43 protein-coding genes and 1 pseudogene (2 of these 44 cut by a window edge) are annotated in these 57,671 nt (G+C 73.4%); 23 read left to right on the forward strand and 21 right to left on the reverse strand.

Features of this window, described 5'->3' with window-relative positions:
- From EAO76_RS10940 to EAO76_RS10965, 6 genes are all read right to left on the reverse strand, one after another.
- Nucleotides 1-5,599: the 5' portion of a type I polyketide synthase gene (locus EAO76_RS10940; RefSeq protein ID WP_148835731.1), read on the reverse strand. The gene continues 2,747 nt to the left of window position 1, outside the view; 5,599 of the gene's 8,346 nt are visible here — the first part of the coding sequence; the start codon lies at nucleotides 5,597-5,599; its stop codon lies beyond the left edge, outside the window.
- A gap of 147 nt (nucleotides 5,600-5,746) precedes the next feature.
- Complete coding sequence (locus tag EAO76_RS10945; protein ID WP_148835732.1) at nucleotides 5,747-7,900, reverse strand: serine/threonine-protein kinase; 2,154 nt, start codon at nucleotides 7,898-7,900, stop codon at nucleotides 5,747-5,749.
- Nucleotides 7,901-8,106: 206 nt separating this feature from the next.
- A complete protein-coding gene (locus tag EAO76_RS10950; RefSeq protein WP_148835733.1) occupies nucleotides 8,107-8,298 on the reverse strand; it encodes a hypothetical protein in 192 nt (63 codons plus the stop codon).
- A gap of 370 nt (nucleotides 8,299-8,668) precedes the next feature.
- Complete coding sequence (locus tag EAO76_RS10955) at nucleotides 8,669-9,436, reverse strand: DUF402 domain-containing protein (protein ID WP_316248328.1); 768 nt, start codon at nucleotides 9,434-9,436, stop codon at nucleotides 8,669-8,671.
- A gap of 78 nt (nucleotides 9,437-9,514) precedes the next feature.
- Complete coding sequence (gene gap / locus EAO76_RS10960) at nucleotides 9,515-10,513, reverse strand: type I glyceraldehyde-3-phosphate dehydrogenase (RefSeq protein WP_148835734.1); 999 nt, start codon at nucleotides 10,511-10,513, stop codon at nucleotides 9,515-9,517.
- Between the two features lie 106 nt (nucleotides 10,514-10,619).
- Nucleotides 10,620-11,576, reverse strand: a complete 957-nt coding sequence (locus EAO76_RS10965) for a GlxA family transcriptional regulator (RefSeq protein WP_148835735.1) — start codon at nucleotides 11,574-11,576, stop codon at nucleotides 10,620-10,622.
- Nucleotides 11,577-12,238: 662 nt separating this feature from the next.
- Between EAO76_RS10965 and EAO76_RS10970 the strand changes: the two genes are divergently transcribed.
- Together EAO76_RS10970 and EAO76_RS10975 are read left to right on the forward strand one after the other, a co-directional pair.
- Nucleotides 12,239-13,033 (forward strand): GH25 family lysozyme, encoded by a 795-nt coding sequence (locus tag EAO76_RS10970; RefSeq protein WP_187438560.1) that lies wholly within the window; start codon nucleotides 12,239-12,241, stop codon nucleotides 13,031-13,033.
- Nucleotides 13,034-13,255: 222 nt separating this feature from the next.
- Nucleotides 13,256-14,398 (forward strand): glycoside hydrolase family 3 N-terminal domain-containing protein, encoded by a 1,143-nt coding sequence (locus tag EAO76_RS10975; RefSeq protein WP_148835736.1) that lies wholly within the window; start codon nucleotides 13,256-13,258, stop codon nucleotides 14,396-14,398.
- A gap of 71 nt (nucleotides 14,399-14,469) precedes the next feature.
- On the opposite strand, the gene EAO76_RS10980 is transcribed toward EAO76_RS10975, so the two are convergent.
- Nucleotides 14,470-15,030, reverse strand: a complete 561-nt coding sequence (locus EAO76_RS10980; protein WP_148835737.1) for a cysteine hydrolase family protein — start codon at nucleotides 15,028-15,030, stop codon at nucleotides 14,470-14,472.
- Nucleotides 15,031-15,180: 150 nt separating this feature from the next.
- The gene (locus tag EAO76_RS10985; protein WP_148835738.1) at nucleotides 15,181-15,801 is read right to left on the reverse strand and encodes a TetR/AcrR family transcriptional regulator; all 621 of its coding nucleotides are present in this window, start codon (nucleotides 15,799-15,801) and stop codon (nucleotides 15,181-15,183) included.
- A 97-nt stretch (nucleotides 15,802-15,898) separates the two neighbouring features.
- On the opposite strand from EAO76_RS10985, the gene EAO76_RS10990 reads away from it, so the two are divergent.
- Nucleotides 15,899-17,161, forward strand: coding sequence for an NADH:flavin oxidoreductase/NADH oxidase family protein (locus tag EAO76_RS10990; RefSeq protein ID WP_148835739.1), 1,263 nt, complete (start codon nucleotides 15,899-15,901; stop codon nucleotides 17,159-17,161).
- A gap of 280 nt (nucleotides 17,162-17,441) precedes the next feature.
- Here EAO76_RS10990 and EAO76_RS10995 read toward each other — a convergent pair whose 3' ends face one another.
- From EAO76_RS10995 to EAO76_RS11005, 3 genes are all read right to left on the reverse strand, one after another.
- The gene (locus EAO76_RS10995; RefSeq protein ID WP_148835806.1) at nucleotides 17,442-18,311 is read right to left on the reverse strand and encodes an endonuclease/exonuclease/phosphatase family protein; all 870 of its coding nucleotides are present in this window, start codon (nucleotides 18,309-18,311) and stop codon (nucleotides 17,442-17,444) included.
- 268 nt (nucleotides 18,312-18,579) lie between these two features.
- Nucleotides 18,580-19,956, reverse strand: coding sequence for a deoxyribodipyrimidine photo-lyase (locus tag EAO76_RS11000; protein ID WP_148835740.1), 1,377 nt, complete (start codon nucleotides 19,954-19,956; stop codon nucleotides 18,580-18,582).
- Between the two features lie 193 nt (nucleotides 19,957-20,149).
- Nucleotides 20,150-21,271: a PP2C family protein-serine/threonine phosphatase gene (locus EAO76_RS11005; RefSeq protein WP_262375380.1), complete on the reverse strand. Its 1,122-nt coding sequence runs from the start codon at nucleotides 21,269-21,271 to the stop codon at nucleotides 20,150-20,152.
- Nucleotides 21,272-21,444: 173 nt separating this feature from the next.
- Here EAO76_RS11005 and EAO76_RS11010 point away from each other — a divergent pair, with 173 nt between their 5' ends.
- Both EAO76_RS11010 and EAO76_RS11015 read left to right on the forward strand, forming a co-directional pair.
- Nucleotides 21,445-22,479, forward strand: coding sequence for a helix-turn-helix domain-containing protein (locus EAO76_RS11010; protein WP_148835742.1), 1,035 nt, complete (start codon nucleotides 21,445-21,447; stop codon nucleotides 22,477-22,479).
- Nucleotides 22,480-22,611: 132 nt separating this feature from the next.
- Entirely contained in the window at nucleotides 22,612-26,004 is a 3,393-nt protein-coding gene (locus EAO76_RS11015) for a S8 family peptidase (RefSeq protein WP_148835743.1), read from the forward strand.
- Nucleotides 26,005-26,075: 71 nt separating this feature from the next.
- On the opposite strand, the gene EAO76_RS11020 is transcribed toward EAO76_RS11015, so the two are convergent.
- Both EAO76_RS11020 and EAO76_RS11025 read right to left on the reverse strand, forming a co-directional pair.
- Complete coding sequence (locus EAO76_RS11020; protein WP_148835744.1) at nucleotides 26,076-27,608, reverse strand: hypothetical protein; 1,533 nt, start codon at nucleotides 27,606-27,608, stop codon at nucleotides 26,076-26,078.
- Nucleotides 27,609-27,740: 132 nt separating this feature from the next.
- On the reverse strand, nucleotides 27,741-28,505 hold the full coding sequence (locus EAO76_RS11025; RefSeq protein ID WP_187438553.1) for an aminoglycoside adenylyltransferase family protein: 765 nt from the start codon (nucleotides 28,503-28,505) through the stop codon (nucleotides 27,741-27,743).
- A gap of 330 nt (nucleotides 28,506-28,835) precedes the next feature.
- Here EAO76_RS11025 and EAO76_RS46025 point away from each other — a divergent pair, with 330 nt between their 5' ends.
- From EAO76_RS46025 to EAO76_RS11050, 5 genes are all read left to right on the forward strand, one after another.
- On the forward strand, nucleotides 28,836-29,603 hold the full coding sequence (locus EAO76_RS46025; RefSeq protein ID WP_316248329.1) for a restriction endonuclease: 768 nt from the start codon (nucleotides 28,836-28,838) through the stop codon (nucleotides 29,601-29,603).
- A 188-nt stretch (nucleotides 29,604-29,791) separates the two neighbouring features.
- On the forward strand, nucleotides 29,792-30,631 hold the full coding sequence (locus tag EAO76_RS11035) for a CPBP family intramembrane glutamic endopeptidase (RefSeq protein ID WP_187438554.1): 840 nt from the start codon (nucleotides 29,792-29,794) through the stop codon (nucleotides 30,629-30,631).
- Nucleotides 30,628-31,785: a sensor histidine kinase gene (locus tag EAO76_RS11040; protein WP_148835746.1), complete on the forward strand. Its 1,158-nt coding sequence runs from the start codon at nucleotides 30,628-30,630 to the stop codon at nucleotides 31,783-31,785. The genes EAO76_RS11035 and EAO76_RS11040 overlap by 4 nt, the downstream gene beginning before the upstream one ends.
- Nucleotides 31,782-32,441 (forward strand): response regulator transcription factor, encoded by a 660-nt coding sequence (locus EAO76_RS11045; RefSeq protein WP_148835747.1) that lies wholly within the window; start codon nucleotides 31,782-31,784, stop codon nucleotides 32,439-32,441. The genes EAO76_RS11040 and EAO76_RS11045 overlap by 4 nt, the downstream gene beginning before the upstream one ends.
- Nucleotides 32,442-32,556: 115 nt before the next feature.
- Nucleotides 32,557-33,426, forward strand: coding sequence for a hypothetical protein (locus EAO76_RS11050; RefSeq protein WP_262375381.1), 870 nt, complete (start codon nucleotides 32,557-32,559; stop codon nucleotides 33,424-33,426).
- 97 nt (nucleotides 33,427-33,523) lie between these two features.
- Here EAO76_RS11050 and EAO76_RS11055 read toward each other — a convergent pair whose 3' ends face one another.
- On the reverse strand, nucleotides 33,524-33,961 hold the full coding sequence (locus EAO76_RS11055) for a hypothetical protein (protein ID WP_148835748.1): 438 nt from the start codon (nucleotides 33,959-33,961) through the stop codon (nucleotides 33,524-33,526).
- 614 nt (nucleotides 33,962-34,575) lie between these two features.
- Here EAO76_RS11055 and EAO76_RS11060 point away from each other — a divergent pair.
- Nucleotides 34,576-34,878 carry a hypothetical protein gene (locus EAO76_RS11060; RefSeq protein ID WP_148835749.1) on the forward strand — a complete coding sequence of 101 codons (303 nt, stop codon included), beginning with the start codon at nucleotides 34,576-34,578 and terminating at the stop codon, nucleotides 34,876-34,878.
- Nucleotides 34,879-34,976: 98 nt separating this feature from the next.
- Here the strand turns inward: EAO76_RS11060 and EAO76_RS11065 are convergent.
- Nucleotides 34,977-36,043: pseudogene (locus EAO76_RS11065) on the reverse strand (alkene reductase).
- Nucleotides 36,044-36,244: 201 nt separating this feature from the next.
- Nucleotides 36,245-36,454 carry a hypothetical protein gene (locus EAO76_RS11070; RefSeq protein ID WP_187438555.1) on the reverse strand — a complete coding sequence of 70 codons (210 nt, stop codon included), beginning with the start codon at nucleotides 36,452-36,454 and terminating at the stop codon, nucleotides 36,245-36,247.
- A gap of 1,069 nt (nucleotides 36,455-37,523) precedes the next feature.
- Between EAO76_RS11070 and EAO76_RS11075 the strand changes: the two genes are divergently transcribed.
- On the forward strand, nucleotides 37,524-38,072 hold the full coding sequence (locus EAO76_RS11075; RefSeq protein ID WP_148835810.1) for a GNAT family N-acetyltransferase: 549 nt from the start codon (nucleotides 37,524-37,526) through the stop codon (nucleotides 38,070-38,072).
- 138 nt (nucleotides 38,073-38,210) lie between these two features.
- A complete protein-coding gene (locus EAO76_RS11080) occupies nucleotides 38,211-38,894 on the forward strand; it encodes a maleylpyruvate isomerase N-terminal domain-containing protein (protein WP_262375382.1) in 684 nt (227 codons plus the stop codon).
- A 158-nt stretch (nucleotides 38,895-39,052) separates the two neighbouring features.
- Here EAO76_RS11080 and EAO76_RS11085 read toward each other — a convergent pair whose 3' ends face one another.
- Nucleotides 39,053-40,738 (reverse strand): PHP domain-containing protein, encoded by a 1,686-nt coding sequence (locus EAO76_RS11085; RefSeq protein ID WP_148835750.1) that lies wholly within the window; start codon nucleotides 40,736-40,738, stop codon nucleotides 39,053-39,055.
- 274 nt (nucleotides 40,739-41,012) lie between these two features.
- Between EAO76_RS11085 and EAO76_RS11090 the strand changes: the two genes are divergently transcribed.
- Together EAO76_RS11090 and EAO76_RS11095 are read left to right on the forward strand one after the other, a co-directional pair.
- Nucleotides 41,013-41,624 (forward strand): TetR/AcrR family transcriptional regulator, encoded by a 612-nt coding sequence (locus tag EAO76_RS11090; RefSeq protein ID WP_148835751.1) that lies wholly within the window; start codon nucleotides 41,013-41,015, stop codon nucleotides 41,622-41,624.
- A gap of 90 nt (nucleotides 41,625-41,714) precedes the next feature.
- Nucleotides 41,715-43,418 carry an acyl-CoA dehydrogenase family protein gene (locus EAO76_RS11095; protein WP_148835752.1) on the forward strand — a complete coding sequence of 568 codons (1,704 nt, stop codon included), beginning with the start codon at nucleotides 41,715-41,717 and terminating at the stop codon, nucleotides 43,416-43,418.
- An 87-nt stretch (nucleotides 43,419-43,505) separates the two neighbouring features.
- Here the strand turns inward: EAO76_RS11095 and EAO76_RS11100 are convergent, their stop codons facing one another.
- Together EAO76_RS11100 and EAO76_RS11105 are read right to left on the reverse strand one after the other, a co-directional pair.
- Entirely contained in the window at nucleotides 43,506-44,618 is a 1,113-nt protein-coding gene (locus EAO76_RS11100; protein WP_148835753.1) for an XdhC/CoxI family protein, read from the reverse strand.
- Nucleotides 44,619-44,753: 135 nt separating this feature from the next.
- Nucleotides 44,754-45,053: a DUF1876 domain-containing protein gene (locus EAO76_RS11105; protein ID WP_148835754.1), complete on the reverse strand. Its 300-nt coding sequence runs from the start codon at nucleotides 45,051-45,053 to the stop codon at nucleotides 44,754-44,756.
- A gap of 260 nt (nucleotides 45,054-45,313) precedes the next feature.
- On the opposite strand from EAO76_RS11105, the gene EAO76_RS11110 reads away from it, so the two are divergent.
- The 3 genes from EAO76_RS11110 to EAO76_RS11120 all read left to right on the forward strand — a co-directional run bounded on the left by EAO76_RS11110 (nucleotide 45,314) and on the right by EAO76_RS11120 (nucleotide 49,419).
- Nucleotides 45,314-46,144, forward strand: coding sequence for a PP2C family protein-serine/threonine phosphatase (locus EAO76_RS11110; protein WP_148835755.1), 831 nt, complete (start codon nucleotides 45,314-45,316; stop codon nucleotides 46,142-46,144).
- Nucleotides 46,145-46,212: 68 nt separating this feature from the next.
- Nucleotides 46,213-47,208, forward strand: a complete 996-nt coding sequence (locus EAO76_RS11115; RefSeq protein ID WP_148835756.1) for an MASE1 domain-containing protein — start codon at nucleotides 46,213-46,215, stop codon at nucleotides 47,206-47,208.
- 717 nt (nucleotides 47,209-47,925) lie between these two features.
- A complete protein-coding gene (locus tag EAO76_RS11120) occupies nucleotides 47,926-49,419 on the forward strand; it encodes an exopolysaccharide biosynthesis polyprenyl glycosylphosphotransferase (RefSeq protein ID WP_262375383.1) in 1,494 nt (497 codons plus the stop codon).
- A 57-nt stretch (nucleotides 49,420-49,476) separates the two neighbouring features.
- Here EAO76_RS11120 and EAO76_RS11125 read toward each other — a convergent pair whose 3' ends face one another.
- Nucleotides 49,477-50,463: a GDP-L-fucose synthase gene (locus EAO76_RS11125; protein ID WP_148835758.1), complete on the reverse strand. Its 987-nt coding sequence runs from the start codon at nucleotides 50,461-50,463 to the stop codon at nucleotides 49,477-49,479.
- Nucleotides 50,464-50,592: 129 nt separating this feature from the next.
- Here EAO76_RS11125 and gmd point away from each other — a divergent pair, with 129 nt between their 5' ends.
- From gmd to EAO76_RS11145, 4 genes are all read left to right on the forward strand, one after another.
- A complete protein-coding gene (gene gmd, locus EAO76_RS11130) occupies nucleotides 50,593-51,606 on the forward strand; it encodes a GDP-mannose 4,6-dehydratase (protein ID WP_148835759.1) in 1,014 nt (337 codons plus the stop codon).
- A gap of 250 nt (nucleotides 51,607-51,856) precedes the next feature.
- The gene (locus tag EAO76_RS11135) at nucleotides 51,857-54,118 is read left to right on the forward strand and encodes a LamG-like jellyroll fold domain-containing protein (RefSeq protein WP_399461883.1); all 2,262 of its coding nucleotides are present in this window, start codon (nucleotides 51,857-51,859) and stop codon (nucleotides 54,116-54,118) included.
- On the forward strand, nucleotides 54,115-54,807 hold the full coding sequence (locus EAO76_RS11140; RefSeq protein ID WP_148835761.1) for a hypothetical protein: 693 nt from the start codon (nucleotides 54,115-54,117) through the stop codon (nucleotides 54,805-54,807). Before EAO76_RS11135 ends, EAO76_RS11140 begins: the two co-directional genes overlap by 4 nt.
- Complete coding sequence (locus EAO76_RS11145) at nucleotides 54,804-55,631, forward strand: glycosyltransferase family 2 protein (protein WP_148835762.1); 828 nt, start codon at nucleotides 54,804-54,806, stop codon at nucleotides 55,629-55,631. Before EAO76_RS11140 ends, EAO76_RS11145 begins: the two co-directional genes overlap by 4 nt.
- Before the next feature lie 4 nt (nucleotides 55,632-55,635).
- Here the strand turns inward: EAO76_RS11145 and EAO76_RS11150 are convergent, their stop codons facing one another.
- Nucleotides 55,636-56,793 carry a glycosyltransferase gene (locus EAO76_RS11150; RefSeq protein WP_148835763.1) on the reverse strand — a complete coding sequence of 386 codons (1,158 nt, stop codon included), beginning with the start codon at nucleotides 56,791-56,793 and terminating at the stop codon, nucleotides 55,636-55,638.
- 105 nt (nucleotides 56,794-56,898) lie between these two features.
- Here EAO76_RS11150 and EAO76_RS11155 point away from each other — a divergent pair, with 105 nt between their 5' ends.
- A protein-coding gene (locus EAO76_RS11155) for a hypothetical protein (RefSeq protein ID WP_187438556.1) crosses the window boundary here: on the forward strand, nucleotides 56,899-57,671 show its 5' portion. It continues 742 nt past the right edge of the window; 773 of the gene's 1,515 nt are visible here — the first part of the coding sequence; the start codon lies at nucleotides 56,899-56,901; its stop codon lies off the right edge, out of view.

The following is a 57,671-nucleotide window of genomic DNA, read 5'->3' on the forward strand; positions in this document are numbered from 1 at the left end:
GGGGCCGCAGTGCCAGCGAACGGACCGTCGCCACCGGCGTGCCCGTCCCGTCGGCCAGCTCCACCCCGACCCGCCCGTCGGGCCCGGGAGCCACCCGTACCCGCAAGCGCCGCACACCGGCGGCCCGCACCCGCACCCCGCTGAAGGAGAACGGCAGGGACACCCCGCCGGCCGCCGGACCGGCCGCCCCGGAACCGTCCGCGACGAGACCGTCCAGGGCCAGGGCGTGCAGCGCCGCGTCGAGCAGCGCGGGATGCAGGACGAACCCCGCACCGCCCGCCCCCGGACGCGGCGTCCGGACCGCTTCGGGCAGCACGACGTCCGCGTACAGCTCCTCCCCGTGCCGCCAGGCGGCGCGCATGCCCCGGAAGGCGGGGCCGTAACGCAGCCCGCAGGCGGCCAGCCGCTCGTACGGTCCGGCACCCGGATCGTCGAGGTGCAGGGGCCGGGCGCCCTTCGGCGGCCAGGGCGCGTCCGGCGCCGCCGCACCGTCGCTCCCGTCCGTGGGCGGGAACGACGGGGAAAGGGTGCCGACGGCGTTGCGGAGCCAGGGCCCGTCACCCGCCGGGGTGTGCGGCCGGGAATGGAACAGCACCGCCCGCCGCCCGGCGTCGTCCGCTCCCGCCACCCTCACCTGCAGGGCGACGGCACCGTCCGGGGGCAGCACCAGCGGCGCGGTCAGAACGAGTTCGTCCAGGACGGACGCGCCCACCGCCCCGCCCGCGTGGAGGGCCATGTCGACGAAGGCGGTCGCCGGCAGCAGGATTTGCCCGGCCACCACGTGGTCGGCGAGCCATGGCTGGTCGCGCGCCGACAGCACCCCGTCCAGCAGCACCCCGTCGTCGTCCGCGGTGCGGGTGCCCGACCGCAGGAACGGATGGGCGGGCCCGACGACCGGGGACACGGGCGGATGCTCCGGGACGGCCTCCAGCCAGTACCGGCGGCGCTGGAAGGCGTACGTGGGCAGCGCGACGCGCCGCCCACCGCGCCCGGCGAAGACGGCCGGCCAGTCGACGGGCACACCGCGGGAGTGCAGCGCGGCCAGCGTGTCGAGCAGGGCGTCCGCCTCCGGTCGCTTCCCGCGCAGCGTCGGCAGGACCAGCGGCGCCGGGCCCCGCCCGCCGCTCGCAGTCCCCGCGCCCGTGCCCGTGCCCGTGTCCGGACCGGACGGGGCGAGGCAGTCCCGTACCAGACCGGTGAGCACCCCGTCCGGCCCCAGCTCGACGTAGTGCGCCGCGCCCCGCTCACCCAGGTGCGCCACCGAATCGGCGAAGCGGACCGGACGGCGGACGTGGTCCACCCAGAACTCCGGCGCGCACACCTCATCGGCGGTGGCCGCCCGGCCCGCCACGGCGGTGACCAGGGGCAGCCGCGGCGCGGCGAAGGACAACTGCCTTACCACGTCGGCGAATTCGGCCAGCACGGGCTCCATCCGGGCGGAATGGAAGGCGTGACCGACCCGCAGCGGTGTCACCGAACGGCCCCGCGCCCGGAAGTGCGCGGCCACCTCCCGCACCGCCGGCCCGTCGCCCGAGACGACCACCGACGCGGGCCCGTTGACCGCGGCGATCTCCACCGCGCCCCCCGTCCCGGCGAGATGGGCGGCCACCTCCTCCGCACCGGCGGCCACCGCCGCCATCGCGCCGCCCGGCGGCAGCGCGTCCATCAGCCGGCCCCGGGCCGCCACCAACGCGCACGCGTCCGCGAGGGACAGCACTCCGGCCGCATGTGCCGCCGTCACCTCGCCCACCGAGTGCCCGGCCACCTGGCCGGGACGCACCCCCCACGCCTCGAACTGCCGGAACAGCGCCGTCCCCAGGGCGAAGAGCGCCGGTTGCGCGAACCGGGTCGTGTCCAGCAACGCACCCGTCCCCGTCCCCGTATCGGTATCCGGCCCGGCGAACATGACGTCCAGCAGCGGCACCGGCAGCAGCGGGTCGAACAGGGCGCAGCATTCGTCCAACGCGTCGGCGAAGACCGGATGCAGATCCCGCGACTCGTACAACTCACGTCCCATGCCGAGACGTTGACTGCCCTGACCGGTGAACAGAAAGGCCGGTGAGGCGTGCCGGCGGGACACCCCCGTGTGCACCCCGGCCCGGTCGTCGCCCTCCGCCACGGCCCGCAGGGAGTCGAGCAGCCCGGCACGGTCCCGGGCCACCACCACGGCCCGGTGCTCCAGGGCCGCACGTGTGGTGGCGAGCGAGTGCCCGAGGTCCACCGGGGACACGTCGTCGGCGGCGGCCACGTGGTCGTGCAGCCGCCGCGCCTGGGCCCGCAGCCCCGCCGCACTCCTCGCCGACACCGGAAGGGCGACCGCGGCCCGCCCGGGAGACGCCGAACGCCCCGGCACCGCCCCGCGCGTGGCGTCGGGTGCCGAGTCCGCCCCGTTTTCCGGGGCCTCTTCAAGGATCACGTGGGCGTTGGTGCCGCTGATCCCGAACGACGACACCCCCGCCCGGCGCGGACGGTCCGTCGCGGGCCACTCCGACGCCCGGGTCAGCAGCGCGATCCGCCCCGACGACCAGTCGACCCGGGGCGTCGGCTCGTCGGCGTGCAGCGTGCGCGGCAGCACACCGTGCCGCATCGCCTGCACCATCTTGATCACACCGGCCACTCCGGCGGCGGCCTGGGCATGGCCGATGTTCGACTTCACCGAGCCCAACCGGAGGGGACGCTGCCGCGCGTGGCGCCCGTACGTCGCGAAGAACGCCTCCGCCTCGATGACGTCGCCCAGCCGGGTGCCGGTGCCGTGGGCCTCCACCGCGTCGATGTCCCCGGTCCCCAGCCCCGCGTCCGCGAGCGCCTGCCGGATCACCCGCTGCTGCGCCGGACCGTGCGGTGCGGTCAGCCCGTTGCTCGCCCCGTCCTGGTTCACCGCCGAGCCGCGCACCACGGCCAGTACCGGAAGTCCGGCGCGGCGCGCCTCGGACAACCGGCTCAACAGCAGCATCCCGGCGCCCTCGGCCCACCCCGTGCCGTCGGCGGACGCGCCGAACGCCTTGCAGCGGCCGTCCGGGGACAGCGCCCGCTGACGGCTGAACTCCACGAACGACGAGGGCCCCGACATCACCGTGGCGCCGCCGGCCAGCGCGAAGGCGCACTCGCCCCGGCGCAGTGCCCGGGCCGCCAGGTGCAGGGCCACCAGGGACGAGGAACACGCCGTGTCCACGGTGAGGGCCGGACCTTCGAGACCGAAGGCGTACGCGATGCGGCCCGAGGCGACGCTTCCCGCGTTGCCGAGACCGAGGTACCCCTCGACCTGTTCGGGCGTCCTGGTCAGGCCGCGCGCGTAGTCGCTGTACATCAGCCCGACGTACACCCCGGTCGCCGAGCCGCGCAGGGTGTCGGGGACGAGACCGGCGTGCTCGAAGGACTCCCACGCCACTTCGAGCAGCAGCCGGTGCTGCGGGTCCATGGCCAGTGCCTCGCGGGGCGAGATGCCGAAGAAGCCGGGGTCGAAGCGGTCCGCACCGGAGAGGAAACCGCCCTGGCGCACATACGTCCGCCCGGGCCGTCCGGGGTCCGGGTCGTACAGCGCGTCGACGTCCCAGCCCCGGTCGGCGGGGAAGGGGCCGATGGCGTCCCGCCCGTCGGCCACCAGCCGCCACAGCTCCTCGGGAGAGGTCACGTCACCGGGGTAGCGGCACGCCATGCCCACGATCACCACGGGGTCGTCGTCCGGCCGTGCCGTGCCCCGGTCCGCGGGCCCGGCCCCGGACGGCCCGGCGGCGTCCCGTTCCCCGAGGTGGGCGGCGAGCGCGGCGGCCGTCGGGAAGTCGAAGGCGACGGCCTCGGAGAGCGGCAGACCGGTCGCCGCCGACAGCCGCTCCCGCAGCACCGTCGCCGTCAGGGAGTCCATGCCCAGGTCCCGCAGCGCCGTGTTCGGCTCCACCGCCTCGACCGTACAGCCGAGCACGGCCGCCGCCTCGCCCCGCACCAGGGCCAGCAGGTCCTGCGACGGTCCCCCGGCGCCCTCCGCGCCCAACGCCCGCGCCGGCAGGCCGGCCAGGTCCCGCCGCAGGATCTTCCCGGAGACGGTCCGGGGAATGCCCGCCACTTCGAACAGCTCGACGGGCACCTTGGAACCGGACAGCTCCGCACGGCAGGCGGCGAGGACACGCCCCCTGTCCGGCACGTCGCCACCGGGCCCGGCGACCAGGTAGCCGACCGGCACCTCGCCGAAGACGGGGTGCGGGCGTCCGGCCACGGCCGCGTCCGCCACCCCCGGCAGCCGCCGCAGCACCGCCTCCACCTCCGTGGGATGCACGTTCACCCCGCCCCGGACGATCAGGTCGCTCGCCCGGCCGGTGATCGTCAGCCCGCCGGAGGCATCGACCCGGGCCAGGTCGCCGGTGCGGAACCAGCCGTCGCGCAGCACCTCCGCGGTGGCCCCCGGCCCGCCGTGGTAACCGGCCATCACACCGGGCCCGCTGACCCACAACTCGCCCTCGCCCGTCTCCCGGCCGTCGGGGCCCCCGCCGACCCGGACCCGGGTACCGGGCAGCACCCGGCCGCACGCACCGGACCCCGCCGTCCCGCCCGGTGCCGACATGGTGACCGGGCCCGCCTCCGTGCTGCCGTAGTGCTCCAGATAGGGCACCCCGCAGACCGCCTCGAAGGATTCGTGGAACCCGGGGCCCGCCGCGGCGCCGCCGCTGACGCAGCCCCGCAGCGCGGGGGCGCCGAGACCGCCGCCGTCCGCGCCGCCCCTCTCGCGTTCCTCGCCCCGGACCGCGTCGAGCAGCGCCGAGTACGTGGTCGGAACCCCGCCGAGCAGGGTGAACGAGGCGTCTTCGCGCCGCAGTTCGCCGAGCACCCCCGCCACCGAGAACCGGGGCAGCAGCACCGCGCCCGCCCCCACCGCGACCACCCCGAGGAAACCCACGATCTGGCTCATCGCGTGATGGAGCGGCAACGGCCACAGCACACGGTCGCGTTCGGACAGGCCCAGCACCCCGACCAGGCCCGCCGCGACCGGCGAGAGCCGGTTGCGCTGGGTGGACAGGACTCCCTTGGGCACACCGGAGGAGCCCGAGGTGTAGAGCAGCCAGGCCACTTCGTCCAGTGCGAGATCGTCCCGGGCCGGTGTCCCCGGCTCCGTACCCGCCAACTCCTCGAACCGCAGGACGCTGTTCGCGCCCCCGCCCGTGACGCCGTCCGCGAACCCGGCGGGCCGGTCCCCGGCGCCGCCCTCGGCCACCACCACGGTCAGTCCGGGGCGCGACACCAGCGTGCGCCGCCGCACCGGGCAGGCGGCATCGGTGATGAGCACCCGCGCGCCGCTGTCGTCCAGCAGACGGGTCAACTCCTCCTCCGGGCTGCCCGGATCCAGGGGCACGCCCACGCCGCTCGCCCGGGTGACGGCGAGCAGGCTCTCGACCGCCTCGACGCGGTTGCCGAGCAGCACGGCCACCCGGTCACCGCGCGCCAGACCGAGCCCGACCAGATGCCCGGCCAGCCACGCGGTCCTCCGTTCCAGCTCCCGGTAGGACACACGGCGGAGCCGGTCCTCGAAACAGACCTTGTCCCCGAGCCGCCGGGCGTGCCGCCCGAGCAGTTCCGGAAGCGGCTTGACGACGTCGGCGTGCCTGACCACCGAATGACCTCCTTGGGACGACCCGCCGTTGAGGACGGTGATGCGGTGGACCGGGTTGCCTCCCGGGGCCGGGACACCACCAACGGGGTACCACGCGCGCCGGCCGTCCACGGGAGGCCCGGCCCCGCCGGGCGCGGACGACCGGGCCTACGCCCGGGCAGCGGCCTCGACGACGGAGCCGTTCAAGGCGTAGACGCTCTTGTCGTCGCTGCCCACGTACACGAGCCGGCCGACCACGGCGGGGGACGAGGTGACCACACCACCGGTGGCGTAGGACCACTTCTTCTTCCCGGTGGCCGCGTCCAGGGCGTAGACGCTCCTGTCGCCGCTCCCCACGTACACGATCCCGTCGGCCACCGTCGGCGCCGAGTCGACCGGCGCGCCGACACCGAACTCCCACTTCTTCCCGCCGGTGGCCGAGTCCAGGGCCAGTACCCTGCCTTCCCAGTCGTCGCCCATGCCCTCGTAGCTTCCGACGTACACGACCCCGTCCACGACCGTCGGCGTCGAGCAACCGCCGTAGAGGTTGGATTCGATGGCGTGGGCCCACTTCTCCTTCCCGGTCGTGGTGTCCAGGGCGTGCACGGTGTGGACGCTGCTGATGTACACGACCCCGCCGACCACCGTCGGCGAGGAGAAGGCTCCCGCGGTCCCGGTGCCGGAGATCCATTTCCGTTCCCCGGTCGTGGTGTCCAGGGCGTACACGGCATGGATGCTTCCGGTGTACACGACTTTGCCGACCACCGCGGGCGACGAGAAGGCGCCGCCGCCGATGGTGTCGAAGTCCCATTTCCGTTCCCCGGTGGCCGAGTTCAGGGCGTACACACCGTTGTCGCCACCGACGTACACGACCCCGCGGGCCACTGCGGGTGCCGAGCGGACCGGGTGCCCGGTGTCATGGACCCACTTCTTCCTGCCCGTGGCCGCGTCCAGGGCGTACACCTTGTTGTCGAGGCTGCCCGCGTACACGACCCCGCCGGCCACCGTCGGTGCCGCCTCGACCCTGCGGCCGGTGGCACAGGCCCATTTCCTCTTCCCGGTGGCCGCGTCCAGGGCGTACACGTTCTTGTCGTCGCTGCCCACGTACACGGTCCCGTCGACCACCGCCGGGGACGACGCGACCGCGCCGCCGGTGCGGTGGCGCCACCGGAGCGCGGAGGTGCCCACGGGCGTGTCGTCGGGCGTGTCGTCCGGGGGCTCGCCGTCGAACAGCGCGATGGCGGTGATCCCGGCGGCGGTGCCGACGGCGGCCCCGACCCCGAGTCGCAGTGCCGTACGACGGCTGATCGCCCCCGTCGTCCTCGTCGGCCGCGGGGACTTCGGCGGGTCCGCGGCCGGTTCCACCACGGACGCCCGCGACGGGCCGGTGTCCGTGACCGGGGCCGTGGCGGTGGGTTTCGAGCCCGTGCCGGGGAGATCGGGCGCGGTCACGCCCTGCGGGACCGGATCAGGATCCGGAGCCGGGTCCGGAACTGGGGCGGGGACAGGATCCGGGGCGAGGCATTCGGCGAGGCGTCGTCGGACCTCGACCGCTGTCGCGGGACGGTCGTCGGGGTCCTTGGCCAGCAGGGCCGTGACGAGATCGTCCAGAGCGGCGGGGATGCCGGCCCGGGTCCGGCCCGGTGGCTCCGGGACGGTGTTCAGGTGCGCGGCCATCAGCGAGACCGGGTCGGTGGCGTTGAAGGGGGAGCTGCCGGTGAGGAGTTCGTGGAACAGGCAGCCCAGGGAGTACAGGTCCGAGCGGGTGTCCGCGGGGCGCTCGGCGAAACGCTCGGGAGGCATGTAGGCGAGCGTGCCGATGACCTTGCTCGACTTGTGGGTGGAGGCGATGTACCGGGCGATGCCGAAGTCGAGGACCTTGATCTGCCCGGTCGGGGTGAGCATGAGGTTCGCCGGTTTCAGGTCCCGGTGCACCACGCCGGCGGCATGGGCCGCCTGAAGCGCCGAGGCGGTCTGCGCCACCCAGCCCACCGCGGTGGGCACGTCCGGTACGCCGTCCTCGCGCAGCACGGTGTCCAGGTCCCGCCCGGTGAGGAACTCCATCACCAGATAGAGGGTGCCGTCGTCGTCCTGCCCCAGGTCGAAGACCGTCACCACACCCGGATGGCTCAGACCGCCGGCCGTCCGGGCCTCGCGGAAGAACAGCTCCGCGCCGAAGGTGTCCCGTCGGTTGTGCGGCAGCAGCTTGACCGCGACGCGCCGCTCGATCACCCGGTCGTGGCCCTCCCAGACCTCTCCCATGCCGCCCCGGCCGACGAATGCGACCAGCTCGTAGCGGCCACCCAGGACCCTCAACGTCACCCGACCCCCGTCCGTACGACCGCCACGCCGTACACGTCACGTCGGTCCCACCCGCGCGGGACCGCTCCGAAGATCCCATGTCCGTCACCGGCGCACCGGCGGCAGGCCGGAATCGACTCGAACCCGAGACGTTCGCCGCCCTCGCCGGACACGACGGGAACCCCGGCCGCGCCGGGCGACCGGGGTTCTCGTCCACGGGACGGCCCTCAGGCGCCGATTCGGACAGCCCGGCGGATCCTGACGCACCTGAGCAGCGGAACGGCGGCCAGGCCGATGAGCTCGGGCGGGGCCTGCGGGAGCAGGAGGAGCACGGCGCCGGCGATGGCCGTGTTGAAGGCGTCCTGCCATTCGGGGCGCCGGTACTGGAGGCCGATGGTCTTCCACTTCTGTGGTTGCATGGATTCGTCCCTTGCTCGCGGTTCGTCTCGGGCACGCGGACACCGCAGGGACCGCCCCGGCCAGGGGGCGGTCCCTGTCTGCGTTGCCGATGACGGTATGCGGCGGGCGCGAGCCTTGACGTGACCATGGGCAGGCGTCGGCCAAGACGATATTCCTCCGCTGATCCGCGAACGGTCCACGCAGATCACTCGAAGAAGAAGCCGCAGGTCGGGGCGGTCCACCGGTTCCCGAGGGCCGATGGCGGGAACCAAGTCTCCAGTAAACGGGGGAGAGTTCAATTTTGGCCGGTTCTCGCCGACGCGCGGTGGCGATCCCCGGCCTCGGGCCGTGCCTCCGGCCCCTGGTGGGCGCAGTTGTCGGGTGGGCGGTTCAGCCGCTCGCGGGCCCGGCCCCCTCCGTGGTCGGAGCGGGCCGCGGCAGGCGCGGCGTGGACCAGGTCGGCTCCCACCTCCAGGCCGCCCACTGCCGCGCGTGCGCGAAGAAGCCGGTGCGCTCGGTGAGCATCGCGAGGACCTGGGCACGGGCGTCGTCGACGGCCCGGTGCTCGATGTCGGAGACGATGCCGAGCCGCCGCAGGTGCGCGTACTCGTCCTCGTCCTTCCACTTCCAGTGGACGAGGTCGGGGTCGACGAGCAGGTCCACCGCGAGGTCGAAGGTGTCGAACCCGTCCTCGGTGCGGCGGAGGGGGTGCTCGAAGTTGACGTACCAGTTCCGCAACCGGCGTCCGTCGCCGTCGGGGACGAAGAAGGCGTTGACGCTGAACCAGGCCGCCGGGGGCTTCCACAACAGCAGGTCGGTCTCCTGCCACGTCGCGGCCCCCAGCTCCCACCGGCCGGCCGCCATCGCGTCGAACGCCTCCGTGCGCAGCGAACGGTCCGCATCCGCGCGGGCCTTCGCGTACAGGACGGGCCACCGGGCCTCCGCCCCGGGCGCGCAGGCGGTCACCAACGCCTCGTCGGTGTCGTCGACGACCCACATCGCCTGCTCGCTCCACACCCGGCCGGAGCGGTGCACATCGCGCCGTACGACCGTCCGGCCCGTCCCGAAACCGCGCACCGTTTCCTCCTCCGCACCGGCCACGGCCGGGACGTCCGGCGGGGCGGCACCATCCCAGCGCGCCCCGGCCGGGGTGGGCAAGCCGCCGTCCGGGGGCGGCCCGCGCACGGCCCGACCGGCCGGAGCGTTCGGACGCGGCCGTCGGAGGAGGGCGTCGCCTCAGTGGCCGGCGAGGAGACCGAGCGTGTCGATCACGCGGTTCGAGAAACCCCACTCGTTGTCGTACCAGGCGACCACCTTGATGTGGCGTCCGTCGACGCGGGTGAGGGCCGAGTCGAAGATCGACGACGCCGGGTTGCCGGTGATGTCGGACGACACGAGCGGGTCCTCCGAGTACTCGAGCACACCGGCGAGCGGACCCTCGGCGGCGGCGCGGTACGCGGCCAGCACCTCGTCGCGCGTCACGTCGCGGGCGACGGTCGTGTTGAGTTCGACGATCGAGCCCACCGGGACCGGGACGCGGATCGAGTCGCCCGACAGCTTGCCGTCGAGGTTCGGCAGCACGAGGCCGATCGCCTTGGCGGCGCCCGTGGTGGTCGGCACGATGTTGACCCCGGCGGCGCGGGCGCGGCGGGGGTCGCGGTGCGGGCCGTCCTGCAGGTTCTGCTCCTGCGTGTAGGCGTGCACCGTCGTCATGAAGCCGTGCTCGATGCCGGCGAGCTCGTCGAGCACCGCGGCCAGCGGCGCGAGCGCGTTGGTGGTGCAGGAGGCGTTCGAGACGACGGTGTGCACGTCCGGGTCGTACGCGTCGGTGTTGACGCCGTACGCGAGCGTCACGTCCGCACCGTCCGACGGGGCGCTGACCAGGACCTTCTTCGCACCCGCGTCGAGGTGGCCGCGGGCGGCCTTGGCCGAGGTGAAGCGGCCGGTGGCCTCCAGGACGATGTCCACGCCGAGCTCCGCCCACGGAAGCTGCGCCGGCTCGCGCTCGGCCAGCACCTTGATGCGGCGGCCGTCCACGACGAGGACGTCCCCGTCGACGCTCACCGGGCGGCCGAGGCGGCCGGACGTCGAGTCGTAGGCCAGCAGCCGGGCGAGCGCGGTGGGCTCCGTGAGGTCGTTGACGGCGACGACCTCGAAGTCGCTGTCGCGCTCCAGCAGCGCGCGCAGCACGTTGCGTCCGATGCGGCCGAATCCGTTGATGGCGATGCGAGTCATGAATGGTGTCCCTTCGGTTCGCCACCAATGTCGCGTGCCGCGCCCGCCCGCGACAGCGGCATGATCGCCATGGTTCAAAAGGATCTCGCCATGCGGTGGCAGCGGGCTACTCGCCCTGGGTGAAGGTGCGCCGGTACTCGCTGGGCGTCGTGCCGAGGATCCGCTGGAAGTGCAGCCGCAGATTGGCCCCGGTGCCGAGGCCGACGTCGATGGCGATCTGCTCGACGCTCCGTTCCGACCGTTCGAGCAGCTCGCGGGCCAGGTCGAGGCGGGCACGCATGATCCACTGCATCGGTGTGTACCCCGTGTCCTCGACGAAGCGGCGCGAGAACGTGCGCGGCGACACCGCCGCGTGCCGGGCGAGCGCGTCGAGGGTGAGGGGCTCGCCGAGCCGGTGGAGCGCCCACTCGCGGGTGGCCGCGAACCGCTCGCCGAGCGGCTCGGGCACGCTGCGCGGCACGTACTGCGCCTGGCCGCCGCTGCGGTAGGGGGCCGCGACGAGGCGCCGGGCCGCGTGGTTCGACGCGGCCACCCCGAGGTCGCCGCGCAGGATGTGCAGGCACAGGTCGATGCCCGAGGCGGCGCCGGCCGACGTCAGCACGCTGCCCTCGTCGACGAACAGGACGTTCTCGTCGACCCGGACGAGCGGATGCCGTGTCACCAGCGCCCGTGTGTAGTGCCAGTGCGTCGTGGCGCGTTTGCCGTCGAGCAGGCCCGTGGCGGCGAGCGCGAAGGCGCCCGTCGAGATGGCGGCGAGCCGCGCCCCCCGGGCATGGGCGGCGATTAGCGCGTCGAGCACGGCCCGCGGGGGATCGTCGCGGTCCGGAAACCGGTAGCCGGGGACGAAGACGATGTCGGCCCACGCGAGTGCGTCGAGGCCGTGGGCGACGTCGTACGACAGGCCGTCGCCACCGGTCACGAGACCGGGTGCCGCCCCGCACACCCGCACCTCGTACGGCATGCTCGCGCGGGTCGAGAAAACCTGCGCGGGGATGCCGACATCGAGCGGCTTCGCCCCTTCGAGCACGAGGACGGCGACGCGGTGAAGACGGGAGGCTGGCACGGATAGAGGTTACGTGGGGTGCGCCCCCGAAGCGCCCACCGCGTGCCCCGGGCGGACGGCACCGGCCGCCCCGTCCCGGCGACGGTATCCACCGCACCGTGCCCGTCGCCGTCCCGTGCGCCCGCGTGCCGGTCCGTCGGTCTCCACGGGCCCGCCACTTGTAAAAGTTCTGTCGGCATCGATGTGTTTCCGCAGCTCACTGAGGCACAGATTGGTCCAGACCACTAACGAAACGGAAAACCGTTTACCACGCGTGCGTTCCTGTGGCTCACTATGACGTGTCCGCATCAAGTAGACGCGCGTAGACCGCTCTGCGGGAAACGCGCGGCCGAGCCTTTCGACCGGGCGCGATCGGTGCCCTCCGGGCACGACGACCGCCACCGGGGCCCGCGCCACGACGCACGCGTTCCCGCGGCGCGGCAAGGGCCGTCCGCTTCCGGCGGCCGCCCCGCGGCGCGCCCGCCCCTCCGTTCGTCGCACCACGCCACCCCGGGCGCGCCGGGATCCACCGCACCGGAGCACCGACCGGCACCACCGCATCCCATCCCTCGACCAAGCAGGAGGAAACCTTGTTCTCCCGGATCCGTTCCGCGAAGTCCGCACAGGGAAGACTCACTGTGGCCGGTGCCGTCGGCGCGAGCGTCGCACTGACCCTCGGCCTGATGTCGGGCACGGCCTCCTCGGCGCCGCTTCCGTCCGACAGTGCCGTGCCGCAGGGCAAGGGCTACATGGGCGTGGGCTACGTCCAGGACGGCAAGGACTTCAAGCCGGACACCCGGCAGCTGCACCTCGGGAAGAAGGTGCCGGGCGCGGACCTCCTGGCGAACCCCGTGGGCGTGGACGTCTCCAACTGGCAGGGCGCCATCAACTGGGCGTCGGTGCGCGCCGCGGGCATCGAGTTCGCCTGGATGAAGGCGACCGAGGGCACCACGTACAAGGACCCCAGGTTCAGTGCCAACTACCTGGGTGCCTACAACGCCCGCGTGATCCGGGGTGCTTACCACTTCGCGCGGCCCGACGTGTCCGGCGGCGCGGCGCAGGCGGACTTCTTCGCCAGTAACGGCGGTGCCTGGTCCCGCGACAACCTGACGCTCCCGGGCGTGCTGGACATCGAGGGCAGCTGCTACGGCAAGACGCCCGCGGCGATGCAGTCGTGGATCCTCGACTTCTACAACAGGTACAAGGCCCGCACCGGCCGCGACGTGGTGATCTACACCAGCGCGAGCTGGTGGAACTCCTGCACCGGCGGCTGGACCGGCATGTCCGCCCGGAGCCCGCTGTGGGTGGCCCACTGGACCACCGCGGGCAGCCCGAGCATCCCGAAGGGCTTCCCGTTCTGGACCGTCTGGCAGTACACCTCCACCGGGTCGGTGAGCGGCATCTCCGGGAACGTCGACCGCGACCGCTTCAGCGGCGACCGCTCCCGCCTGCTGGCCCTGGCCAACAACACCCCGTGACCGCGGGTCCGGGTTCCCGGTGACCGTCCCCGGGAACCCGTGACCCCGGTGTGACCGGCTCCTCGGGGCGGGACGGGTCGGCGGGCCCGTTCCGCCCCGAGGTCGTGACCGACGGCCCGGCGGGGCGGGGAGGTGCGCCCTTCGTCCCGTCGGACGGCCCCGTTCCGGCCCGGGCCGTCCGCCCAGGGCCGGGCACAACAGCAGTTCGCGAAGGAGAAATCCATGAGTTCGACACCGGAGTTCCTCAGCAGGCGCGGCGCCCTGCTCGCCGGAACGGCCGCCCTGGTCGCCGGGCTGGGGCCGGCGGGCCGTACGGACGCGGAAGTACGGATCCCCGACAGGGCGCGTTCCCCGCTGCCCGCCCTGACCCCGGCACAACGTGCCGGGCAGTGCGTCATCCACTCCTACCCGGGACTCACCCCTCCGGCCCGGCTGATGGACGCGATCGGCCAGGGCCGTACGGCCGGGGTGATCTTCTTCGGGGAGAACATCGGGAGCCCGAGCCGGATCGAAGGCGTCATCCGGGAGATGAACGAGGCGAACGCCTCCGCCCCCGTCAAGGCCCCGCTGCTCCTGATGACCGACCAGGAGGGCGGCATGGTGCGCCGCCTGCCGGGCGAGCCCGTGCTGTCCGCGAAGGACGTCGGAGCCTCCGCGGACCCGGAGGAGCGGGCGGAGTACACCGGCAACGGCGCGGGCCTGAACCTCGCGGGCGTCGGCATGAACGTCAACCTGGCGCCGGTGCTCGACGTGTACCGCAGGACCGGTGACTTCACCGACCAGTACGAGCGGTCGTACGGCAAGCGCCCGGAGGCGGTCGGCGCCTGCGGCTCGGCCTTCATCACCGCGCAGCAGAACGTCGGGGTCGCGGCCACCGCCAAGCACTTCCCGGGCCTCGGCCCCGCCGCCGCGAACCAGAACACCGACCTGGGCCCCGTCACCCTCACCACGTCCGCGGCCACCCTGCGCGGCATCGACGAGGTGCCGTACCGGGCGGCGATCTCCGCCGGGGCGAAGCTGGTCATGCTCTCCTGGGCCGTCTACCCGGCACTGGACGCCGACCGGCCCGCCGGTCTGTCCCCGGCCGTGGTGGGCGAGTTGCGGAACCGGCTCGGCTTCCGGGGCGTGACGGTCACCGACGCCCTGGAGGCCGGGGCCCTCCAGGCATACGGCGGCGCGGCACGGCGCGCCGTACTGGCCGCCGCGGCCGGCATGGACCTGATCCTGTGCTCGGCCCGCGACGTCGGCCAGGGGGACGAGGCCGTGACCGCGCTGGGCGAGGCCCTGGCGGACGGAACCCTCGACGGGGCCGCCTTCGACGCGGCCGCCGGGCGCGTCAACACCCTTCGCGGCAGCCTGTCCTGACCTCCTGACCTCCTGACCGGGCCCGCCGCCCTCCGGGCTCCGGTGCCCGGCCAGGCCCGGCCGTGCACCGGCTAACGGGGTGCGATGGCGTCGAGCCAGTCGTCGACGGCGACGACGTCCGCCCACTGCGGGAACAGCTTCTCGGTGAGGAACCGGTGCACCTCGGGGTCGAGGTCCAGGCAGGCGTCGCCGAGGACGGTGAGGCCGAAGTCGAGGTCGTTGGCCTGGCACAGGGTGTGCAGCACCACGGCGCTGGTGGCGATGCCGGTGAGGACGAGGCTGTCGATGCCGCGCGCCCTGAGCACCACGTCGAGGTCGCTGCCCGAGAACGCGCTCGCCCGCCTCTTGGTGACCACCACCTCACCCGGCCGGGGCGCGATGTCGGGGTGGATCTCGGTGCCGGGATCGCCCTCGACATGGAGCCCGGCCCGTGCCACGGCGGTGAGCGCCCTGTTGCGCGGGCCGACTTCGGGAAATCCCGGACGCAGCGCGATGACCACGTAGACGACAGGGATGTCCGCCGCCCGGGCGCCGTCGATCGCCCTGCGCAGGCGCGGCAGGTAGCCGGAACCGTCGTCGGCCATGTCCACGACGGCGCGCTGGACGTCCATCACGAGAAGGGCGCTGCTCATACGGTCTCCAGGTAACGAGGTCGGTTCGGGGGCGGGGCAGGGGGTCGGGAAACGGGATTCGGGCGCCGGAGCGGGCCGGGCCCTTCGCGGCGTACGGGCGCGGCGGCCGGGATGTCCCCTTCCGCACCCGCACCCGCGACGGGCGAGGGATCAGCCGGGAGGCGCGGGAGCCCCCGTGGCCCGCCGCCCGTGCCATGCCGACGAGGCGTCGAACAGCGCCCGCACGGCACCGCGGACCTGCCCGGCGACCACCTCCGGGGTCGAGGTGTCGAGTTTGCCGTCGAGGTGCAGGAACGCCAGGCCGTGGACGAGGGCCCACACCGTGGTCGACAGGGCGGCCGGGTCGGTGCCCGGGAACGTGTCGTGGGTGATGCCGTGGACGTACTCCCAGATGGCGGCGGTCGCGGCGGCCCGCTCCGCGTCGTCCGGATCGCACGGTTCCGCGAACATCACCCGGAACAGCGCAGGGTGGTCGAGCGCGAAGCGGACGTAGGCGACGGCGACCGCCGCGAGATCGTCGGCCGACCCGGGGGAGGGGTGGGCCGCGGCCAGGCATTCGGCGAGCTCGCGGTAGCCCTCCGCCGCGACCGCGGAGACGAGCGCCTCGCGGTCCGCGTAGTGACGGTACGGGGCCGCCGCCGACACACCGGCCCGCCGTGCCACCGCCCGCAGGGACAGCCCGGCACTGCCGTCCTCCTCCAGGAGTTCCCGCGCCGCGCGCAGGCAGGCGGCGCGCAGATCTCCGTGGTGGTACGCACTTGCTTGCGACATGGTTCACACCCTCTCATGTTTACACCGCTCACATTGCTCCCTAATGTGAGCGGTGCATACATTGTGATCGGCCGAGACGAAAGAAGAGGGAACGCGGATGACCGACGAGCTGTTCTCGCCACTGCCCCTGCGCTCCGGGGCGACGCTGGGCAACCGGATCGCGAAGGCGGCCCTGGAGGAGAACATGGCCGGCGACGGGCAGCTGCCCGACCGACGGCTGCTGGGCCTGTACCGGCGCTGGGCCGGCGGCGGCACCGGACTGCTGATCACCGGCAACGTCATGGTCCACGCCGAGGCGCTGACCGGCCCCGCGGGCATCGTGCTCGACGACGCCGCGCCGCTGGAGCCGTTCACCGAGTGGGCCGCGGCCGCCAAGTCCGGCGGCGGGGCCGTGTGGATGCAGATCAACCACCCCGGCCGCCAGATCCAGGCGAACATGCCGGGTGTGGTGTGGGGCCCTTCCGCGGTGGGCGTCGACCTGGGGCGGCACAGCAGCCGCTTCGGCCGGCCCGTCGCCATGACCCCGGAACAGATCGAGGCCACCGTGGCCCGCTTCGCGCTCACGGCCGCGCGGGCCGAACGGGCGGGGTTCGACGGCGTCGAGATCCACGCCGCGCACGGCTACCTCCTGTCGCAGTTCCTCTCCCCGCTGTCCAACCGGCGCACCGACGCGTGGGGCGGACCGCTGGAGAACCGGGCCCGGATGCTGCTGGACGTGGTCCGCGCCGTCCGCGCCACCGTTTCGCCGTCCTTCGCGGTCGCGGTGAAGATCAACTCCGCCGACTTCCAGCGCGGCGGATTCGACGCGGACGACGCCCGGCAGGTGATCGCGATGCTCGAACCGCTCGGTGTCGACCTGGTGGAACTGTCCGGCGGCAGCTACGAGAGCCCGGCGATGACCGGCCGCTCCGCCGACGCCCGCACCAGGTCCAGGGAGGCCTACTTCCTGGACCTGGCGAAGGACCTTGTCGGGACCAGCCCGCTGCCGTTGATGCTCACCGGCGGCATCACGCGACGCGAGACCGCGGAGAAGGTCCTCGCCGACGGCGTGGCACTCGTCGGGATGGGCACCGCCCTCGCCGTCACCCCCGACCTGCCCGACCGCTGGCGGGAGGGCCGCGAGGCCGAACGGCAGCTGCGGCCCGTCGAGTGGTCCGACAAGACCCTCGCCTCCGCCGCCGGGATGGCACAGGTCCGCCACCAGATGCGCCGCATCGCCCGCGGAAGCGATCCCGCGCCCGGAATCCACCCGGCGCGCGCCCTGATCGCCGAGCAGCTCCAGCAGTGGCGGGCGCTGCGACGCTACCGCGTCTGGCTGTCCGGGGCGCGGGACACCGCCGCTGCGGACCGTGCCGGGTGAGCCGGACGGCCCCCGGAGCACGAGGTCACCGAGGCAGGCACCCGGATCCGCCCCGGCCCGGGGGAAACGGCCGGCCCCGCGAGGAGAGGCGGGTGCCGGACCGCGGGCCCCACGCCCCGGAGCGCGGCCGGAACGAGCCCGGAACGGCAACGAGCCGTGTTACCGGAACCGGGCACGAACAGCCGCTCCTCCTCGCCGTGCGCTGCGACGGAGGCCCGTGCTCCCGGGCTTTCCCGGCCACCCCGCAAGGGCGTCGAGCACGTCTCCCGGCCCGGCTCGATCAGCCCAGTCCGATCCGGGCGGTGACCGGCAGGTGGTCGCTTCCGGTGGGCGGCAGGGTGCGGATCTGACGGACGGTCGCCGAGCGGGCCATGACCTGGTCGATACGGGCCAGGGGGAGGCCGGCGGGGAAGCTGAAGGCGAAACCCCGCTCCGCCGTGTTCATCCGGGAGGTCAGCGGGGACAGCCCGCGGTCGTCGACGGTGCCGTTGAGATCGCCGAGCAGAAGGACCGTTCGCACGCTCTCGGCGGCGATGGCCCTGCCCAGCAGACCGGCGCTCTCGTCGCGCCGGGAGGACGTCAGCCCGCTCGCCCCGACGCGGATCGAGGGCAGATGCGCGACGTACGCCGCGATGTCGCCGTGCGGAGCGCGGACCACGGCCCGCAGTCCGCGGCTCCAGGGTCCGGTGATCCCCCGGGGCCTGATGTCGACCGTCCCGGCGTCGGTCAGCGGATGCTTCGACCAGAGCCCGACAGTGCCCCGGACGGCGTGGTACGGGTAGTCCGGGGCGAGGGTCCGCGCGTACGCCGTCAGCGCCGGGGGCACCAGCTCCTCCAGCGCGATGAGGTCGGGCTCGGCGGCGGCCAGGGCGCGGGCGGTGCCCGCCGGGTCGGCGTTCTCGTCGCTGACGTTGTGCTGCACCACGACCAGCTCGTCCGGGCCGGGCCCGGCCCCGGGCAGGAGCAGCCCGCCGAAGAGGTACGTCCAGGCCGCCACCGGCAGCAGCAGCGCCGTCAGCGCGAGCGCCGAACGGCGCAGCAGGGCCAGGACGAACAGCACCACGACCACCGGGCCGAGCCACGGAAGGAACACTTCCAGCAGACTGCCCAGGCGGCCCACGGAGTTGGGCACCGCCCGGTGGAAGACCATGAGCCCGGCCGTCAGTACCGCGAACAGGGCGAGCACCCGTCCCCGCCCCCAGGCCGACCGGTGCGGCGAGTCCCGCCGCGCGCCGTCACCCGCGGCCCGCGGCACGGATCGCCGTCGTATCCACCGGGTCACTGCTGTCTTCCCCTCCACCACGGCTCCCCATCTGCGTCCGCCCGACCTCGCTGCCCAGGACGGGCCGTCGGGCGGAACAGTTCCCGGGCCCCGTCCCCAGGAGGGTACGGGCGGGGCCCACCGGGTCCGGACGCGGTCAGTCCGCCAGGCCGCGGGCCCTTCGGAAACGCTCCCTGCCCTCGGACAGCGTGACGACGGGGCCGGGGTAGTCGTACCGGGCCCGCTCCGGGGCCGGCAGCTTCCACGGCTCGTGCACCGCGGCCCCCGCGATCCCGCCCAGCTCGGGCACCCAGCGGCGGACGTACACCCCCTCGGGGTCGTACCGCCTGCCCTGCGTCACGGGGTTGAGCACCCGGTTGGGCCGGGTGTCCGTGCCGGTACCGGCCACCCACTGCCAGTTGAGCTGGTTGTCGGCCACATCGCCGTCCACCAGCAGGTCCAGGAAGTGGCGGGCGCCGACCCGCCAGTCGACGTACAGCGTCTTGACGAGGAAACAGGCCGCGAGCAGACGCCCCCGGTTGTGCATCCAGCCCTCGTGGGCGAGCTGCCGCATCGCCGCGTCGACCACCGGATACCCGGTGCGGCCCCGCTTCCACGCGGTGATCTCATCTGCCGCCGCCGTACCCGAGCGCCAGCGGTCGTGCCGGGTCCGGTAGTCCGCGACGGCCGCCGCGGGCCGGGCCGCGAGCACCTGATGGTGGAAGTCGCGCCAGCACAACTGCCGGACGAACGCCTCGGGGCCCGCACCACCCACGAGGCGCGCACGGTGGACGAGTTCCGCGGGGGAGAGCGTGCCGAAATGCAGGTGCGGGGAGAACCGGGAGGTCGCGTCGCCGGCCAGATCGTCATGGCGCTCCGCGTAATCCGCCGCACCGGTGCGCCACCAGGCCGTCGCGCGCCTGCGGCCCACGCTCTCCCCGCCCGCGGCCAGCCCCTTTGACACCCCGGTCACCGAGGCGCGGGAGGGCAGGCCCTCCGACGCGACGCCGTCGGGCACGGGCACCGCCCGCGGGGCGGGCAGCGGGGTCCGCGGGAGCACCTGCGACCAGCGGCGGAAGTACGGGGTGAAGACCGCGAAGTGGTCCGACCCCGCGGGCGTCACCGCGCCGGGCGGGACCACGGTGGTCACCGCGTCGTGCACGCGCAGGCGCCGGCCCGCCGACGTCAACGCCTCGCGCAGCCGCGCCTCCCGCGCCAGTGCGAAACGGCTCACCCCGGCCGACATGTGCACCTCGTCCGCGCCCACCTCCGCGGCGACCCGGCACACCTCCTCCACCGTGTCGCCCGAGCGCACCACCAGCCTGCCGCCGCGCCCGCGCAGGGCGGCGTCGAGGTCGCCCAGGCAGTCGGCGAGGAACGCCCGGCGATTGGGCGGGGCGAAGCCGGCCGCGTCGATGGCGGGGTCCCGCACGAACAGCGGTACCACTTCGCCCGAGGCCGCGAGCGCCGTGTGCAGCGGCGGGTGGTCGTGCACCCGCAGATCCGCGGTGAACAGGACGATCGGGACGGTCATTGCGTCACTCCTGGTCGGGTCCGGTCGAGGGAACGGCCCCCTGACAACAGCGCGGAACCCCGGACGGTGGCGGGGGCCGCGGCTGTTTTCCGGGCACGACGCGACGCGCCCCGTCGGGCGGCGACCGGTGGAGGGGCGCCGGGGCCGGTGGACCGCCGGAGCACCGGATGACCCCGGCACCGCGCCCGGCCCGTCAACGGCGCGGTGACCGCCGTACCGTCAGCACCGCCACGTCGTCGTGCCGCTCGCCGCCCCCGGCGAACGCGCGCGCGTCGTCGCAGAGCGCGCGTGGCAGATCGGTGGGGGAGAGCGACACGTACCGGGTGAGGCTCTCGGTGAGGGGATAGAACGAACCGTCCGCGGCACGGGTCTCGGTGAGCCCGTCCGTGGTCAGGAGCAGGGTCGCGCCGGGCGGGAAGACGAACCAGTCGACCGTCGCGGGTTCGTCCGCGAGATCGGCGAGACCGAGGGGGACGCCGGAGGTGAGGGCCGGCGTCATGACGGCGGCGTCCTGCAGCAACTGCGGCAGGACGTGACCGCAGTTGATGGCCTGCGCCTCCGCCCCCGCGTCGACGCTGAGGACGAGCGCGGTGACGAACCGCTCGTCGTCGCCGGTCTGCGCGGCATAGGAGTTGTGCCGTACGACGGAGGCGTCCAGGGCGTCGACGAGCGCGGTCAGGGTGGGTTCCCGGTGGGCCGTCGCACGGAAGGCGCCGATGACGGCGAACGCGGCGCCGACCGCCGGGAGGCCCTTTCCCTGGACGTCGCCGATCAGCACCCGGGTCCCCCACGGCGAGTCGACGACGTCGTAGATGTCCCCGCCGACCAGACGGTCCTCCTGCACCGGCTCGTACACACCGTTCACCAGGACGTCGTCGGTGAGCATGGGCAGGGGGCGCAGGATGTGACGCTGCATCGCGGCCGCGGTGGAACGCAGCCGCATCATCTCCTGCTCCCGGTTGATGCGGCGGTGGCACGCGTAGACGGAGGCCGCCCCCAGGACGAGGGTGAGCAGGATCATGAGGATCCTGTCGAGCCACGGCCATCCGTCCCCCTGCCGGACCAGCATGGCGAGGACGACGACGAACTCGGTCCAGGCGGCCACGAACTGCGTCTGCCGGACGGTGCACAGCGCGGACGCCGCCCCCGGAAGGAACACGAGAAGCCCGAGAAGCCACACCGGGGACTGCGACAGGGCCCCCAGAACCGTCACCAGCAGGGTCACCACGGCGACGGCGATCACGACTTCGGTCCCGCTCGGGGGCTCGATGGCCTCCACCGGGCGCGTCGGCTTCTTCGAATGGTTACGGAGCACGGGACCTCCGGGACAGATGGTGCATTTCCCTTTACCGTAGACAGCCCCCGACCGCAGGGCGACCGCGCCTCGCCGGACGGCCGCACCCCTCCCGGCGGCAGGCATTCCGGGTCGGCGCACGGCGCGCCGGGCGGCGGGGATAGGGTTCCGTCCGAAAAGGGGGAGGGAACCGGATGCTGCGGGCGCTGGGACTGGGACCGGCCGAGGAGGCCGTCTACACCGCTCTGCTGCCCCGGTCGTCGGCCTCCGCCCAGGACCTCGTCCGGCAGACCGGACTGGAACGTGCCGGCATCGCCCACGTCCTGCGCGACCTGGCGGCACGCGGCCTGGTCGCGGTGGTGTCCGAGGAAGCGGGCGGCGGGGCACCCGCCCCGGCCGGCCGGGAAACCGACGACGGCCCCGCCACCCGCTACCGGCTCACCCCGCCGTCCGTGGCCCTCGCCCCGCTCCTCGTCGAGCAGCGCAACGCGCTGCAACGGGCCGAGACCGCGTTCTCGGTGCTCACCGAGCAGTACCGGAACACCGCCGCGCACCCCGCGGGCAGCGTCGTGGAGGTGGTCGTCGGCGTGGAGCAGGTCGCCCACCGGTTCCACCAGTTGCAGCGCGGCGCGCAGCGCGAACTGCTCGTGTTTCTCGTGGGCGCGCCGATCGCGGTGCCGCGCGAGGACACCGACCTGGCGGAGAGCTCCGCACTGGACCGCGGGGTCGAGTTCCGGGTCGTGGCCACGAAGGACTACCTCGACGGACATGAGGTGGCGCCGGACATGCGGGAGGCCATCACGGCGGGGCTGGAACTCCGCCTGGTCGAGAACCTGCCGCTGAAGATGGTCGTCTCGGACCGGGAGCGCGCCATGGTGCCGCTGGAGGTGGCCGGCTCCTGCGGCGAGCCGAGCGCCATCGTCGTGCACCGCAGCGGCCTGCTCACCGCCCTTGTGCACCTGTTCGAGAAGGAGTGGGCGCAGGCCCGGCCGCTGTACCCCACCACCACGGGCGTACGGGCGCAGGTCGCAGCGGAGAAGCAGCCGACCGAGGGTGAACTCGAGGTCCTGTCCCTGCTGTTGGCGGGGGTCTCCGACCGGCGCGCGGCCTCGCAGCTCGGCGTCTCCATCCGGACCGTGGAGCGGCGGACGCGCCGCCTGATGGACCTCGCGGGGGCGGACTCCCGACTGCAGCTCGGCTGGCACGCGGCCCGCGCGGGCTGGCTGTGACCAGCACCCCGGCATGACCGCCTGACGGAAAACCGACATGCGGGAAACCCGTCACGCGCAGACATCCCTGCACCATGCGCATGTCTGCCAGGCTGCAGCCGCACCAAATCTTTGTGCCGAGTAGGGAGATTCATGCGTCCCATCACGCGTATAGCCATGGGTGCGGCGTCCGCCGCGACCCTGGCCTTCACGGCGGTCACGCCGTCCGGGGCGGCGGACGCGCCCCATGACGCCGCCTCGGGGAAGAGGCCCATCGTCGGCAGCGAGGCCGCGCAGAACCGCGGCAAGCAGACGACGGTCACGCTCGTCACCGGCGACAAGGTCCTTGTGACCACGGACAAGTCGGGCCGCAGCTCCGCGGCGGTGCTGCCCCGCGAGGACGGCACGCAGCCGATGTTCCGGACCTACCAGTCGGGCGAGGACCTCTACGTCTATCCCGACGGCGTCACCCGGGCCATCAGTGAGGGCGTGGTCGACGACCAGCTGTTCAACGTCACCGGCCTCATCCGCCAGGGCTACGACGACGCGCACACCGACGCGCTCCCGCTGATCGCCACCTACGGGAACGGCGTGAACGTCGCCAGGAACGCGCCGGAGGCACCTCGCGGCTCCGAGCAGAGCCTGCTGCTCCCCGCCGTGGGCGGCGTGGCGCTCAAGGCGGACAAGGACACCGCCGCCACGTTCTGGCGGGACGTCACCGACCCCCGCTCGCGTTCCGCCTCCGCGCTGAAGAAGCTGTGGCTGGACGGCAAGGTCGAGGCCACTCTGGACCGGTCCACCAAGCAGGTCCACGCGCCCGAGGCATGGGCGGCCGGCTACGACGGCAAGAACACCAAGGTCGCCGTGCTGGACACGGGCGCGGACGCCGAGCACCCGGACCTGGCCGACCGGATCACCGGTACCAAGAACTTCACGGACTCCAAGACCTCCGACGACTATGTGGGCCACGGCACCCACACCGCCTCCACGGTCGGCGGGTCCGGCGCCGCGAGCGACGGCAAGAAGAAGGGCGTCGCCCCCGGCACCTCCCTGCTCATCGGAAAGGTCCTCAACGACAGCGGGGCCGGTCTGGACTCCTGGGTCATCGCAGGGATGCAGTGGGCCGTCGACCAGCAGGCCGACATCGTCTCCATGAGCCTGGGCAATCCGTCGGCCAGGGACTGCACCGACCCGGTGGCACAGGCCACGGAGCAGCTCGCGAAGAGCGAGCACACCCTGTTCGTCGTCGCCGCGGGCAACTCCGGACCGGGCACCGAGACCGTCTCCTCGCCCGGGTGCGTGCCCGACGTGCTGACCGTCGGCGCCGTGGACCGGGACGACACCACCGCCCAGTTCTCCAGCCGCGGCCCCGTGGCCGTCACGCACACGCTCAAGCCCGAGATCGCGGCTCCGGGCGTCGACATCTCGGCGGCCTCCGCCGGCGGCCGCGGCGTCTACGCCTACCGGTCGATGTCCGGCACCTCGATGGCGACCCCGCACGTGGCGGGCGCCGCGGCCATCCTCCGCCAGGCCCACCCGGACTGGACCGCGCAGCAGATCAAGGCCGCACTCGTCTCCTCGGCCCGCACCGGCGGGAAGGTGGCCGGCGCCGAGGAGACCGGCGGCGGCGTCCTCGACGTGTTCGCCGCGGTGAACCAGAAGGTGCTCGCGGCCCCCTCCGTCCAGGCCGGCAGCTACAACTGGCCCCAGGACGCGTCCGACCGCACCACCGTGCAGGTGCCGTTCACCAACACCGGCACCAAGGACGTCACCCTGGACCTGAAGGTCAGTGACGTGCACGGCAACGACGGCAGCGCGGTCCGCTCCGGCATCATCAAGGCGGAGCAGCGCAAGCTGACGGTCCCCGCAGGGGCCACCGTCCAGCTGCCGGTGCGGATCGACCCCACCGCCCGCCTCCAGGACTCCCAGTACGGCGCGGTCACCGGCCGGATCCTGGCCACCGGAAACGACGTGCACGTCTCCGTGCCGGTCACACTCCACGTCGAGCCGGAGACGGTCACGCTCCGGGTCAAGACCCTCGACCGCAACGGCGCCGCCGCGACCGGCAACTCCTCCCTGGACCTCGTCAGCCTGGACACCGACGAGGGAGAGCGCCGCAAGAACGCCGGGGCGCCCGACCAGACCTATCGCGTCCGCCCGGGAAGCTACTCCCTCAGCGGCTTCGTGACGACGTACGGCGCCGGCAACGCGCCCGAATCGATGAGTTACCTCGCGCAGCCGGAGCTCCGCCTCACCCGGGACACCACCGTCGTCCTCGACGCGCGCAAGGCCCACCGGCTGAGCCTGGACACCGAACGGCCCGCGAAGGTGGACACGACCACCTTCAGCTACGCCCGTGGCTGGGACGACACCTGGCAGGTCTCCGGCTCGCTCACCACGGACGGCACCGTCCAGAAGTTCTACGCGGACATCGACGGGCGCGTCACGGACGGCACCTTCACGTTCCGGCCCACCTGGCGTGCCACCGGCTCCCAGGACGACTCGTCGTACGTCTACAACCTGACGTTCCCCACCCACGGCCCGCTCGGCGCCGACCGGACGTACCGGCCCAAGGACTCCCGGCTGGCGCGGGTCACCGAGACCTGGAACGCCATGGGCAAGGAAGCGGACTACCTCGACGCCCTGTTCCTGCGCCCCGCCGAGAACAGCGCCGCGTACGTTCCCGTGAGCCCGTACGGCTCGGTGCACGTGCCCGGTACCCGCACCGCCTACTACACGGCCGCCGAGGACGCCGTCTGGTACCACGGCGCCATGACCAGCTTCCCGTTCGCCGCGTTCATGGGCGACCAGGAGCGCACCTACCGGCCCGGCGAACGACGCACCGAGGAGTGGTACGGCGACCTCCTGAGGCCGTCCGCGTCGCGCGACAACGACGGCAAGCTGCTGCTGGCCGCCGAGCGCCAGGGCAACCTGATGGGCTTCCAGACCGGGTTCTGGCTCGACGGTTCCGGGGACCACTGGTCCCCCGGCGGGTCCTTCGGTGACATCGGCAACCTGGCGCTGAAGCGCGACGGCGAGCTGATCGGCAAGCGCGTCGACCCCTACGGCGTGTTCGAGGTGCCGGACGGGGACTCCGTCTACGAACTCACCCAGAACCTGCAGAAGATCGACACCTCGGACCGGAACTGGCTGCGCTCCACCGCCGTCTCCACCTCCTGGACCTTCCGCTCGCACCGGGAGACGGACGTCTTCTCGCGCGGCCTGCCGCTGCTCTTCCCGGCCTACGACCTGCCGGTGGACGGCATGAAGACGCTGCCCGCGGAGAAGGACCTGAAGGTCGGCCTGTCCGTCGAGGGGCATGACGGATACACCCCGGGCGCGATCACGGCGGCCACGCTGTCCTACTCCTACGACGGCGGAACCACCTGGACCCAGGCGCCGACCGGGCGACAGGACGGCCGCTGGACGGCCACCCTCGACCACACCGGGGCCTCCGGCAAGCAGGTCACCCTGAAGGCGACCCTCACCGACGCCAACGGCAACGCGGTCACCCAGACCATCACCCGCGCCTACGACGTCCGGTGAGCAACCGGTAGACACCAGGTCGGGGCCGCGTGGCAGTACGTCCGCCACGCGGCCCCGACCGGTTCGTGCGGTCAGTGCACGCAGACGTGGGGGGCCGCGACCCCCGTGGCGGGGGGCGCGCTCGCGGCGGCGGCGCGCGCCACGTCGGACAGCAGGCGCAGGCGCTCCGCCCGGTCCAGATAACGGCCCGCGACCAGGACGGAGTCGATCCGCCGGGTATGGCGGACGTCGGTGCGCGGGTCCGCGTCCAGGACCAGCAGATCGGCGCGGTCGGCGGGCAGGCCGAGCATCCGGGCGGGCGCGGCGGTCGCGGCGTGGAGGACGTCCCGGGTGGGCAGCCCGGCCTCGGCGAGCAGTTCCAGCTCGTGGTGGAGGGAGAAACCGGGGACCGCGTAGCCCGTTCCGGTGTCGGTGCCCGCGAGCAACTGCACACCGGCCCGGTGGAGTTCCGCGACGAGGCGCAGCCGGTGCTCGTAGATCCGGTGGATGCGGGCGGTGTCCCGCGCGGTGCGCCCCGCGGTCAGGGCGGACCACACGGTGGGCCAGTATCCGGTCATCCAGTCGGGCAGATACGCGAACTCGGGCGAGTTCTCCGGGAGTTGGTCGGTGCGTTCCAGGGAGTGGTGGACGGTGAGGGTCGGTACGACACGGGTGCCGTTGGCGGCGAGCCGGTCGAACAGGGCCCGGGTGCGGCCGACGTCGTACGTCTGCACCGCCTGCCACTCCACCGCGTGCACCTGCCGGAACCAGCTCGCGTAGCGCTCGAAGCTGGTGCCGATGGCGGGGTCGATGCGGACCTTCGCCATGGCCCGCCTGATCTCGGGCTCCCGGGCCGAGGTGGCGAGGAGAAGGGCGTGGAGGTGCTCGATGGACTGCTGCCCGGCGTCACTGGCACGGGCGATGGGCAGGGCGTCGGGGCAGTGGCCTGCGTACCGCAGGCCCTGTCGCCGGGACTCGTCGGCGATCGCCTCGTACGCCTCGGGCGTGAGCCGCGAGTACACCTTGACGAAGTCGGCGCCGCTCGCCTTCGTCTCGCGCACCGCGCGGCGCGCGGACGGGGCGTCGGTGACCTCGATGACGCGTTCGTCGAGGTCACCGGCCCACAGCGAGGGACTCCCGTCGATGATCGAGCCGGCGATCACCCAGCGGGGGCCGAGGAGTTCGCCCGCGCGGACCTTGTCGCGCCACTCGTGGTGGACCGGCCGGCCCCACATCTCGCGCACCGCGGTCACACCGTTGAGCGGGAAGAGGGGCGGCAGCACGTTCTCCGGCCCGTCGTTGTGGACGTGGGACTCGACGAGACCGCCCGGGACGATGTACTTGCCGGTCAGGTCGTACACCGTCGCCCCGGGGGGAATCGGGACCTCGGCCGAACGGCCCGTCCGGGTGATGCGGCCGTCGCGCACGAGGACGGTGTGGTCGGCGCCCGCACCGAGGACGGTGGCGTGGGTGAGGGCGATGGTGGTACCGGAACTCCGATCGGACACGGACGTCGCGTGTCGCGGTGTCACGCGGGGGGCGGCCGCCGCGGACGGTGCGGCGGACAGGAGGGCGCCGCCGGTGAGGGCGGCGGAGGCGGCGAGGGCTTCGCGTCGAGTGGGCATGGCACCACTCTGGTCCCGGTCCGGGCACCGGTCACTGGCTCCAGGCGGTGAGTGGGAGGTGTCGTTGGCGACACCGTGGGGAGTGGCGCCACGGAGCCCCCGCCGGCCGGCGGGGGCTCCGTCGTGCCGGGATCACGCCCTCGGGTGGTGCGGAGCGTCGATCTCGGTGAGCACGTGCTCGACGTGCGGGCGCACCCGGGCCCTCAGCTCGTCGCTCCAGATCTCGTCCTGGTAATGGCGGGTGAGATACAGGTTCCTGGCATGCTCCAGGACGGGGCGGTGCTCCGGGGGCAGCCGGGCGAGGGCCCAGTCGGCGGCGGCGTCCTTCGACCTGATCCCGCCCGTGGCCAGGGTGGTCCAGACGCGCGCGAGGGTCAGCAGGACGTTGCGGGTGTCGTCCTCCAGTTCGGCCAGGAGCGCGGGGACGCCCGCGACGCTCGCCCGGACGAGGTCGGCGTGCGGCACCGGGTCGAGGACCTCGGCGGGACGCGGCCCGGTCAAGGGGTGATCGCCCGCCAGGACCGCCGTGAGCACGAGGGCGAGGTCCGGCATCGGGCAGGGCCGCGGGACGTGGCCCGCCTCGTATTCGGCGCGCAGCCACTCGCCGTGGAGGAAGTCCCCGATCGGCGGGAATCTCCAGGGGCGGACCTCGGACCCGACCACCACGGTGAGTTCGACCGGCCGGACCGTGGGTGTGAGGCCGGAGATCTCCAGCAGGCCCGCCAGGAGCGATTGCCGCTGACGTTCATTCAGGCTCCGTCGTGCGACGGCCAGGACGTCCAGGTCACTGGCCGGGACGAGCCCCCCGAGCACGGCGGACCCGTGGAGGTACGTGCCGACGAGATCCGGCCCCAATGCGTCGCGGACGAGTTCGACGGTCCGTTCGAGCTGATCCATCACAACAGTGTCGGACACGCGCGGCCGCGTCGATGCCGAAACGGGGCACGTCACCCCCGAGGGACCCGTGCGAAAGTGTGGTTCCACGTCGTGGGCGAGGCCGACAGCCGCGTGATGTCCGGCCAGGAGCGACTGCTTCGTGCCATTCGCCGGCAACTGTCCCGCGGACCGGCCGGGATCCGGCTGCACAGGAGGACGGAGTCGACACGCCGCGTCCCCGCAGGGTGGCCGGTCGTCGGGGAGGTCTGGACGGTTGCTGACCATCGATGCGGCGGTGCTGCCCGCAGTTGTCGTCGCCCTGCGGCCGCGCAGCCGTACGGGGGCCGACCGGTGAGCCCCCGCGCCCGCCGGCCCGCGGCGGCCGGGTGCCCGCCGGCCCGGCGACGTACCCGCAGGCCCGACAAGTCCAACGGGCCCGGCCGCCCCGACCGGACCGGCGGACCCCGCAGACGGCGACGGGCGGACGACCGGCTGATCGGGCCCCTCGCGGCCGGGGCCCTGGGCGTCGCCCTGACGGTGACCGTCGTCAACTGGCTGCCGGCCCACTGGTGGGTCCTGATCGCCCCGGGCGCCCTCGTGGCACCGGCCGGCGCGGGCCTGCTCCACCGGAGGCGGCAGCGGGCACGATGGGAAGCGGTCCGGGCGCGGGGACTGCGCTACGCGCTTCCCCGACTGGACGCCCCGCACCACACCCGGTTCGAGGACGCGGTGCGGGACCTGATGCACCGTGACGGCTGCCGGGACGCGACCCGGGTCGGCGGCAGTGGTGACCCGGGCGCCGATGTGAAGGCCACCGACCCCTACGGGCGCAGGTGGGTGATCCAGTGCAAACACCGCCGTGACGGCCTCGCCGGCTCCGCCGCGGGCACGCCGGACCTCCAGATCCTCAACGGCACCGCCCGCCAGGTCCACGGCGCCGACGTCGCGGTGATCGTCACCAACGGCCGGTTCACCGCCCCCGCCGTGACCTTCGCCGAGCAGCAGTGCCACCACGTCGTCGACCGCCACACCCTGGGCGCGTGGGCGGCCGGCTCACGCCCGTTGTGGGAACTGCTCCGCGCCGTCCCGCCACCTCGCGAACCGACCTCGCTCTCCTGAACGCCGCGGGGCCGCCCCGGAAGGAAACCTCGCCGTGAACTTCCTTGCTGCTCCGGGCCGTCGGGCCCTGTCCCCCGTGCGAGCCACAACCGAATGTCCACCGTGAGGTGACGATCTCCGGCCGCCGGATCCGTAACGTCCGTCGCAGACCGCGGCACGCCGTTCACGGGTTCGACGAAGGAGCATCGATGAGGTTCGTTTGGCAGTTCCTGGCCGTCATGGTGATGTACGCCATCGGCGGCGGCACCGTCACCGCGGTGAAGGAGAACGACTGGCTCACGTGCGCCCTCGGCCTCGTCGTGGCCGCGCTGGCGGTGCTCGTGTACGCATGGGTCGTCCGGCGCACCGAACACCGGCAGGCCCTGGACGTGGCCCGCGAGGGCGCCGCGGCCAGGACCGGCCGGGGCGCCCTGATCGGTGCCGGGATGTTCGGCGCCGTCATCGTGAACCTCTTCTCCTCCGGCCACTACGAGGTCGACGGCCTCGGCTCGGTGGAGGGCGCGCTGGGGCTGCTCGGCTTCATGGCCGCCGCCGCCGCGACGGAGGAAGTGGTCTACCGCGGCGTCCTGTTCAGGATCATCGAGGAGCACATCGGCACGTACGTCGCGCTGGCGCTGACCGGCCTCGTGTTCGGGTTCTCGCACCTGCTCAACGAGCACGCCACGCTGTGGGGCGCCATCGCCATCGCCATCGAGGCCGGCTTCATGCTCGCCGCCGCGTACGCCGCCACCCGCAGCCTCTGGCTGACGATCGGCGTGCACTTCGGCTGGAACTTCGCCGCGGCCGGCGTCTTCAGCACCGAGGTCTCCGGCAACGGCAGCAACCCGGGGCTGCTGGACGCCACCGTCTCGGGCCCGGAGCTGCTCACCGGCGGCAGTTTCGGACCGGAGGGCAGCGTGTACTCGGTGGGCTTCGGGGCCCTGCTCACGCTCGTGTTCCTGTGGCTGGCCCACCGGCGCGGCAACATCGTCGCGTTCGGCGCCCGGCGCGCCGCGCGCGCCGACTCCACCGTTACACTGCCCCGATGACCATTCGCCGACGGGGTCCGGAGTTGTGGCGTCGGCTCGACATCACGGTCCGGGACCTGCCGCTCGGGCTGCTGCTCCTCGTCGCGTCCCTGCTGCCGTCGCTGCACGGCAACGGGACGGAGGTCGGCGGCCTGCCCACCCGGCCCGCGGACGCGCTCGCCGGGGTCGCGGCCGTACTCCAGTGCCTCCCGCTCGCCGTGCGCCGCCGGTGGCCGCAGGTCTGCGTCGCCCTGGTCACGGCCGGTTTCGTCCTCGACCAGCTCCGGGGCTACCACCTGTTCGCCGGCTCCGCACTGCCCGTCGCCCTGCTGAGCGCGGGCTCCTACCTGGAACGGTACCGACGTGCCCTCCCCGTCGTCCTCACCGCGGTGTTCGGGGCCCTGTCCGTCGTGCTGTACCAGATCGGTCCGGGGCGCGACCCGCTGGCCGAGTTCGTGACGTTCTACCTGGCGCTGGCCCTCGCGTGGGGCATCGGTACGTGGATGCGTTCCGCCCGCGCGGCGGAGGCCGACCGCCGCAGGCGGAGCGCCGAGGACGCCCGCAACGCCGAATGCACCCGCATCGCCCGCGAGTTGCACGACGTCGTCACCCACCACGTCACGGCGATGGTCGTGCAGTGCGAGGCCGCCCGGTATCTGACCGCCGCGCCCGAACGCCTCGATCAGAGCCTGGCCGCCGTCAGCGACACCGGCCGACGGGCCATCACCGACCTGCGGCACCTGCTCGACCTGCTCGACCCGGACCACGGCCCCGAACCCAGGACGCCGCCGGGCGGCCGGCTGCTCACACTCGTCGAGCAGACCCGCCGGGCGGGGCAGCCGGTGGAGTTCACCGAGGAGGGCACCCCGGCGACGACGACCGGCAGCGCCGACCTCGTGGCCCACCGCGTGGTGCAGGAGGCCCTGACCAACGCCCTCAAGTACGACCACGGCGGCAGGACCTCGGTCCTGGTGCGCCATTGCGAGAAGGAGATCACCGTGGAAGTCGGCACGGACGGTTCGGGTTCGCGGGCCGAGTCCCCCGGCGGAAGCGGACGGGGGCTGGCCGGTCTGCGGGAACGGGTCGACGTCCTGGGCGGCGAATTCAGTTCCGGCCGGCGGACGGGCGGCGGCTTCGTCGTCCGGGCCCGGATACCCGGGAGGAACCCGTCGTGAGCGCACCGGTCCGGGTCCTCGTCTGCGACGACCAGGTGCTCGTCCGCACCGGTCTGTCCACCATCATCGACGCCCAGCCCGACCTGGAGGTGGCGGGCGAGTGCGGGGACGGGCGGGCCGCGGTCGAGCTCGCCGGCGAACTGCGCCCGGACATCGTGGTGATGGACGTGCGCATGCCGGTGCTCGACGGCATCGAGGCCACCCGCCGACTGGCCGGCCCCGGCGTCGAGCATCCCGTCAAGGTGCTCGTGGTGACGACGTTCAACCTCGACGAGTACGTCTACGAGGCGCTGCGCGCGGGCGCGAGCGGGTTCCTGCTCAAGGACGCGCCGCCGGACCGGCTGCTGCACGGCATCCGGACCGTCGCCACGGGCGCGGCACTGCTCGACCCCGACGTGACGCGCCGGCTCGTGGGCCGGTACGCCGCCCGGATCCGGCCCACCGAGGGCACCGCACAGGACATTCCGCTGACGCCACGCGAGATGGAGGTCCTCCGGCTCATCGCGGACGGCCGCTCCAACAGCGAGATCGCCGCGGCCCTCGTGATCAGCCACGAGACCGTCAAGACCTTCGTGTCCCGCATCCTCGCCAAACTCGGCCTGCGCGACCGCGTCCAGGCGGTCGTCTTCGCCTACCGCCGCGGCCTGGTGACCTGAGCAGGCCGGGTGTGGCCGGATCCGGCGGCGTCCTGTTCCCCCCGGCCCGCCCCGTGCGGGAGGCTGTGGCGCGCGAACCACGACCGGCGGCCCGACCGACAGAACGGGGCATGTGATGGCCGAGGCACGGGAAGACGACGCGGGGGAGCCCGCGCAGCACACGATGACCTCGTTCGACGACATCTACGACCGGGCCGATCCCCGCGCCTTCTTCCGCGAACTCGGCGCGTTCGGCTACCGGACACCGCATCACGCCCAGCGCGTCTTCCGCCGGCTGGCGGCACTGCGGCTGCGGGCCCCGGGGGAAGCGGTGCTGGACCTGTGCTGTTCGTACGGCATCAACGCGGCCCTGCTCAACCACGAGTTGACCCTGGACGACCTATACGCCCACTACACGTCGCCGCGGGTGGCCGCCATGACCTCGGAGGAACTGACCGAGTACGACACGTCCTTCTTCCGCGCCCGCCGCAGACGGGACGCCGTCCCGGTGATCGGCCTCGACATCGCGCCCGACGCCATCGCCTACGCACGGGCGGTCGGCCTGCTCGACGCCGGGTTCGCCGAGAACCTGGAGACCGCCCCGCCGACCCGGGACCTGCTGGACGCGGCCCGGAGCGTCCGGCTCATCACCGTCACGGGCGGTGCCAGTTTCCTGTCCCGGGCCACGTTCCGGCCACTCCTGGACAACGCCCGCACACTGCCGTGGGTCGCGGCCTTCGTCCTGCGCACCGGCTCCTACGCGCCCATCGCCGAACATCTGGCCGGTCACGGCCTGACCACCGAGACGTACCCCGGACGCACCTTCGTCCAGCGCCGCTTCACCGGCACCGCCGAGCAGCGGTACGCCGTCGACGCGGTGACCGCCCAGGGGCACGACCCGGACGGCAGGGAAACGGCGGGCCATTTCCACACCGCGCTGCATCTCTCGCGCCCCGCGGCCGACGCCGGTACGCCCCCGCTCGACGAACTGGTCGCGGGCGAATGACCCCCGCCCTCCACCGGTGTTCCGCCCTCCACCGGGGGCGCGGAACACCGGTGGAGGGCGATCGCCCGGCAGGGTCCGCGACCCCCGGCACCCGTGCTCAGCCGTCTTCGCCCAGGACGACGCCGTACTCGTCGTCGTAGCCGTCGTCCTTCAACCGGAGCGACAACGTGCCGCGCTCACCGGTGAAACGGATGTCGACGGTGCTCTCCTTCTCCCCCGGGAAGAAGCGGGCCGTGGCCGGACGCCGGGCGGCCTCGCCCCAGCGGGTCACCCAGCGTTCCGCGTCGTCCCGGGCACCTTCGCCCTTTGCCGCGAGATCGGCCAGCCCGTCGACGTCCCCGGCCCCGAGCCGCGCCAGAACCCGCTCCGTGACGGAGAGGCTGCCGGGGGTGGGGCGGCCGGTGACCTCCAGATCGAGTTCGGAGACACCGCTCCTCACCCGGTCGGGCGTCTTGTCCGTGTTCAGGGCGTCGCACCCGCCGAGCACCAGCACCGCCGCCCCCACCAGGCCCGAGGCCCGGTACGCCCGCCTCAACCGGGCCTCCCCGGACGATCGACGGCCGGCGGACGACGGAGTGCCGGGCCGGTGGCCACGGACCACCTGAATCCGGGCATGGCAGTACTCAGCAAGAAGAACCCCTCCCACGAAGGCCGAGAAATTGTGAAGATAGTGGATTCTTCCGGATCCGCGATCATTCCAAGGTCCCGAACCGGACGGGTCCAAAGTCCCGGGTCCTCACGACCACGCAGGTGGAGGGGCGCGTCGGCCCGGCTCCATCGATACCGCGCCGGGAAGCTGTCTCCGGGGGAGCCGGACATCGAGCCCCGGGAGCGCCGGCTTCATTGACCGCCGTACGTGAGATGCAGCCCGTCAAGCCGCTCCGACCGCGACGTCGGGCGGTGCGGGGAACGCGGACTCCTCGGCAGGGAGCAGTGATCCGGGCCGAGTCGCCTGCCGCGGACCGGGTGATTCCGGTGGGCAAGGTCCATGGGCATAGTTGACCCGCATCGGCGACTTACGTACTAAACCCGGATCCTCGTGGGCAAATTCAGCCCTGGTCGCTTCGTGGGGAAGCGGCCGGGCGCCGTCGGGCGCGGGTCCGTCGGACGGGGCCCGGGCCTGCGGCCGTTGAGCGAAAGGCGGATGCCATGAGCATGATCCAGACCGGCAGGCTGCAACTGAACTCCACTCACGCCACGGCGGTGAAGGGCGGGGACACCTCGACCTTCACCCAAGTCACCTTCCCCTCTCCGTTCCCGGACGGCGCCGCGGTGATCGTGGTGCCGTTCGTCCAGACGTTCAACGGACCCGACACCCCGGGCCTGCGCATCAGTGACGTCACCACCACCGGCTTCAAGATCCGCATGAACGAACTCGTCGGCGTCGGCAAGGCGTTGTCGGACGGGCCGCACACCTTCGAGACCGTGGGCTGGATCGCGTCCACCGTGTGACCGCTCCCGCGGGCCGAGAACCGCCGCCGGCATCGCTGCCGGCCCGGACCCTTGAGCAGCGGTCCGGGCCGGTTCGGCGGTCGTGGTGGGGCGGCGGGTCACGCGTCCGCCGGGACGAGACCGGCACGGTCCGCCGCGTCCGGGTCGCCCAGGGCCGGGTAGTCGGTGTAGCCGTCGGCCCCGCCCGTGTACATCAAGCCGTGGTCGCGCACCTGGTTGACGGGGGCACCGGTGCGCAGCCGGTGCACGAGGTCCGGGTCGGCGAGGAACGGCCGGCCCAGCGAGATCAGGTCGGCACCCGCGGCGAGCAGCCGCTCGGCGGCGGCCCTTCCACCGTCCTCGGGGAACGGACCGCCCCAGCCCATTACCGGGTTGGCGATGAGCGTGCCGGGCCAGGCCGCGCGCAGTTCACGGAACAGCGCCTGGTCGGGGTCGGCGAACACGACGTGCAGGTGGGCCGGGCCGATTTCGGCGAGGGCGGCGACCAGTTCCGGGTAGATGGCCTCGGTGTCGCCTTAGGCCATGGCGTTCGCGGTGACACAGGGGGCGATGCGGACGCCGACCCGCTCGGCGCCGATCGCGTCGACGACGGCGCGGACGACCTCGACGGTGAACCGGATGCGGTGGGCGACCGGCCCGCCGTAGGCGTCGGTGCGACGGTTGGTGTCCTGGCCGAGGAACTGGTGCAGCAGATAGCCGTGTTCGCGGAGTGCACCTCGACCCCGGCGAAGCCCGCGGCCACCGCGTTCCGCGCGGCGTTCGCGAAGTCCTCGACGGTGGAACGGATTTCGTCGACCGTCATCTCGCGCGGCACCACCGAAGGACGCGAATCGGACGGGGTGTGCATCGGATCGGGGAACGGCACGGGGGAGGGCGCGACGGGGTGGAGTCCGCTGGTCTCCGGGTGGCCGATCCGGCCGCCGTGCTGGAGCTGGAGGAACATCCGTCCACCGGCGGCGCGCACGGCGTCGGTGACCGCCCGCCGGCCCTCGACGTGCGTGTCCCGGTAGACGGCCGGGATGTTCGGGTACGTCGCGCCGACCGCGTTCGGCGTCGTGGCCTCGGCGATGATCAGCCCGGCACCGGCCCACTGCGCGTAGTACTCGCCCATGATCGGCAGCGGAGTGCCGTCGGCGGCGGCCCGGTTGCGGGTCATGGGGGCCATCACGAGACGGTTCGGCAGGTCGAGCGGGCCGAGCCGAGTAGGCCCGAACAGGTCGCGGGCGGTGGAGGTGGCGACGGGGGCGTTGGAGGCGGCGGCGTCGGAGGCCGGGTTCGCGGTCATGGCAGGGGTCCTTTCGGAATCCGTGGATCGGGGGCCGGGGTTCGTGCGGTGCATCGGAAGTGACGCGGTGGAGAAGGGCGTTCAGGACGCGGGGCCCCGGCCGGCCGGGAAGCCGTGGACACGGGCCGCGAGCACCACGACGAGGACGGGGACGAGGAGCACGAGCGCGCTCCGGGCGAACGACTCCACACCGAACAGGTCGAACAGCAGACCGCCGAGCAGTCCTCCGGCGGCCATCGCCGCGTCCGACGGCGCCGGGACCGGAGAACCGGCGGCGACCGTCGACGGCATCGTCGACGGCGTACCCGACCCGGTGCGCCGCGGCCGGGCGCTGTGGCTGTGCGCGTACGGAGAGTTCAGCACGAACGACACGGCGGCGAGCGCCGAGCTGAACGATGCCGCGGTGGCACTGTTCGAGGCGGCCGGAGACCGCTGGGGCATCGCCGCCGGGCTCGCGCTGCGCGCGATGCACGGACTCTTCACCGGCGACCTGGCCGCCCTCGACCGCGACGGCGTGCGCGCCGCCACGGCCTTTTGCGAACTCGGTGACCGCTGGGGCGAGTTGCAGACCGTCTCGCCGCTGTCCGCGCACGCGCAGATCATGGGCGACTACGCCACGGCCGAACGCCGCCAGCGGCAGGGCCTGAAACTCGCCGAGGAGCTGGGCCTGCACACCGAGGTGTCCGCACGGCTCTCGGGGCTCGGTCGCCTCGCACTGCTCGCCGAGGACTGGCCGCGCGCCGCCGAACTCCACGAGCGGGCAAGGAAACTGGCCGCCGAACAGGGCTACCGGTTCGGCGAGGCGGCCGCCGGGACCGGCCTCGCGCTCGGCGCGCGCCGCTCCGGCGCGCTCGACGAGGCCGAGGCCCGGCTGATCGGCATGCTGAGGCGCTTCGTGTCCCCGGTCGGCGACCACCTGCGCCACGCCGAGCTGCGCGGCGACCGCGGCACGGCGCTCGCCCGCCAACTGAAGGGTCTTGAGCACGCGTCCGGCCTCGCCGAACCGCGCGCGTACGCGCTGTCGCTGGAGGGCCCGGCCGGGGTCGAGCCGCTCGCGGCCGGTACCGAGGGCCCGACCCGCGCCGCGGTGCTGCTCGGTGCGGCCGACGCCGCGCGGCGCGGCGTGGGCGCCCCCTGCCCGCCGCGGAACGCGCCGACGTCGACCGGATCACCGCCCGGACGACCACCGCCCTGGGCGAGGAGGCGTTCCGGGCGGCGTTCGAACGCGGCGCGGGCATGGCCCCGGAGGAAGCCGCCGCGCTCGCCCGCACACCGACGGCGGACCGAACACACCCGGCGACGCGGGCCACCGGCGTACGCGAAAGCCGATCGGTGCCGCCGGGACGATAGGTTGCCCACCATGACCGAACTGGGAACCGACGCCTGGCCACCCGCCCCGATACGGACCGGACGGCTCGTGCTCCGCGAGTCCGGGGCCCATGACCGTGCGGCGTTCATCGAGCTGTTCGCCTCGCCCGAGGTGGGCACGTACATCGGGGGTGCCCGGCCGCGCGACGAACTCGAACGCGCGATGCCCGAAGTGGCGGGGCGACGCCCCGGCTGTTTCGTCGTGGAGCTCGACGGGGCGATGATCGGCATGATCACGCTCGACCGGCGCGGCGCGGACCGCCGGGGACACGTCCGCCCGGAGGGCGGGGAGGCCGAACTCGGTTACCTGTTCCTGCCGCGGGCATGGGGGCATGGGTACGCCGCCGAGGCGTGCGCGGCGGTCCTCGACTGGTCCGCCGCCGCACTGCCCGGCGAACCGGTGGTGCTCAGCACGCAGACCGCCAACGAACGCGCGATGCGCCTGGCGGCCAAACTGGGATTCACCGAGGTGGAACGGTTCGAGGAGTGGGGCGCCGAGCAGTGGTTCGGCGTACGGCACCCGGGCACGCCGGCCGGTTGAGCCGATGCCCGGCATCCCCCCGGACGGCGTCGGCGCGGCAAGCAGGTTTGGTGCCGCGGGAACGACCTGGAGCCGCGCACAGCGGAACGACCCGGTGATTCACTCCATGCTCCGCGCGGAGCGGAACGGCGGTACAGCGTGAACCAGGACCGTGTGCTCGAAGCGTTTCGGCTGGAATCCGGGGCCCTCGCCGATGCGGTGGCGGGGCTCTCCGAGACCGAGTGGAACCTCCCGACCCGCTGCGCTCCCTGGAGCGTGCTCGGCCTGCTCGGGCACGTATGCGTGGTGGTGGACTGGCTTCCGGCCATGCTGGACGCACCGGCGCCCGGTGAAGCGGAGATCTCCGCGGTGGAGTACTACCGGCCGGACGACCGCTTCTCGCCGCGGACCAACGGTACGCGGATCGCGTTGGCCCAGGACCGTGCGGCGCGTTCGGCAGGTGGCGCCGCCCGCGCCGAGGATTTCGCCGGGACCTGGCGACGAGCCGACCGGCTGTGCCGGGCCCAACCGGCCGACCGGACCGTCCGGACGCGTCATGGTGACGCCATGCTCCTGTCGGAGTTCCTCCTCACCCGGGTCGTGGAGGTCGCCGTCCACGGCCTCGACCTGGCCGACGCGCTCGGACGCGAACCCTGGCTGACCCCGGCGGCCGGTGAGGCCGTGACGGAGCTGCTTCTCGGCACGGAACACGTCGCGGCCGTCGACGGGCTGGGGTGGAGCCGGCCCCATTTCCTGCGCAGGGCCACCGGCCGGGAGCCGCTGACCGGGGCCGAAGCCGCGCAGATCGAACGGCTCGGCATCCGATGGCTCGCGCTGGGCTGACCCCGCGTCAGGTGAACCGCCGGCCCTGCACGGGCTCCCGTGCCGGGGTCCGGCGGTCCGCGCGGTAGAGGTCGATGGCGAGGGCGACGGCGGCGTGGGTGGCGGGGTGGGGGTCCTGCCGGCGCCAGACGAGGTGGACGGGGACCCGGTCGGCGGGTTCAGCGCACGACGTCCACGAAGACCGGGTTGGTGTAGAACCAGGTGTCGAGCCACGGGTTGCCCTTGCCGGGCTCGTGCGGCCGCGGGCCGTGCGGGTCGATCGCCGCGCCGAGGAACCCCGCCCCGTTGCGCCTGCCGTCGCTGCCGCGCAGCCGCAGGTAGAACGATTCGTCCGCGCGCCCGACCGGGATGCGCAGGGTGTACGTGCCGCGTCGGCCCGACACGTCGGCGGTATGGGCGACCCGGGTGTCCGGGGCGTGCCAGTCGTCGCGGTCGGCGGCCGGGCCGCGGACCGCGCCGCGGATGACGTCGACGTGCTCCAGGCGCGGCAGCACGCCGTACGGGTTGCGGCGGGAGGCCGCGGTCACCGTGACGGTGAGGGTGAGCCGCTCGCCGCGCCGGGCGCGCAGCCGGCCGCCGAGTGTGGCGCTGTTGCCGCGCTCGCCGCGCACCTTGACGTCGATGCCGTCGACGAGGTGGCCGTGGTCGACCCAGACCCGGCCGGCCCGCAGCCCCTCCATCACGTGCCGGTAGCCGTACCGGGTGACGCCGACGTGCGTGCGGCTGAACTGGCCGGGCCAGAAGTCGCCGCCGGGCTGCGGCTCGGTGGTGTCGTACGGGTCGGGGAGGCGGCCGGTGCCGTCGAAGTCCTGTCCGGGCGGCCAGGCGCCGTTGACCCAGGTGTCCTGTGCGACACGGTGGACGTCGGAGTTGGAGGTGATGGTGAAGAGCTTGCCCTCCGCCAGCATCGCGTCCCACAGGCCGCCGACGGTCGCGGTCGCCCAGTCGAAGCCGCCGTAGGTGACGTACGCCTCGCGCGGGTAGCCGGGCCAGGAGTCCGCGGAGGGCGAATTGGTGTACTCGCCGCGGACGTTGGTGTCCGGGTGCCAGCCCGGGATCGCACCGGCCTGGGCGCCGGGGGCGCCCTCCATGCCGATCATGATCTCGGGGGCTGCGTCGCGCCAGCCGCGCATCTCGTGCGGGGAGTCGATGCCGAGCCGCATGGGGTGGTTGGCGAGGACGAGGACGTCGTCGACGTACCGGGTGCGGCGCTGCTCGGCCAGCCACTTGAGGGCCTTGATCGCGTGCGCCTCGTTGCGCGGGGTGTCGGGGTGCGTCGGGGCGCCGGCCGTGTAACCGAGCAGCTTGCCGTCGAAGGCCTCCTCGAAGCGGGTGAGCAGGTCGACCTCGTGCCGTCCGGGCGGCGAGAAGACGGTGCAGTGCTCGGCTCCGGGGATGTACCACTCCAGTCCCTGGAAGATCAGCATGCGCCTGTTCTCGGCGCGGGCCCGCAGGATCTCCCGGTGTTCGAGCGCGGCGCCGCGCTCGGCGTGGCCGATGTTGCTGTGCTCGGTGAAGACCATCCAGTCGAGGCCGAACTTCTGTCCCGCAGAGGCGAGTTGGGAGAAGGTGTACTTGGCGTCGTGACTGTAGACGGAGTGGTTGTGGTGGTCCCCGACCAGGTAGACCAGGTCGGGGGCGCGCCCGTCGCCTCCCCCGTGTCCGTGTCCGTGGGACCGGTTCCCCCGCTCGTCGGCCAGTGCGGGCAGCGGCAGCGAGGCGGCGGCGAAGGCCGCTCCGAACAGGCCGGCGCGGCGCATCAGCCCTCGACGGCTGAGCCCCTGGGGGTCGAGCGACTCCGCGGGCACCTGGGGGTCGGCCCATTCGGGCACGGGGCGGTACATGGGGTGTGGTTCTCCTTCGTGCGGGACGGCGGCGTTCCGCGGCTCGGACCCCGGTGCCGCCGCCAGGAGGATTTCCCGGTTCCGGAACGGCCGGGCGAACCGGGGCCGAAGTGCGGGGGGCGCCCCCGTGGCACACCGGTGCCGGACCGTCGCGGGGCTCCCGCCGAGCCGGGGCGGCGTCCGTTTCCCTTCACCCGCCGCGGAACCATTGCGCCGATGGGGGCGACAGTGGTTGAGTGGAGAGTTGAAGATATGAATCGAGGTTCAGATCATCGTGGCCTACCGACCCACCGCCCGTACGGAGGCGACCCGGCTCGCGCACCGCGAGCGGCTGCTCGACGCGGCTCGGCAACTGCTGGCCGAGGGCGGCTACGCCGCCGCCAGTGTGTCCGCGCTCGCCCGGCGGGCGGACGTCTCCACCGGCAGCGTGTACAACCACTTCGCCTCCAAGCAGGACCTGCTGGCCGCGGTCTTCCGGCACGTCGCGGGCCACGAGCTCGACGCGGTGCGCAGGGCCGTACGGGGCCGGGAGGGGGTCGCCGAGCAGTTGCGCGCCCTCGTCGAGGTCTTCTCGTACCGTGCCCTGCGCGCTCCCCGTACGGCCTGGGCGCTGCTGGCGGAGCCGGTCGACCCGCTCGTCGAGGAGGAGCGGCTGACCTATCGGCGCGGCTATCACGACCTCGCCGAGACGATCATCGTCGCCGGTGTCGATTCGGGTGAACTGCCCGCGCAGGACGCCCGGTTGTCGGCCGCCGCCGTGATCGGCGCGGTCGGTGAGGCGCTGATCGGCCCGCTGTCGCCGGTCGGCGTGCGGACCGACCCGGCGCCGGTCGTGGAGGGCATCACGATGCTGTGCCTCAGGGCGGTCGGCGCCGGGAGCGCCTGAGCGCCCGCCGGATGGCCCCGACGGCCACCCGGCCGGCTCCGGACCCGGACCCGACCGCCGCCCACCCCGTCGACCCAGGACAGGACCGACATGACCGTCACCGCGCACCGGACCGGCCCCGGGGCCACGACCCCCGCGCCGCACCCCACCCACGAGGTCACCAACCAGGCTCCGCCCAGGACCGGTCTCGACGAGTACGGCACCAACCTGCCGCTCGTCGAGGCCGTCCGCGCCTTCGGTGCCGCCCGGCACGAACCGGAGCTGCACGAGATCGGCGCGCTGGTCGGCTCCGAGCGGTTCCAGACCGACGCGGAGCTGGCCCACACCTCCCCGCCCGTCCTGCGCACCCACGACCGCTACGGCCACCGCGTCGACGAGATCGAGTTCCACCCCGCCTACCACGAGATCATCGGCGCGGCCGTCGCGCACGGCACGCACACGGCGGGCTGGGCCGACCCGAAGCCCGGCGCGGCGGTGGGGCGGGCGGCCTCGTTCATGCTGTTCGCCCAGGTCGAGCCCGGTCACGCCTGCCCGATGTCCATGTCGCACGCCGTGGTCCCGGTCCTGCAGCGCGATCCGGACGTGGGGCGGGACTGGCTGCCGGGGCTGCTGAGCCGCTCGTACGACCCCCGCACGATCGCCCCGGGCGAGAAGTCCGGGCTCACCTTCGGCATGGGGATGACGGAGAAGCAGGGCGGCTCCGACGTCCGCGCCAACACCACCCGGGCCGTCCCGACGGCCTCCGACCCCGGGGGCCGGGCCCATCTGCTGACCGGCCACAAGTGGTTCTTCTCCGCCCCGCAGTCGGACGCCTTCCTGGTCCTGGCCCAGGCCGAGGCCGGGCTCACCTGCTTCCTCGTGCCGCGGGTGCTGCCCGACGGGACCCGCAACACCATCCGCGTCCAACGGCTGAAGAACAAGCTCGGCAACAAGTCGAACGCCTCGTCCGAGGTGGAGTTCGACGGCACCTGGGCGGTCCGGGTCGGCGAGCCGGGCCGCGGTGTGCCGACCATCATCGAGATGGTCAACCACACCCGGCTGGACTGCGTGCTCGGCACCACCGCGGGCATGCGCCAGTCGGTGTCCGAGGCGATCTGGCACGCCCGGCACCGCAGCGCCTTCGGCGCCCGGCTGGCCGACCAGCCCGCCATGGCGGCGGTCCTGGCCGACCTGGCGCTGGAGACGGAGGCGGCGACCTGGACCTCGCTGCGTCTGGCGCACGCGTACGAGAGCGACAGCGGCGAGTCCGAGGTGATGTTCCGCCGGCTGGCCACCGCCGTGTCGAAGTACTGGATCTGCAAGCGCGGCCCGCACCACGCCTACGAGGCGCTGGAGTGCCTGGGCGGCAACGGCTACACCGAGGACTGGCCGCTGGCCCGCCGCTACCGCGAGCAGCCGGTGATGGCGGTGTGGGAGGGGTCCGGCAACGTCATCGCCCTCGACGTGCTCCGGGGCATCGCCAGGACCCCGCAGTCGTTGGACGCCTTCTGGGCCGAGCTGGACACCACGGCGGGCGCCAGTGACGTGCTGGACGCGCATGTGCGCCGGGTGCGCCGGGAACTCGCGGACGACCTGGGCGACCCGCTCGCCGCGCAGACCCGGGCCCGTGCCACGGTCGAGGGCATGGCGCTGGCCCTGCAGGCGTCGCTGATGCTCCGGCACGCCCCCTCGGCGTCGGCCGAGGCGTTCGTCGCCGCCCGGCTCGGCGAGGACCGCGGCCACCAGTACGGCATCCTGCCGCGCGGCACCGACGCGGCGGCGATCGTGGAGCGGCACTTCGGCGCCGCCGGCTGATCCGCGGGTGCTCCCCGGTGCGCGGCGGGTACGGCCCGCGCCGCCCACCGGGGACGGCCGGGCGCCGGGGGCTGCCCGGTCCTGCGGTCACCCGGGCCCGGGGCGCGGCCGGTGGATCGCCCCGGAGGTGTCCGAGAGCGGGAGGCCGGTGCCGCCCCAGCGCAGGGCGACGATCTCCGCCGCGATCGAGACGGCGACCTCCTCCGGCGTACGGGCGCCCAGGTCCAGGCCGACGGGCGAGCGCAGCCGCGCCAGTTCGGCCTCGCCCAGACCGGCCCCGCGCAGCCGGGCGAGCCGGTCCTCGTGGGTCCGCCGGCTGCCCATCGCCCCGATGTACGCGGCCGGGGCGCGCAGCGCCACCTCCAGCAGCGGGACGTCGAACTTGGGGTCGTGGGTGAGCACGCACACCACGGTCCGCCCGTCGGTCTCCGTGCCGCTCAGGTACCGGTGCGGCCAGTCGACGACGACCTCGGCGCCGTCCGGGAAGCGGCGCGGGTCGGCGAACACGGGGCGGGCGTCGCAGACGGTGACCCGGTAGCCGAGGAACGCGCCGATCCGGGCCGTCGCCGCCGCGAAGTCGATCGCGCCGAAGACCAGCATCCGGGGCGGCGGGGCGAACGACTGGAGGAACACGGCGACGTCGTCCTCGCGCCGTTCGCCGTGCGGGCCGTAGTGCCGCAGTCCCGTGGCGCCCAGGGCGAGTTCCCCGCGCGCGTCGGCGGTCACGGCGGCGTCCAGGCCGCTCGCGCCCAGTGTCCCCGCCACGGTGTCCGGCCGGACCGCGAGGCAGGCGCCGCGCGGGGCAGGACCGTCCGCCACGGTGGCCACCACCACCGGCCGGTGCCCGGCGACCGCCGCGGCGGCCTCGCCGAAGGCCGGGTCGCGCGCCGCCGTCACGGGGCGCACGAGGAAGGTGATCTCCCCTCCGCAGGTGAGCCCGACGGCGAAGGCGTCCTCGTCGCCGCACCCGAAGGTCTCCAGCCGGGCCCGGCCGGTGTCCACGACCTCCTCCGCCAGTTCGAGGACCGCGCCCTCGACACAGCCGCCGGAGACGCTGCCCACGACCTCGCCGCCCGGCCCCACGGCCATCGCCGCGCCGGGGCCGCGCGGTGCGCTGCGGCCGACCGCGACGACGGTGGCGAGCCCGAACGGCTCCCCGGCGGCGTACCAGCGGGCGAGCGTCGGGAGGATCTCACGCATCGGCCGTCCCTCCCCGTGCCGCCGCCACCGGCCGTCGCCGGGCGGCGCGGCCGTGTTCCCGCCCGGCGGGCAGCGGGGAGCCGCCCCGCGCCGCGCGCCGTCGCCGGGCGTCCGGGCCCGGGGTCCGCCCCGGGTTCAGCCCGTGGTGTCGGACCATGCGTACGGTGGGGAGACGGGTCCGCTCGCGGGCCCGGCCCCGACGTTCTCCAGGTCCTTGTCGGCGGCCCTCATCAGCTGTGCGGCGACGTCCTTCATGGCGCGGCTCGCCGCGAGTTCGTCACCGATGGCGGGCACGTCCACGTCCTGCGGGTTGCAGCGGGCGACCCCGTGCCCGGTGAGCTTCGCGGCGCCGGTGTCCAGCACCGCCTCGGCCCTGGTCGTCCCGTCGTCCTCGGTCAGCCCGAGGCGCAGCCGCCACTCCAGTGTGCGGGTCATCGCGCACCTCCCTGCGACCGCGTCCGGTCCGGTGCACCGCCTCGACGCGGTCCTGTCACCAGGATCCACCCGTCCCGGCGCGTTTGCCCGTTCCCGCTCGCCCTGCGCGGATCACACCTCCGCCGTAGGATGCAGGGAACCGAAATCCGCCGGAGACGGGCGACGGCCGGCCGACGGCGCCGGTCCGGCGATGCCCCGGAAGGCCCCTGCGGCAGGACCCGTGCCGCGCCCCGCGGACGAGACGCAGGGGGGAGCGGCCCATGAACCGGCGTCGTCCGCCCCGCTCGGCCAGCTCCCAGGAACTGCTCACCACATTGCAGCAGCTGACGTCCCGGGCGCGCCGCGAGGTGGAGCTGCACCAGGCCCGGGTGGAACTGGCGGAGGCACTCCAGCGGGAGATGCTGCCCGCCTCGCTGCCCGCCCGGCCGGGGCTCCGGACCGCCGCCCGCTACACCCCGGCCCGCAGCGGGCTGGACATCGGCGGCGACTGGTACGACGGATTCGTGCTGCCGGACGGCGCGCTGGCGTTCGCCATCGGGGACGTGCAGGGCCACGACGTCGAGGCGGCCGCGTTCATGGGTCAGATCCGGGTCGCCATGCGGGCCATCGCCGCCACCGAGGCGGACCCCGGCGAGATCGTGGGACGGACCAACGACCTGCTCGTGTCGGTGGACTCCAGCCTCTTCGCGACCTGTACGTTCGTCCGCCTCGACCCGAAGTCGCGGGAACTGCACAGCGCCCGTGCCGGGCACGTCGCGGCGGTGTGGGCCACGGCCGACGGGCACTTCGGCGTCACCCAGGACGAGGGCGGTCTGCCGCTGGGCGTCCAGTCGGGTGAACGCTACCCGGTCACCCGGCGGCGGCTGGCGGGCTCCGGGGCGTTCGTGCTGCTCACGGACGGTGTGGTGGAGGGGCCCTCGTTCCCGATCGACCGGGGGCTGGACGCGGTGGCCCGGCTGGTGCTCTCACGGGTGCGCGCCGACGCCGGGGAGCTGGCCGACGCGGTCCTGGGGGCGGCGGAGCAGACCGGGCACCAGGACGACGCCGCCGTTCTCGTGGTCCGGCACGGGGGCGTTCCCGGCCGGGAGTGAGGCCCGGACCCGCCGGGCCGCGCGTGTCAGACGGCCGCCACCCGTCCGGGCGGTGTCTGATGAGATGTGTGATCCGCAGCGAGAGAACCGGACGTGCGGCCGCGGCCGCACTGCGCAACCTGGCCGTCGCCGCTGCCTACTACGCGGCCGGAGGGCTCGGCCTGATCCAGGAGGTGTCCGTCCACGGCGCGGTCGTCACCCCGCTGTGGCCGCCCACCGGCATCGCGCTGGGCGCCCTGCTCTGCCTGGGCCCGGGGGTCTGGCCCGGCATCGCGCTGGGCTCGCTCCTCGTGGTCGCCACGCTCAGCGGCTCGGTCACGCCCTCCACCTTCGTCGTCGTGGCAGGCAACACCCTGGCCCCCCTCTGTTCGTACCTCATACTGCGCAGGGCCGGTTTCCGCAGGGAGCTGGACCGGCTGCGCGACGGTGTCGTGCTCGTCTTCCTCGGCGCGCTGGGCGGCATGGTGATCAGCGCGACCGTGGGCACGGGCATGCTGGTGCTGGACGGCAAACTGCCCCTGGACGGGTTCTGGCCGGTCTGGGCGGCGTGGTGGTCGGGGGACGCGATGGGCGTCCTGGTGGTCACTCCCCTGCTGCTCGTGCTGCGCCGGGCGCGGATGCCGCGGGCCACCGACCGGTGGGTCGAGGCGGGCGCGCTGCTGGTCGTCTCCGCCGCGGTGGCGCTGTCGGCTACCAGGGGCTCGCTGGCGCTGATCTACCTGGTGTTCCCGCTGCTCATCTGGGCGGCCCTGCGCTTCCAGCTGGCGGGCAGCGCGCCCTGCGCCTTCCTGGTGTCGGTCCTGGCCGCCGTGGCGGCCGCGGAGGGAGTGGGCCCGTTCGCGGGCCGGAGCATCCTGCACGTGATGGTCGACCTCACCGTTTTCAACGGTTCCGTGGCCCTGACCGCGCTCCTGCTCGCGGCGGTGGTGACCGAGCAGAACAACGTCCGGTCCAGGATCGAGCGGGCCTGCGAGGAGCTGGCCGAGGTGGTCGACCACCTGGCACCCGGGCGGGGCACGGCCGCCTGGCCGCCCCGGTCCGGGAAGAAGCTCGACAACCGCTGACCCGTGGCGCCGGCCCGGCGCGCGCCCGACGACCGCACGCCCCGGACGCCCCGCGCCCGGGGCGTCGGCACGCACGGGCGCGGTCGCGCGCCGCGAACGCCCCGGGAAGCGAGCGGTCCCGAACACGGGCGCACGGACCCGGGCACGGGCGCGGACACCGGCGCACGGGCCCGATCGGATGCGGCGAAACGATCCGGCCATCGACCGCCCCCGTCCGCTCCTCCCGACGGTCCCGCGCCCCGCGTCACCACCCCCTCCCACGGCCGCCGCAGAGCCACGGCATATGCCGCCACCACGCCCTGAACGTGAGATTCCGGCCCCGTTCCCCCCGGGGCGTCACCTCGCGCCCGTTCATTCGTTTGTTGGCCGGGGAAGGTCTCCCGGCACCGCGCGGTCGCGGACGAACCTGGTGGACGGGCCACGCAGTCGATGGCGCACATGTCCGCACACAACCCGATTCAGGTGCCTTCCAAATGCCGACAGTCACCCACATACCACAGGATCCGGCACGGAACGGGACGAGATCCGAGTCAGTGCGCATGTCTGAACTTCACGAGAACTCCAGCGAAATGGCACGTCTGTGGATATCGTGCACCGAGCGAGGGCGCATCCGTCAGTCCATGGGATCGGCGGATGCGCCCCGTTTGTGGCGATGCAACTGTGACTGGGGGGTTCATGGGGCATGTCGAGCTACCCGATTCGGACCGATCAGGATTCGTGGGGCTGGCGGGGGCACCGCGCCCGCGCCCCGTTCCGAACCGGCCTCGCGGCAACGGACTTGACGAACTGTGGAGGGCACCGGTCGTACCGCACGACCCCTGCGGACCGACCGCGGCGAAGCGGGGAGCGGTCCGGTTCCCGCCGGTCGTCGTCGGCGCCGAACTGCTGGGACTCGGGGTTCCGGCATGGTTCGTCCTGTGGAGCGGCGGGCAGCCGCGCAGTGTGTTCGCCGCCGTCGCGGCCGCACTGGTGTGGTTCGTCGTGCGGTCCGTGCGCGGCCGGTACGCGCAACGGCCGCCGAAGATATCCGGCGCGGCCGGCGACTGGCTGCTGCTCATAGGCACGCTCGCCGTGCTGCGCACCGTGACCGGTGGTTCGACCGACCCTCGGACGGCCGTCGTGGCCCTGCTGCCCGGTCTGCTGGTGGGCTTCACGGCGCAGGCGGCGCGGCGACTGCCGTGGCCGGGGCGCCGCGAGCGGGCCGTCCGGCGGGTGCTGGTCGTCGGTGAGGCCGCGGGGGTGGACCGGGTCGTCCGCTCGCTCGCGTCCCGTGCGGGTCATCCGTACTCGGTCGTGGCCGCGATACCGGTGGGCGGCGCGCCGCTGGAGTGCGGGGTGCCGGTGCCGGGCCGGCTCGCACCGGAACCGGCCGACGACGACGTGTCCACGGTGCTGGGCGGGGCCTTCGCCCAGGACGCCGACCTGGCGCTGGTGGTGCCGGGGCCGCAGCTCTCCGAGGAACGGCTGCGCCGGCTCTTCTGGGGCCTGCACGACGGCGGGCTCTCGCTGTCCGTGCTGTCGGGGCTCTCCGGCGTCGCGGCCGGCCGGGTCCGGCCCGTCGCCGCGGCCGGACTCACCCTGCTGCATGTCGCACCGCCCCTGCGCCGGGGGCCGCAACCGTTCCTCAAGGCCGTCGTGGACCGCGTAGGCGCCGCCCTCGGCCTGCTGGTCCTGGCCCCCCTGCTGCTGCTGATCGGTGCGTCGGTGCGGATCGCCTCCGACGGGCCGGTGTTCCACCGCCAGACCCGGCAGGGCCGGCACAACCGGCCGTTCACGATGTGGAAGTTCCGGACCATGGTGGTGGACGCCGAACGCCACAAGACCCAGCTGGTCGCGGCGAACGAGATCGAAGGCCCGATGTTCAAGATGCGCCGCGATCCCCGGGTGACCCGGATCGGACGCCTGTTGCGCCGCACCTCTCTCGACGAATTACCGCAACTGCTCAACGTGTTGCGCGGCGACATGTCGCTGGTCGGCCCGCGGCCCCCGCTCCCGGAGGAGGTCTCCCGCTACGACGAGCGCGAGTTGCGGCGGCTCGCGGTGAAACCCGGACTGACCGGCCTGTGGCAGGTCAGCGGCCGTTCGGATCTGTCCTGGCAGGAGACGGTCTCGCTCGACCTGTGGTACGTCGACAACTGGTCGGTGGCCACGGACATGGGGCTCATGGCCCGTACGCTGCGCGCCGTCACCGACGGCCGCGGGGCGTACTGAGGGCGGCGGCCGTCGATGCGGAACACGAGGGAACGCGACCACCGGGCACGGTCCGGCTCAGCCCCGCGCGTCCTGCTGCTCCAGCCACCACGCGTAGGTGCCGCAGATGCCGTCGCGCAGCCCGATCCGCGGCGCGAAGCCGAGCGCGGTGAGCCGGGAGACGTCCAGCAGCTTGCGGGGGGTGCCGTCGGGCTTCGTCGCGTCCCATCCGGTTCTTCCCGGATATCCCGTCACCTCCCCTACCAGGGAGGCGAGTTCACGGATCGTCAGATCCTCTCCGCAGCCGATGTTGACCGGTTCGTCGCCGTCGTAGCGCTCCAGCAGCAGAAGGCACGCGGCGGCCAGGTCGTCCACGTGCAGGAATTCGCGGCGGGGGCTTCCGGAGCCCCAGAGCGTGACCTCGGGCGAACCGTCCCGGCGCGCCTCGTGGAAGCGGCGGATCAGCGCGGGCAGGACGTGCGAGGACTCCGGATCGAAGTTGTCGCCCGGACCGTAGAGGTTGGTGGGCATGGCGCTGATGTACGAGGCACCGTACTGCCGCCGGTAGGACCGGATCTGCACGACCCCGGCGATCTTGGCCAGCGCGTACGCCTCGTTGGTCGGCTCCAACGGCCCGGTGAGCAGGGCGCTTTCGGGGATCGGCTGCGGGGCGAGCCGGGGGTAGATGCAGGACGAGCCGAGGAGGAGCAGCCGCTCGACACCGGCCGCGTGCGCCCCGGACACGACGCTCAGCTGGATGTGCAGGTTGTCCTCCAGGAACTGCACCGGGTACGTGCTGTTGGCCATGATCCCGCCGACCCTGGCGGCGGCCAGCACCACGGCGTCCGGACGGGTCTCCCGAAGGAAGGCCCCGGTCCGCGCGGCGTCGCGCAGGTCGAGGCGGTCGCGGTCGCGGGTGATCACCTCGTACCCCTCGGCGGCGAGGCGGCGCACCACCGCCGAGCCGACCAGGCCCCGGTGCCCCGCGACGAACACACGGGCACCGGACCGCAGGAGGAGGGGGTGGACGGATTCCTGGGGAGAGCCGGGGAGATCAGTCGTCATGGCCCGGATTCTGCCAGCAGCGGCGGCCCGCGGTGACGTTGTGCCGCAGATCGCCCGAATCCGATGTTTCGGTGAGAAATTCCCGGCGGGGAACAACAGCCTCCCGGCCGACCACAGATAGGGGGAGACGTGGCGAAGACCGCGCTCATCACCGGCGTGACCGGACAGGACGGTTCGTATCTGTCCGAGTTGCTGCTCGACAAGGGGTACACGGTCCATGGACTGATACGCCGCTCGTCGAGCTTCAACACCGAGCGCATAGACCACATCTACCAGGGCCCGGAGGAGGAGAACCGCACGTTCGTCCTGCACCACGCCGACCTCGCCGACGGGGTCGCGCTGGTGAACCTGCTGCGCGACATCCGGCCGGACGAGGTCTACAACCTGGGCGCGCAGTCGCACGTACGCGTCTCGTTCGACGCGCCGCTGTACACGGGCGACATCACCGGGCTCGGCACCATCCGGCTGCTGGAGGCGGTCCGGGCGAGCGGCATCGACACCCGGATCTACCAGGCCTCGTCGTCGGAGATGTTCGGCGCCACTCCGCCCCCGCAGAACGAGAAGACCCCGTTCCACCCGCGCAGCCCGTACAGTGTCGCGAAGGTCTACTCGTACTGGGCGACGGTCAACTACCGTGAGGCGTACGGGATGTTCGCGGTCAACGGGATCCTCTTCAACCACGAGTCGCCGCGGCGCGGCGAGACCTTCGTGACCCGGAAGATCACCCGCGGGGTGGCCAGGATCAAGGCGGGTCTGCAGACCCATCTCCATCTGGGCAACCTCGACGCCGTGCGCGACTGGGGCTATGCCCCCGAATACGTCGACGCGATGTGGCGGATGCTCCAGTGCGACGAGCCGGACGACTACGTGGTGGCCACCGGCGAGGGCGTGAGCGTCCGGCAGTTCCTGGAGTACGCCTTCGCGCACGCGGGCCTGGACTGGCGCGAACACGTCCGCTACGACGCCAAGTACGAGCGTCCCAGCGAGGTCGACGCGCTGATCGGGGACGCCACGAAGGCCGAGGAACTGCTCGGCTGGAAACCGGCCGTGCGTTCGCGGGAGCTCGCCAGGATCATGGTCGAGGCGGACATCCGCCAGCTGTCCGACCAGCTCGCCGGGGCCTCCGTGCGGGTGGACCGATGAGGGGCCTTCGCGCGTCCGGCGCCCTTCCCCGGACCGGACCGGCGCACCACCGCGCAGCCCGGCCGTCGCCCTGCCGGGCGGCGGCGCCGGGAACCGTCACGGACGCGCCCGCAGGGGCCGGGGCGGTCCGCTCCGGCCACGCCCATGTGCCCGCCCCCGCCGGAAGCGGGACGGTCCGTCCCCGCCGCCGGTGGGGAGGGGCGACAAGCGCGGCCCCCGGGCCGCGGACCGTTCTCACCTTCGGAGCCGAATGATGAAACCGACCACGGGGCACAGACCCTTCAAGGGGGGCCGGACGCGTGCGGCGGCCGCGGCCCTCTGTCTGCTCGCCGGAGCACTGACCGCCGCCGCGTCCGGGGGCGGCCCGGCCGCGGCCCTCACCCCGCCGGTCGCCCTGACCGCGGACGACCTCGCCACCTGGCAGACCAACGGCATCGTCTGGTCGATGGCCGCGTCGGACGCCGGTGTCGTCTACACCGGCGGCACCTTCTCCACGGTCCGGCCGCCGGACGCCGCGCCGGGCACCTCGGAGCAGCCCGCGGTGAACTTCGCCGCGTTCGACGCGGCGACGGGCGCACCGGCCGGGTGCAGCCTGTCGTTCACGGTCTCGTCGGGCACCGCGACCGTGCGTTCCCTGGCGCTCTCGCCGGACCAGAAGACCCTCTACGCCGGTGGGCGGTTCGGGTCGGTGAACGGGGTCGGGGTGAGCAACATCGCCGCGATCGACGTCGCGACCTGCACCCCGCGCCAGGACTTCAAGTTCGCCGTGTCCGCGACGGTCCGGGCCCTCGCCGTCACCGCCGACACCGTCTATCTGGGCGGCGACTTCACCAGCGTCGCGGGGCAGGCCCGGAAGATGTTCGCCGCGGTCACCACGGCGGGCGCGCTGAAGCCGTGGAAGGCCGACGCGGACGAGGTGGGCCGGGCCGTGGAGCTGACGCCCGACCGCAAGCACGTCCTGCTCGGCGGTGACTTCTTCACCGTCAACGGCACCACCTCGCACGCGCTGGCGGTGGTGGACGCCACGAGCGGGGCCGTGCGGAAGAGCTACCCGGCCGGTTTCATCCCCGACACCTCGACGGTGCAGGACCTCACCACGGACGCCACCGGCTTCTACACCGCCAACGAGGGCACCGGGGGCGGTGTGTTCGACGGCCGGATCGCGCTGGACCTCGGCGACTTCGAGCAGCGCTGGCGGGACACCTGCCTGGGCGCCACCCAGGCCGTCCTGGTGCACAAGGGCGTGCTGTACAGCGGGAGTCACGCGCACGACTGCGCCAGCATGGGCGAGTTCCCCAACCAGCCGCGCAAGCACCTGCTGGCCCAGTCCGTCGACGACCCGAAGCTGCTCCCCTGGTTCCCGGACACCAACGACGGGATCGGGGAACCGGTCGGTCCCCGGGTGATGGCACAGGCCGACAGCGGCGGCCACCACTACCTCTGGGTCGGCGGCGAGTTCACCACCGTCAACGGCTCCGCCCAGCAGGGCCTGACCCGGTTCGCCGACGGGCCCGACACCGGTGCCCCGTGGGTGCCCAACGTCAGCCTGTCCACGGTCTCCCCGGGCAAGGTGGAGGTCAACTGGCAGACCAGCTTCGACACCGACGACGGGGAACTCACCTACCGCGTCTACAAGGACGGCGCGAGCACCCCGGTGCACACCACGACGGGGTACTCGCTGTTCTGGGACCGGCCGCAGCTGCGGTGGACCGACACGGACGTGGCCGCGGGCGAGACCCACTCGTACCGGATCAGCGCGAGCGACGGCACCAACACCAGCGCCAAATCGGCCGCTGTGTCCGCCACCGTGACGTCCGCGGCCGAGAAGTACCCCGCCAAGGTGCTGGCCGACGGCGCCTCGCTCTACTGGCGGTACGACGAGGGCTCCTCGACCTTCGCCGGTGGCACCGGCCCGGGGCTGGACAACGGGTTCCTGCGCAACTCCCCCGCCTACCGCCAGACCCCGGCGGCCGTCGCGGGCCCGTCGACCGCGATCGGCTTCAACGGCTCGAACCAGTACGCGTACAGCAACCGGCGCCACCCGCAGCCGGCCAGGTTCTCGGTGGAGACCTGGATCAAAACCACGACCACCAAGGGGGGAAGGATCATCGGCTTCTCCAATCTGACCATGCAGAACAGCACCCAGTACGACAAGCACGTGTACATGCGTGACGACGGCCGGCTGGTCTTCGGGGTGAAGAGCGGCAGCGCCCGGACCGTCACCACGCCCTCCGCCTACAACAACGGCGCCTGGCACCACGTGGTCGCCACGCAGGGCCCCGGCGGCATGGCGCTGTACGTGGACGGGCAGCTCCGCGCCTCGTCCGCCCTGTACACCGGCAACGAGAAGTACGACGGCTACTGGCGGGTCGGCGGGGACAATCTGAACGGCTGGCCGAGCAGGCCGACGAGCAACTTCTTCGCCGGGCAGATCGACGAGACCGCCGTCTACCCGACCGCGCTGAGCGGTGCGCAGGTCAGTTCCCACTACGCGCTGAGGACGGGTGGATGAGGTATCCGTTCCGGGCCGGTGCCGTCGCCGTACTCGCGGCGGTGCTGGCCGCCTGCGGCTCGTCCTCCCCGGACCGGGAGGCGGACCGGGTGGCCGGGCCCGCGGCGAGCCGGGCGCCGCTCGCGGCCCCGTCGTCCGGTCCCGGCACCACCGCGTCCGGCACCCCCTCGGCCCCGCGGACGGGCGAACCGCCGAAACTGTCCGCCGACGAACTCGCCCCGGCCACCGGCTCCTTCACGAAGGAGCAGAAGAAGTACCTGACCGACCGGGTGCCCCGGGGCATGGACCCGGCGGCCGTGCTCCAGACCGGCCAGGAGACCTGCGACAGGCTGGACTACCTGGTGAGGGCCGACCGGGACGTGGCGGTCGGCGCGATCGTGACGGGCGAGATCGCCGACGCACGGCCCGCCGTGGAGAACCTCTGCACCCGGCACCGGGACCTGCTGCGGGAGGCCGGCCGGGGGTACGCGGACGGCACGTACGAGGGCGACGGTGTCCGGCCCGGCCGCTACCGCAGCGTCTCCCCCACCGGGAACTGCAGTTGGCGGATCACCGGCGCGGACGGCCGGGACCTGACCTCGGGCTCGGCCGCCGCCGGGAAGCGGAGCGGGATCACCGTGCCCGCGTCGGCCCGCGCCTTCACCTCGACCGGCTGCTACGCCTGGCTGCCCGAAGGAGACTCCCGATGAACAGGCTGCCGATAGCCGTGGTGATCCCCACGAAGAACGAGGGGCTCAACATCGCCGAGGCGGTGGGGTCGGTGCTCGGCCACTTCGAGGCGGTCGTCGTCGTCGACTCGCACAGCACGGACGACACGGCGAAGATCGCCGAGGAGTGCGGGGCCGAGGTGGTCGCGTACACCTGGGACGGCGGGCATCCCCGCAAGAAGCAGTGGTGTCTGGACCACGTCCGCACGGACCTGGACTGGATCCTGCTGCTCGACGGGGACGAGCGGATCGGTCCCGGTCTGCTGGCCGAGCTGCGGCAGGTCTTCTCCGCTCCCGGCGGGCCCGGGGCCGCCGCGTACGACATCCCGCTCGGTTACTGGTTCTCCGGGAAGCGGCTGCGGCACGGCTACACCATCCGCAAACGGTCGCTGACCGACCGGACCCGCTGCCGGTACCCGGAGGTGGGGGACCTCGACGCGCCGGGCATCGGCGAGGTCGAGGGGCACTACCAGCCCGTCGCCGAGTCGGTCGGCACCCTGCGCAACCCGATCGAGCACCAGGACCTCGACCCGGTCACCGCCTGGTTCGAGCGGCACAACCGCTACTCCGACTGGGAGGCGTGGCTGGAGCACCATCCCGAGGTGAAGGAGCAGGTGCGGAGGGTGAAGTCGCGCCAGGGGCAGCTGTTCCACAAGGCGCCGTTCAAGCCACTGGTGTCGTTCGCGTACATGTACGTGTACCGGCGGGGGTTCCTCGACGGGCGGGCCGGGCTCGACTTCGCCCTGGCGATGAGCTTCTACCGTTGGCAGATCGGCCTCAAGTCCCGTGAGGGAAGGGTGGTTTGAGGCATCAAACCCTCCGGCGGACCACGTCCTCGTAGGTCCGCCGGAGGGCTCCGGCCACGGCCTCGATGGTGAAGTCCTCGTTGACGAGGTCCCAGGCCGCCCGGCCGGCCCGTTCGTTGGCCTCGGGTTCGAGGAGTTCCAGTACGGCGTCGGCGACCCCGCGCGCGTTCCTCGCGTCCTGGCCGACCCGGCTGTCGATCACCCGGCCCGCTCCCGCCCGTGCCACGTCGGGGGCGAGGCCGCAGGTGCGGGTGACGACCACGGGGGTGCCGACCGACATCGCCTCCAGGACGGACACGCCCAGGGGTTCCTCGATCGACGGCAGCACGTACACATCGGCCTGCCGTCCCGCCGCCAGGACCGCCTCGTGGTCGAGCGGCCCCACGTGGTCGAGCGAGTCCGTCACCCCCAGCCCGCGGGCGAGTTCCAGGGTGCCGCGCAGGGCGCCGGTGTCGGGTCCGGCCAGCACGAAGCGGGCGTCGGGGTGGCGGGCCAGGACCGCGGGCATCGCGGCGACGAAGTCCTCCGGGCGCTTGCGTTCCTGGATGCGGGCCAGGAAGAGCACCGTGGGCGGCCGGCCCGGCTCCCGGGCGGGCTTGCGTTGCTGCGGGCGCACCCCGTTGACCAGCCGGACGGTGCGGGTCAGCGGCACCGGTGCGGCGACGGCGTTCACATCGAGGCGTTCCGTCTCGGTCAGGTGCAGTACGGCGTCGGCGCGGCGCAGCACCGTGCGCACCCCGAGGAGGTCGGTCAACCGGGCGACCCGGTTCTCGGTGGGGTCCACCATGCCGTGGGTCTGGACGACCAGCGGGGTGCGGGTGGCCAGGGCGAGCAGTGCGGCGGGCAGGGTCACCAGGTCGCGCATCAGGTGTACGTGGACCAGGTCGGCCCCGCGCATCATGCGGCGGGCGGTGAGCAGGAGCGCCCCGGAGGTGATGCCGCTGACCTCGAACACGGGAAGCAGATGGCGGGCCCGGAAGAGGTGGACCGGCACCCCCTCGACCTCGCGCGGCAGCGGTCCGTCGAAGCCGTCGCCCAGGGCCATGATCCGGGCGTCGTCGCCCGCGGCCCGCTGCACCTTCGACAGGTTGAGCGCCACCCGCGTCGGACCGCCGAAGGCGTGGTCCGGGGTGTGGAGCGTGACGATGTGCAGGATCTTCACCAGGGTTCCCCTCGCCCTCGGCCGACCCCGCCAGACTAGTCAGCCGAACCGCCCCAAGTGGGTTGATTCGTTAGAGTGTTCACAGGTCCACGGAACGGGGAGCGCATGACGTCCGTGCACGAGGCGGAACCGTCCGCGCCCCTGCCGGGGCGCGTTCCGCGCGAACCGGTCCGGCCGCCGGCCGGGCCCATGTCGTGGGCGATGCTGTCGCGCGCGCTGGCCGTGCCGCTGATCCTCGGCCTGGTGTGCTTCCTGCCCGCGGTGATCGCCGCCCAGCCCGGTTCGGGCGTCCGGGACAACGCGTACTGGCTCCAGTTGGTGCTGACCTGCTACGCGGGGGCCCGGCTCGCGACGATGATCCTGTCCACCCGGCGGCGGCTGCTGCAGGGCATCTTCTGGATGTTCGTGTACATCGCGATGGGGGTGGCGCCGTTCGCGCAGGCGGTGATCGGGCAGACGCCCACCCCGGTGGTGGGGCCGCGGGGGGATCTGGTGACGGCCGTGGCGCTGGTCCTGGTGGGCTGTGCCGCGTTCGACCTCGGGGCGCTGCTGGCGAACCGCCGACCGCTGCGCCGGCGGGCCGCCGCCCGCCTCGGGACCGGTCCGGCCACCGTGCACCGGGGGCGGCTCAGGGTGCTGGTGCTGCTGGCCTTCGCCGCGAGCGGCTACTACGTCATGAAGGTGGGCGGCCCCGCCGTCTTCTTCACCAGCCGCCAGGAGATCAGTGCCTCGGTCGCGGCCAGCGGTGTGGTGACGGAGGGGTCCAATGTGGGGTCGGCCTTCCTCAAGGGCTTCGGCACGGTGCCCGCGCTGCTCGGGCTGCTCTTCTGCACGCGCCGGCTGGTGACGTCGCGCCGGGCCCGCCGCTCCCCGTCGAC

Source organism: Streptomyces sp. sk2.1 (assembly GCF_008120935.1).
In the GTDB taxonomy this organism is placed as follows: domain Bacteria; phylum Actinomycetota; class Actinomycetes; order Streptomycetales; family Streptomycetaceae; genus Streptomyces.

Bases quoted from the DNA above. Each gene is read 5' to 3' on its own strand.
- EAO76_RS10950 (WP_148835733.1), bottom strand. From the start codon at position 8,298: ATGCAACCACAGAAGTGGAAGACCATCGGCCTCCAGTACCGGCGCCCC.
- gap (WP_148835734.1), bottom strand. From the start codon at position 10,513: ATGACTCGCATCGCCATCAACGGATTCGGCCGCATCGGACGCAACGTG.
- EAO76_RS10970 (WP_187438560.1), top strand. From the start codon at position 12,239: ATGTCGGGCACGGCCTCCTCGGCGCCGCTTCCGTCCGACAGTGCCGTG.
- EAO76_RS10975 (WP_148835736.1), top strand. From the start codon at position 13,256: ATGAGTTCGACACCGGAGTTCCTCAGCAGGCGCGGCGCCCTGCTCGCC.
- EAO76_RS10980 (WP_148835737.1), bottom strand. From the start codon at position 15,030: ATGAGCAGCGCCCTTCTCGTGATGGACGTCCAGCGCGCCGTCGTGGAC.
- EAO76_RS10985 (WP_148835738.1), bottom strand. From the start codon at position 15,801: ATGTCGCAAGCAAGTGCGTACCACCACGGAGATCTGCGCGCCGCCTGC.
- EAO76_RS10990 (WP_148835739.1), top strand. From the start codon at position 15,899: ATGACCGACGAGCTGTTCTCGCCACTGCCCCTGCGCTCCGGGGCGACG.
- EAO76_RS10995 (WP_148835806.1), bottom strand. From the start codon at position 18,311: ATGGTCTTCCACCGGGCGGTGCCCAACTCCGTGGGCCGCCTGGGCAGT.
- EAO76_RS11000 (WP_148835740.1), bottom strand. From the start codon at position 19,956: ATGACCGTCCCGATCGTCCTGTTCACCGCGGATCTGCGGGTGCACGAC.
- EAO76_RS11010 (WP_148835742.1), top strand. From the start codon at position 21,445: ATGCTGCGGGCGCTGGGACTGGGACCGGCCGAGGAGGCCGTCTACACC.
- EAO76_RS11015 (WP_148835743.1), top strand. From the start codon at position 22,612: ATGCGTCCCATCACGCGTATAGCCATGGGTGCGGCGTCCGCCGCGACC.
- EAO76_RS11020 (WP_148835744.1), bottom strand. From the start codon at position 27,608: ATGCCCACTCGACGCGAAGCCCTCGCCGCCTCCGCCGCCCTCACCGGC.
- EAO76_RS11025 (WP_187438553.1), bottom strand. From the start codon at position 28,505: ATGGATCAGCTCGAACGGACCGTCGAACTCGTCCGCGACGCATTGGGG.
- EAO76_RS11035 (WP_187438554.1), top strand. From the start codon at position 29,792: ATGAGGTTCGTTTGGCAGTTCCTGGCCGTCATGGTGATGTACGCCATC.
- EAO76_RS11040 (WP_148835746.1), top strand. From the start codon at position 30,628: ATGACCATTCGCCGACGGGGTCCGGAGTTGTGGCGTCGGCTCGACATC.
- EAO76_RS11050 (WP_262375381.1), top strand. From the start codon at position 32,557: ATGGCCGAGGCACGGGAAGACGACGCGGGGGAGCCCGCGCAGCACACG.
- EAO76_RS11060 (WP_148835749.1), top strand. From the start codon at position 34,576: ATGAGCATGATCCAGACCGGCAGGCTGCAACTGAACTCCACTCACGCC.
- EAO76_RS11070 (WP_187438555.1), bottom strand. From the start codon at position 36,454: ATGCCGTCGACGGTCGCCGCCGGTTCTCCGGTCCCGGCGCCGTCGGAC.
- EAO76_RS11075 (WP_148835810.1), top strand. From the start codon at position 37,524: ATGACCGAACTGGGAACCGACGCCTGGCCACCCGCCCCGATACGGACC.
- EAO76_RS11085 (WP_148835750.1), bottom strand. From the start codon at position 40,738: ATGTACCGCCCCGTGCCCGAATGGGCCGACCCCCAGGTGCCCGCGGAG.
- EAO76_RS11095 (WP_148835752.1), top strand. From the start codon at position 41,715: ATGACCGTCACCGCGCACCGGACCGGCCCCGGGGCCACGACCCCCGCG.
- EAO76_RS11100 (WP_148835753.1), bottom strand. From the start codon at position 44,618: ATGCGTGAGATCCTCCCGACGCTCGCCCGCTGGTACGCCGCCGGGGAG.
- EAO76_RS11105 (WP_148835754.1), bottom strand. From the start codon at position 45,053: ATGACCCGCACACTGGAGTGGCGGCTGCGCCTCGGGCTGACCGAGGAC.
- EAO76_RS11110 (WP_148835755.1), top strand. From the start codon at position 45,314: ATGAACCGGCGTCGTCCGCCCCGCTCGGCCAGCTCCCAGGAACTGCTC.
- EAO76_RS11125 (WP_148835758.1), bottom strand. From the start codon at position 50,463: ATGACGACTGATCTCCCCGGCTCTCCCCAGGAATCCGTCCACCCCCTC.
- EAO76_RS11135 (WP_399461883.1), top strand. From the start codon at position 51,857: ATGATGAAACCGACCACGGGGCACAGACCCTTCAAGGGGGGCCGGACG.
- EAO76_RS11140 (WP_148835761.1), top strand. From the start codon at position 54,115: ATGAGGTATCCGTTCCGGGCCGGTGCCGTCGCCGTACTCGCGGCGGTG.
- EAO76_RS11145 (WP_148835762.1), top strand. From the start codon at position 54,804: ATGAACAGGCTGCCGATAGCCGTGGTGATCCCCACGAAGAACGAGGGG.